This window comes from Aliikangiella maris, from assembly GCF_040719265.1.
GTDB classification, from domain to species: Bacteria; Pseudomonadota; Gammaproteobacteria; order Enterobacterales; family Kangiellaceae; genus Aliikangiella; species Aliikangiella maris.
Genome location: NZ_JBFDAH010000013.1, coordinates 57,672 through 115,342, shown reverse-complemented (window position 1 = coordinate 115,342; position 57,671 = coordinate 57,672). Strand labels below are relative to the sequence as shown.

The 57,671-nt window shown below is 38.4% G+C and carries 50 protein-coding genes and 1 pseudogene (1 of these 51 only partly in view); 20 read left to right on the top strand and 31 right to left on the bottom strand.

The window, feature by feature from the left end:
* The 4 genes from ABVT42_RS13335 to ABVT42_RS13320 form a co-directional block, all read left to right on the top strand.
* Positions 1-3,953 carry the 3' portion of a LamG-like jellyroll fold domain-containing protein gene (locus ABVT42_RS13335; RefSeq protein WP_353896315.1) on the top strand. Its footprint begins 298 nt before the window's first position, so the window shows 3,953 of its 4,251 coding nt (coding positions 299-4,251); its start codon lies beyond the left edge, outside the window; its stop codon occupies positions 3,951-3,953.
* Between the two features lie 81 nt (positions 3,954-4,034).
* Positions 4,035-8,294, top strand: coding sequence for a hybrid sensor histidine kinase/response regulator transcription factor (locus ABVT42_RS13330; protein ID WP_353896314.1), 4,260 nt, complete (start codon positions 4,035-4,037; stop codon positions 8,292-8,294).
* Positions 8,295-8,481: 187 nt separating this feature from the next.
* Positions 8,482-8,775 carry a recombinase family protein gene (locus tag ABVT42_RS13325; RefSeq protein ID WP_353896313.1) on the top strand — a complete coding sequence of 98 codons (294 nt, stop codon included), beginning with the start codon at positions 8,482-8,484 and terminating at the stop codon, positions 8,773-8,775.
* 36 nt (positions 8,776-8,811) lie between these two features.
* Entirely contained in the window at positions 8,812-9,111 is a 300-nt protein-coding gene (locus ABVT42_RS13320) for a hypothetical protein (RefSeq protein ID WP_353896312.1), read from the top strand.
* A gap of 75 nt (positions 9,112-9,186) precedes the next feature.
* Here ABVT42_RS13320 and ABVT42_RS13315 read toward each other — a convergent pair whose 3' ends face one another.
* Complete coding sequence (locus tag ABVT42_RS13315; protein WP_353896311.1) at positions 9,187-9,408, bottom strand: hypothetical protein; 222 nt, start codon at positions 9,406-9,408, stop codon at positions 9,187-9,189.
* Between the two features lie 688 nt (positions 9,409-10,096).
* On the opposite strand from ABVT42_RS13315, the gene ABVT42_RS13310 reads away from it, so the two are divergent.
* Positions 10,097-10,402 carry a carboxymuconolactone decarboxylase family protein gene (locus tag ABVT42_RS13310; RefSeq protein WP_353896310.1) on the top strand — a complete coding sequence of 102 codons (306 nt, stop codon included), beginning with the start codon at positions 10,097-10,099 and terminating at the stop codon, positions 10,400-10,402.
* Between the two features lie 161 nt (positions 10,403-10,563).
* Here ABVT42_RS13310 and ABVT42_RS13305 read toward each other — a convergent pair whose 3' ends face one another.
* The 5 genes and pseudogenes from ABVT42_RS13305 to ABVT42_RS13285 form a co-directional block, all read right to left on the bottom strand.
* The gene (locus ABVT42_RS13305) at positions 10,564-10,890 is read right to left on the bottom strand and encodes an HD-GYP domain-containing protein (RefSeq protein ID WP_353896309.1); all 327 of its coding nucleotides are present in this window, start codon (positions 10,888-10,890) and stop codon (positions 10,564-10,566) included.
* Entirely contained in the window at positions 10,835-11,509 is a 675-nt protein-coding gene (locus tag ABVT42_RS13300) for a response regulator (RefSeq protein WP_353896308.1), read from the bottom strand. Before ABVT42_RS13300 ends, ABVT42_RS13305 begins: the two co-directional genes overlap by 56 nt.
* Positions 11,510-11,677, bottom strand: a complete 168-nt coding sequence (locus ABVT42_RS13295) for a hypothetical protein (RefSeq protein WP_353896307.1) — start codon at positions 11,675-11,677, stop codon at positions 11,510-11,512.
* Positions 11,638-12,408, bottom strand: coding sequence for a histidine kinase dimerization/phospho-acceptor domain-containing protein (locus tag ABVT42_RS13290; RefSeq protein WP_353896306.1), 771 nt, complete (start codon positions 12,406-12,408; stop codon positions 11,638-11,640). The genes ABVT42_RS13295 and ABVT42_RS13290 overlap by 40 nt, the downstream gene beginning before the upstream one ends.
* 1 nt (position 12,409) lies before the next feature.
* Positions 12,410-12,957 (bottom strand): annotated as a pseudogene (locus ABVT42_RS13285) (heme NO-binding domain-containing protein).
* Positions 12,958-13,817: 860 nt separating this feature from the next.
* On the opposite strand from ABVT42_RS13285, the gene ABVT42_RS13280 reads away from it, so the two are divergent.
* Together ABVT42_RS13280 and ABVT42_RS13275 are read left to right on the top strand one after the other, a co-directional pair.
* Positions 13,818-14,537, top strand: coding sequence for a metallophosphoesterase (locus tag ABVT42_RS13280; protein ID WP_353896305.1), 720 nt, complete (start codon positions 13,818-13,820; stop codon positions 14,535-14,537).
* A gap of 309 nt (positions 14,538-14,846) precedes the next feature.
* Complete coding sequence (locus ABVT42_RS13275) at positions 14,847-16,058, top strand: cation:proton antiporter (RefSeq protein ID WP_353896304.1); 1,212 nt, start codon at positions 14,847-14,849, stop codon at positions 16,056-16,058.
* A 61-nt stretch (positions 16,059-16,119) separates the two neighbouring features.
* On the opposite strand, the gene ABVT42_RS13270 is transcribed toward ABVT42_RS13275, so the two are convergent.
* Positions 16,120-17,724, bottom strand: coding sequence for an FG-GAP repeat domain-containing protein (locus tag ABVT42_RS13270; RefSeq protein ID WP_353896303.1), 1,605 nt, complete (start codon positions 17,722-17,724; stop codon positions 16,120-16,122).
* 326 nt (positions 17,725-18,050) lie between these two features.
* On the opposite strand from ABVT42_RS13270, the gene ABVT42_RS13265 reads away from it, so the two are divergent.
* On the top strand, positions 18,051-18,674 hold the full coding sequence (locus tag ABVT42_RS13265; RefSeq protein ID WP_353896302.1) for a LysE family translocator: 624 nt from the start codon (positions 18,051-18,053) through the stop codon (positions 18,672-18,674).
* 127 nt (positions 18,675-18,801) lie between these two features.
* A complete protein-coding gene (locus tag ABVT42_RS13260; RefSeq protein WP_353896301.1) occupies positions 18,802-19,110 on the top strand; it encodes a c-type cytochrome in 309 nt (102 codons plus the stop codon).
* 116 nt (positions 19,111-19,226) lie between these two features.
* On the opposite strand, the gene gmhB is transcribed toward ABVT42_RS13260, so the two are convergent.
* The 3 genes from gmhB to glyQ form a co-directional block, all read right to left on the bottom strand.
* The gene (gene gmhB / locus ABVT42_RS13255; protein ID WP_353896300.1) at positions 19,227-19,799 is read right to left on the bottom strand and encodes a D-glycero-beta-D-manno-heptose 1,7-bisphosphate 7-phosphatase; all 573 of its coding nucleotides are present in this window, start codon (positions 19,797-19,799) and stop codon (positions 19,227-19,229) included.
* Positions 19,800-19,941: 142 nt separating this feature from the next.
* Positions 19,942-22,011 (bottom strand): glycine--tRNA ligase subunit beta, encoded by a 2,070-nt coding sequence (gene glyS / locus ABVT42_RS13250; protein WP_353896299.1) that lies wholly within the window; start codon positions 22,009-22,011, stop codon positions 19,942-19,944.
* Positions 22,012-22,013: 2 nt separating this feature from the next.
* The gene (gene glyQ / locus ABVT42_RS13245) at positions 22,014-22,952 is read right to left on the bottom strand and encodes a glycine--tRNA ligase subunit alpha (RefSeq protein ID WP_353896298.1); all 939 of its coding nucleotides are present in this window, start codon (positions 22,950-22,952) and stop codon (positions 22,014-22,016) included.
* 624 nt (positions 22,953-23,576) lie between these two features.
* Between glyQ and ABVT42_RS13240 the strand changes: the two genes are divergently transcribed.
* From ABVT42_RS13240 to ABVT42_RS13215, 6 genes are all read left to right on the top strand, one after another.
* Positions 23,577-24,116 (top strand): neutral zinc metallopeptidase, encoded by a 540-nt coding sequence (locus ABVT42_RS13240; protein WP_353896297.1) that lies wholly within the window; start codon positions 23,577-23,579, stop codon positions 24,114-24,116.
* Between the two features lie 530 nt (positions 24,117-24,646).
* The gene (locus ABVT42_RS13235; RefSeq protein WP_353896296.1) at positions 24,647-25,183 is read left to right on the top strand and encodes a neutral zinc metallopeptidase; all 537 of its coding nucleotides are present in this window, start codon (positions 24,647-24,649) and stop codon (positions 25,181-25,183) included.
* Positions 25,184-25,261: 78 nt separating this feature from the next.
* The gene (locus ABVT42_RS13230) at positions 25,262-26,008 is read left to right on the top strand and encodes a hypothetical protein (protein ID WP_353896295.1); all 747 of its coding nucleotides are present in this window, start codon (positions 25,262-25,264) and stop codon (positions 26,006-26,008) included.
* A gap of 320 nt (positions 26,009-26,328) precedes the next feature.
* Positions 26,329-26,865 carry a neutral zinc metallopeptidase gene (locus ABVT42_RS13225; RefSeq protein WP_353896294.1) on the top strand — a complete coding sequence of 179 codons (537 nt, stop codon included), beginning with the start codon at positions 26,329-26,331 and terminating at the stop codon, positions 26,863-26,865.
* Positions 26,866-27,231: 366 nt separating this feature from the next.
* A complete protein-coding gene (locus tag ABVT42_RS13220) occupies positions 27,232-27,585 on the top strand; it encodes a hypothetical protein (protein ID WP_353896293.1) in 354 nt (117 codons plus the stop codon).
* A 42-nt stretch (positions 27,586-27,627) separates the two neighbouring features.
* A complete protein-coding gene (locus ABVT42_RS13215) occupies positions 27,628-29,181 on the top strand; it encodes a S8 family serine peptidase (RefSeq protein ID WP_353896292.1) in 1,554 nt (517 codons plus the stop codon).
* A 174-nt stretch (positions 29,182-29,355) separates the two neighbouring features.
* Here ABVT42_RS13215 and ABVT42_RS13210 read toward each other — a convergent pair whose 3' ends face one another.
* The 4 genes from ABVT42_RS13210 to ABVT42_RS13195 all read right to left on the bottom strand — a co-directional run bounded on the left by ABVT42_RS13210 (position 29,356) and on the right by ABVT42_RS13195 (position 32,204).
* Positions 29,356-29,547, bottom strand: a complete 192-nt coding sequence (locus ABVT42_RS13210; RefSeq protein WP_353896291.1) for a hypothetical protein — start codon at positions 29,545-29,547, stop codon at positions 29,356-29,358.
* A gap of 249 nt (positions 29,548-29,796) precedes the next feature.
* Complete coding sequence (locus ABVT42_RS13205) at positions 29,797-30,261, bottom strand: YchJ family protein (RefSeq protein WP_353896290.1); 465 nt, start codon at positions 30,259-30,261, stop codon at positions 29,797-29,799.
* 8 nt (positions 30,262-30,269) lie between these two features.
* On the bottom strand, positions 30,270-30,764 hold the full coding sequence (locus tag ABVT42_RS13200) for a SixA phosphatase family protein (RefSeq protein ID WP_353896289.1): 495 nt from the start codon (positions 30,762-30,764) through the stop codon (positions 30,270-30,272).
* Positions 30,765-30,962: 198 nt separating this feature from the next.
* On the bottom strand, positions 30,963-32,204 hold the full coding sequence (locus ABVT42_RS13195; protein WP_353896288.1) for a M23 family metallopeptidase: 1,242 nt from the start codon (positions 32,202-32,204) through the stop codon (positions 30,963-30,965).
* 688 nt (positions 32,205-32,892) lie between these two features.
* Between ABVT42_RS13195 and hemH the strand changes: the two genes are divergently transcribed.
* The 4 genes from hemH to ABVT42_RS13175 all read left to right on the top strand — a co-directional run bounded on the left by hemH (position 32,893) and on the right by ABVT42_RS13175 (position 40,930).
* A complete protein-coding gene (gene hemH / locus ABVT42_RS13190; RefSeq protein ID WP_367023907.1) occupies positions 32,893-33,987 on the top strand; it encodes a ferrochelatase in 1,095 nt (364 codons plus the stop codon).
* A gap of 129 nt (positions 33,988-34,116) precedes the next feature.
* Positions 34,117-34,383 carry a DUF3081 family protein gene (locus ABVT42_RS13185; RefSeq protein ID WP_353896286.1) on the top strand — a complete coding sequence of 89 codons (267 nt, stop codon included), beginning with the start codon at positions 34,117-34,119 and terminating at the stop codon, positions 34,381-34,383.
* Positions 34,384-34,845: 462 nt separating this feature from the next.
* A complete protein-coding gene (locus ABVT42_RS13180; RefSeq protein WP_353896285.1) occupies positions 34,846-36,219 on the top strand; it encodes a carbonic anhydrase family protein in 1,374 nt (457 codons plus the stop codon).
* A gap of 634 nt (positions 36,220-36,853) precedes the next feature.
* Complete coding sequence (locus ABVT42_RS13175) at positions 36,854-40,930, top strand: Ig-like domain-containing protein (RefSeq protein WP_353896284.1); 4,077 nt, start codon at positions 36,854-36,856, stop codon at positions 40,928-40,930.
* 171 nt (positions 40,931-41,101) lie between these two features.
* Here the strand turns inward: ABVT42_RS13175 and ABVT42_RS13170 are convergent, their stop codons facing one another.
* The 16 genes from ABVT42_RS13170 to ABVT42_RS13095 form a co-directional block, all read right to left on the bottom strand.
* Positions 41,102-43,078, bottom strand: coding sequence for a collagenase (locus ABVT42_RS13170; protein ID WP_353896283.1), 1,977 nt, complete (start codon positions 43,076-43,078; stop codon positions 41,102-41,104).
* A 395-nt stretch (positions 43,079-43,473) separates the two neighbouring features.
* Positions 43,474-43,941, bottom strand: a complete 468-nt coding sequence (locus ABVT42_RS13165; protein ID WP_353896282.1) for a hypothetical protein — start codon at positions 43,939-43,941, stop codon at positions 43,474-43,476.
* A complete protein-coding gene (locus tag ABVT42_RS13160; RefSeq protein WP_353896281.1) occupies positions 43,931-44,737 on the bottom strand; it encodes a prepilin-type N-terminal cleavage/methylation domain-containing protein in 807 nt (268 codons plus the stop codon). Before ABVT42_RS13160 ends, ABVT42_RS13165 begins: the two co-directional genes overlap by 11 nt.
* On the bottom strand, positions 44,737-45,270 hold the full coding sequence (locus tag ABVT42_RS13155; protein WP_353896280.1) for a type IV pilus modification PilV family protein: 534 nt from the start codon (positions 45,268-45,270) through the stop codon (positions 44,737-44,739). Before ABVT42_RS13155 ends, ABVT42_RS13160 begins: the two co-directional genes overlap by 1 nt.
* A 16-nt stretch (positions 45,271-45,286) precedes the next feature.
* Positions 45,287-45,724, bottom strand: coding sequence for a prepilin-type N-terminal cleavage/methylation domain-containing protein (locus ABVT42_RS13150; protein ID WP_353896279.1), 438 nt, complete (start codon positions 45,722-45,724; stop codon positions 45,287-45,289).
* A gap of 25 nt (positions 45,725-45,749) precedes the next feature.
* On the bottom strand, positions 45,750-46,214 hold the full coding sequence (locus tag ABVT42_RS13145) for a prepilin-type N-terminal cleavage/methylation domain-containing protein (protein ID WP_353896278.1): 465 nt from the start codon (positions 46,212-46,214) through the stop codon (positions 45,750-45,752).
* Between the two features lie 92 nt (positions 46,215-46,306).
* Positions 46,307-46,858 (bottom strand): hypothetical protein, encoded by a 552-nt coding sequence (locus ABVT42_RS13140; RefSeq protein ID WP_353896277.1) that lies wholly within the window; start codon positions 46,856-46,858, stop codon positions 46,307-46,309.
* Complete coding sequence (locus tag ABVT42_RS13135; RefSeq protein WP_353896276.1) at positions 46,851-48,083, bottom strand: type II secretion system F family protein; 1,233 nt, start codon at positions 48,081-48,083, stop codon at positions 46,851-46,853. The genes ABVT42_RS13140 and ABVT42_RS13135 overlap by 8 nt, the downstream gene beginning before the upstream one ends.
* A 4-nt stretch (positions 48,084-48,087) precedes the next feature.
* Positions 48,088-49,794: a GspE/PulE family protein gene (locus ABVT42_RS13130; protein ID WP_353896275.1), complete on the bottom strand. Its 1,707-nt coding sequence runs from the start codon at positions 49,792-49,794 to the stop codon at positions 48,088-48,090.
* A 2-nt stretch (positions 49,795-49,796) separates the two neighbouring features.
* Entirely contained in the window at positions 49,797-50,933 is a 1,137-nt protein-coding gene (locus tag ABVT42_RS13125) for a tetratricopeptide repeat protein (RefSeq protein WP_353896274.1), read from the bottom strand.
* Positions 50,933-51,826, bottom strand: a complete 894-nt coding sequence (locus ABVT42_RS13120) for an ExeA family protein (RefSeq protein ID WP_353896273.1) — start codon at positions 51,824-51,826, stop codon at positions 50,933-50,935. Before ABVT42_RS13120 ends, ABVT42_RS13125 begins: the two co-directional genes overlap by 1 nt.
* A gap of 21 nt (positions 51,827-51,847) precedes the next feature.
* Positions 51,848-53,467, bottom strand: a complete 1,620-nt coding sequence (mshL, locus tag ABVT42_RS13115; protein ID WP_353896272.1) for a pilus (MSHA type) biogenesis protein MshL — start codon at positions 53,465-53,467, stop codon at positions 51,848-51,850.
* Entirely contained in the window at positions 53,464-53,784 is a 321-nt protein-coding gene (locus ABVT42_RS13110; protein ID WP_353896271.1) for a hypothetical protein, read from the bottom strand. Before ABVT42_RS13110 ends, mshL begins: the two co-directional genes overlap by 4 nt.
* Positions 53,777-54,487: a hypothetical protein gene (locus ABVT42_RS13105; protein WP_353896270.1), complete on the bottom strand. Its 711-nt coding sequence runs from the start codon at positions 54,485-54,487 to the stop codon at positions 53,777-53,779. The genes ABVT42_RS13110 and ABVT42_RS13105 overlap by 8 nt, the downstream gene beginning before the upstream one ends.
* Entirely contained in the window at positions 54,477-55,073 is a 597-nt protein-coding gene (locus ABVT42_RS13100; RefSeq protein WP_353896269.1) for a PilN domain-containing protein, read from the bottom strand. The genes ABVT42_RS13105 and ABVT42_RS13100 overlap by 11 nt, the downstream gene beginning before the upstream one ends.
* Positions 55,074-55,075: 2 nt before the next feature.
* Complete coding sequence (locus ABVT42_RS13095) at positions 55,076-55,993, bottom strand: hypothetical protein (RefSeq protein WP_353896268.1); 918 nt, start codon at positions 55,991-55,993, stop codon at positions 55,076-55,078.
* 403 nt (positions 55,994-56,396) lie between these two features.
* On the opposite strand from ABVT42_RS13095, the gene ABVT42_RS13090 reads away from it, so the two are divergent.
* Complete coding sequence (locus ABVT42_RS13090; RefSeq protein ID WP_353896267.1) at positions 56,397-56,828, top strand: c-type cytochrome; 432 nt, start codon at positions 56,397-56,399, stop codon at positions 56,826-56,828.
* Between the two features lie 36 nt (positions 56,829-56,864).
* On the opposite strand, the gene ABVT42_RS13085 is transcribed toward ABVT42_RS13090, so the two are convergent.
* Positions 56,865-57,656, bottom strand: a complete 792-nt coding sequence (locus ABVT42_RS13085) for a sensor domain-containing diguanylate cyclase (RefSeq protein WP_353896266.1) — start codon at positions 57,654-57,656, stop codon at positions 56,865-56,867.
* Positions 57,657-57,671 lie beyond the last annotated feature (15 nt).

The following is a 57,671-nucleotide window of genomic DNA, read 5'->3' as shown; positions in this document are numbered from 1 at the left end:
CCGATACGGACTTTGTTTTTCGGTTTACTGCAACTGACGACAACGGCGCAACCGCGAGTGATGAAGTCACCATCACGGCTACCCCAAATCATCAGGCGCTTTTAGGCCCTATCATCGAAGCGCAAGTTTCTTTATATCAGGTGACCGATCTGGAAAACCCTATTTTTTCCACTACAACCAATAATATCGTTGATGATTTAAACCAAGCCGGAAAGTTTAGCCTGGACCTGAATAGCGCCAACGATAGTGATTGGCTGGTGGTAAAAATTGAGGGGGGGCGAGATATTGATGCCGATGATGACGGGACTATCGATTCAATGGCAACACCTAACACTGGTGCAATCTACGCTTTGGCAACCAAAGCTGATTTGAAGGCAGGAACCAAAATAAATCTTCTAACGACACTTGCTTACAAAGCCGTTGAACCAAAGATTAGCGCTGGACAATTAGACACCTTGGCCGATGATATGCAGTGGGCGGTCACTTCCTTGCTAGGTGATGACCTTAATGGTGATAGTGAGCTGAACTACAAAGATCTATTAGCTTTTGTGCCAACCAATGCCGAGCATCTTGCTGTTATTGCAATAGACTACAGCCGATTTTTTGAAACCAATACCAATAACCAATCATTGATCAGCGCGATCCATAATAATCTATCGGCGGAGTTTGATGAGCGAGTTAGTGTGTTATTTCCGGATGGGCTTTCCTCTCCCGAACTGCCCTCAAAACTCATGGCCACACCTACTTTTAACATCCCGGCAAACCGTGGTGGAATAACTGATAATGAGCTAACGGTTTCCAGTCTGTTTTCCGATCAATCCGAAATACTTGATAGTGCAATCCCAACTCTGCTAGCCGCCGATACCGCTGACGGTAAAACTTCATTGCTGGCCTACGCTTTACCGGCAACTCAAGTTGCTAAATTTACCAAATCTCTCAGTAGTAAGCAGTCCTCCAGAATAGCTAAAATGATGACGGCAAATGCCGTAGAAGTTTCACCGCAAAGCACAGCTTTCTCTTTGGTCTATATGACACTAGGACTCACCGAGCAAGTTGAAGACTATGGCCTTGTCGCATCCAGCATTCTTGAGCACTCTAAATTTGCCGAGTTAACTGCTGCTATAAGTAATGCCTATCAAGCCGATCCATTGTTTCTGGAGTCGGTAATCAACTATCCTTATGTTGTAAAACTGACCAAGAGTATTTCGAGTGAAGTACTTAATCAATATTTGGAAAGCCTCGCACCACCTGCACCAAAAAACCACCAAATCAAGAAGTTTGCTACCACAGCAAAAAAGCCCGATCTCGGCCCAGTTACACCAAACGGTCCAACTAATGACTGGTGGGGTCCATGGAGTGATGAGCCTTGGTATTTATATAATCCGCTTGGTTCGGGTGTTGGTGATCCGCCTTATCTGGCGGCAGCTACCGAAACTAATAGTTTGTTAGCTACAGGCAACCCAACCATGATTAACTATGTTGTAGAAATGTATGACTCAAATGGAGAGGTCATTTATTGGAATTTGATTCCTCGAAATAGCACCCTAGTTCAGAAGGCTAAAAATTTGGGGGCTGCTCAGCTGAAGCTCTATTGGGGAAAAGAACTGAGTCAAGAAGTTGAACATGTTCGTTTTTCTAAAAACTGGCTCAATAATGGTTCTCAGAATGGCGCTTGGCTTAACAAAGGATTACATATTTTTCATCTAACCAACGCTGTTGTAAATATTGTAATTGACGCAAGCGCAACAAAGAAAATAGCGACAAAAATAGAAAAGTTGGCCAAGTCAAAAGCAATGGTTGAAACAGCAGCAAATTGTGGAACCTATCTGGTAGATACGATTAAATTTGTTGATGGAGAACTCGGTGATTTCTTGGCAGAGAACGGTTTATCAATCGCAGAAACTGGGTTTAATTCTTGTATAATCCCATTTACTAAACTTGCAGTAGGAAATGCAATTGAAGATTATATCAATAGCCAAATCAAGTCGGTGTTTAAGTCCATAGCTGAGAAAACAAGTCCTTATGGTTGGATCAGTTTGGTTATAGACAGCGCAAATGAACTAGTCCCCCTAGGCTCTTCTCTGATAATCGCTGATGACGTGGAGGGTTATAATATTGACTGGACAAAGGAAATATCTGAAACAGGATTTATCACTCAAACCGATCAAGTTCCTCAACCAGACTCACCACCAATTGCTCTACCAATAGCCAAATTTGGCTTTACCAAAGAAGCAGGTCTGGCAATTGCATTTGACTCGACAGCCTCAACCTTCGATGACTCCGCCACGCCATCCTACGACTGGAACTTCGGCGACGGCTCAACCAGCTCAGACGCCAATCCATCACATACATTTGCAGCAGCAGGTGACTATACCGTGTCCCTTACAGTAGATGATGGGCTCGGAAATACTGCTGATTTTAGTTTGAATATTGAGGTGACCAATGGATTTTCACCGGAAATCACCGATATTCATTGCCAACTTGATGTCAACAATCCTCTGGATGTATATATTGCTATTAAAGGTAAAGATCAAGACAACGACATCAGTCACATAAATTGGTATTTAAGTGCCAGTGACCAAACGCCATTTTTAACAGAAAACTGGATTTCAGTTAATTCTGCCACGCTGACTTATCCTGATGATGGAATTGCTGAATATAGTCCTATGGCTGTGGTTGTTGATGCCGCAGGGAATCAGACAGGGAGAGTTTGTGAAAGTATTGTTTCTAATGGCAGCTCAGATTTGCAGAATGGTTTGTTCGCTTATTTTCCATTCGACGGGAATGCTAACGATGCTAGTGGAAACGGAAATCATGGGACTGAAGTTGGGACTGTTTTATACGGAAGCGGTCATAATAGCGAAAGTTTGGATTTGAGCGGTCAGTATGTTCGAGTAGATGGAACCGGACCATACTTCGATGGTTCGAATGAATTTTCCATTTCTATATGGGTAAAACCTGGGACAAATTCGGCTTACGGTACTTTAATTTCGCAACGGATTATGAGTGGAAACGATAGAAATGTGCAATTTGGAATTTGGAGAAATGCAGACAATGCACCTTACTTGCGAGTCTATGGAATTGACACACAAGGAGTCGATACGAGCGCTTCCGCTTATGCCTCGACCAAACTAACAAATACCTCAAAATGGTACCATACAGCTGGTGTTTACGATGGAAGCAAAGTGAAAATATACGTTGATGGACAACTTGAATCTAGCGTTGACTATTCTGATGAAGTTAGAACCATAGCTGGTGCATACTCCCTTATTGGTTTTAACCCGACAGCACAATATTGGTACGGTAATATTGATGAACTGAAATTATTTGACAGAGCCTTATCCGGAGCGGAAATACGCGATCTTGCAGGATCTATAACGCAATTTGAAGATGATTTTAGTGGAACTTTGGGTGCATGGACAGGGTATGCCGATTCTAATTGGTCTATAGTCAGTGGAGAGCTGCGCGGAGTATATTCTTTAAGTTGCGGAAGTACGACTTGTGCACAAGCGGACCTAATATTGAAAGACGAGTTCCAGCCAGAAGGTGATTGGAGTGCATCTTTCGACTTCATACGCGTTGTTGATTCGTCAATTTCTGATTATTATGCAGCTTGGGCCAGTTTTTCTATACGGGAAAGTCCTAGTAGCAAGTTGAGCTTGTCACTGGGAGGTGCTGGTTCTAATAATTGGGGCGGTATCCAGGATAACTTGAAGGTTTCGATTCAATATTTAAATGGATCTTGGAGTTCAATTGTTAATGACTCAATCACAATGACATGGGATCCTGATGTCTGGCATAAAGCGCGACTAGAGAAATCCGGAAATATTTATTCGCTTTATTTTGACGATATATTTGTTTATCAATTTGTCGATACTTTACTTGATGGGCAAGGAAAAGTAGGGTTGCATACATACGGCACGAAGAGATATGACAATTTCTTGTTGCACTAGACTCGTTTTAACGGGAACTATTACAATCGATATTTCACAGTTAAAGTCGACATTATTGTAAAATCGGTAATTTGAAAATACATGGCGGCTTATGCCGCCTTCTATACAATAAAATCATGTGGGCATTTAGTCTGCGATAAAGGGATATTCATTGTTAGAAATGTTCATATGATTCGTCAAATTGCATTAGTTTTAATTTTTTGGATTTCCTCCGCTAATGCAGAGCCAATCAATTATTCCTATCTGCTTTATACACTTGAAAATGGTCTGTGTTCCACCACGGTAAAAACATTTTTACGAGACAGTCGCGGTATTTTATGGATAGGTTCCGAAGAGGGGCTTTGTCGATGGGATGGTCATACGTTTAATCCGGTGCCTTTAAAGAGTGCAGCAACGTCAAATATTACGATGCCTATGATAAGGGGTATTACAGAATTACCCAACGGTAAATTGCTAATAGCCTTTGGTGCAAAGCAACTGGGAGTGCTCAACCCTGTTTCTGAAAAATTTACTGAAATTGATGTCTCTAAATTTGAATTTTTAGGTATAAGTAAATTCAGTTCTAGAACATTGCCGAACGGTCGTTGGTTCACATTTGGAAAAGAATCTGGTGTATGGTTTTTTGACTATCAATCAATGAAGTTTTACGAATTTGCACCTCAATATTTCTCTGATAAAACAATCATCAATCTAATGATTAATCAGCAGTCGATTTTTATTTCCACCAACAAACACCTATTTCATTTTGATCCTCAAGGTCATTTGTTGAACAAGGTCAGTGCTGATGACCGCTTGCGATTTGAATCTGTCGATGGTGCAGGTAATTTATGGGCGGTGATCAATGCAATGGATTCGCCTGACGGAGTGTCTCGTGTAATCGTCTTTGACCAACAGCTAAAAAAAATATCTGAATTGAAAATCGGTAAAATACCATTTTATATTCGTCCAGCAAAAGACGGAACAATGCTAATGTTGGAAGCTGGTTCCATATCAAGTCTGTCTACTCTTCAGCTGAAAGCAAGGCAGGATGATCAGTGGTTGATTGAAAAAACTCCTATTGAACTATCTATATATTTCGATGAAGACTTGCTGCTAACTGAGGCGGGTAACGATGGTAAACTTATTTTTCGGTCCTTTGATCAGTTAGGGTTCTATAATTCAACCACTGGAAAAATAGATCTATTTCGGTTGCCCTATTCATCTGATCGAGACGCGTTTAGCGCAAATTACTTTGATAGCGATGGCAGTCTTTGGGTCGCCTTGTCTGGTAGGGGAATTCTCAATATTCGTTTCAATCGGCCTTTTCATAAGTATCTGTCAAGTAGCAAGGCTTCTTTCGACTCTCGCAATACAGTTGCGGAAAAGAATATCGGACAGAGCAGTGAAACTGCTAATGTGACTTTTCCCTTATTACCGGCAAATTCTGTGCGTGGATTTTTTAAAGATGATAAGGGCGGGCTTTGGGTCTGCAGTTCTGATAATGGCGTGTATTATCAGAAAAACAAAATGAGCGACTGGGTTGAACTATCGACTGTTCCTTTTCCTCTGCGTGACATTCGAAGAGTGATTGTCGATAACTTAGGGCAACTCTGGCTTGCCAGTAATATTGACGGATTAATAGTCAAACAAACGGCAGCTCCAATATGGAAGAAGATTGCAAATACTTCAACCGATGAGAGTCAATATTTTAATTTTCGAATGCCGATAACCGAAGTTCTGGAGGATGGAGATTATATCTTGGCCGCAGGACGAAGCCTGATGAAAATCAATAAGAAGACCACTCTCACAGTAAAAGCACACGCGTTGCCAAATTCAGCAAGAGCACGTGGATTATTTAAGGATAGTCATGGCAATATTTGGATATCTACCCATGGCGCTGGATTACAGATTTTTGACTCTTTCACTGAAAATTTCGATACATTGACTTCACATGATATCGACAACACCTATTTTTTTTCTGTCACTGAGGACAGATTCGGACAGATGTTTGTCGTCAGCTTTGGTCAAGGTATTTGGGTGTTTAACCGAACAAGAAACTTGATAAAAAAAATAACCATTACGGAAGGACTACTGAGTAATACGGTTTGGTCGGCCATTACCGATCAAACTGGGGATGTTTGGGTTGGAACACCAAAAGGGTTAAATAGAATTAAATCCTGCGATATGGCACTCGCCGACTGTAATCTGGAAATATTCTCTTTTAATGAACATGATGGATTACGCGGAATTGAGTTTGACTCAGAGTCGGCTTATGTTGCGGAAGATGGTGAGCTATTTTTTGGAGGGCTTGGCGGTTTTGTGCGTTTTTACCCTGAAGATGTTTTAATTAACAAGGTCGCACCTCAGATTCATTATTCCTTCGGCACATTAAATGGGATACGGTTACGAAATATTCAAGACCAGCGGCTCAATAATGATCAAACCGGGAATATTAGTCTTATTTTGAACCATTCCGACACCCTGTTGGAACTGAATTTTTATTTGGATGACGTGATTGCCACACCCAAACAGCAATTCAAATATAGAAAACTTGGACAAACTCAGTGGATCGATCTTGGTAATAAACCAAAACTGACTTTCGCTTTGTTAGAACCCGGACGACAAGTCATTGAGGTTCTTGGTGCCAATAGTGATGGCATCTGGTCAGAATCACCGCTGCAGATCACGCTCTATGTAGAGCCTCCCTGGTGGCAAACCGAGTACGCCTACTTCGGCTATGGACTATTTTTACTTTTCTTCATCGCTTTTTATCTAAGGTCCAAACAAAAACGCCTAAAAGCCATCAATTTAGAACTGGAACAAACCGTCAGCCTCCGCACCAAAGAACTGGCCCAAGTCCTCGATGACAAACAAAAGCTTTTCGAAAATTTATCCCATGAATTGCGTACACCTTTAACGCTGATCCTCGGCCCAATCGACAATGTGCTCAAACAAAAGCTACCCGACAATATCAACCAACAAATTAAAGGTGTGAAACATCAGGGCGAAAAGCTGCTTTATTTGGTTGAACAATTACTGGCACTAGCCGAAGTACACGCTCATAACCACAAAACAGAAATTGTCGATATCAAACAACTTACCACCACTGTAGTTGATGGCTTACGAATTCTGGCTGATGAAAATCAGGCAAAAATAGAACTTATCAATATTGAAACCCCGTTGTCCTTCAAGTTAATCCAACACGCGTGGCAAACCATATTAACCAACCTTATCACTAACGCCATAAAACATAGTCCAGATGGTGCTCAAGTGTCGGTTAGCCTAAGCTATAAGGACGACGCCCTAATGTTAGAAGTTAACGATCAAGGCAGCGGTATTGACGAAGATAAAATGGAAAAAATATTCCGGCGCTTTTACAAAATGCCAGGTAATATCAAACAAGGCTCAGGAATTGGTCTGGCGCTAACCAAAGAACTAGTTGAATCTATGCAAGGCAAGATCAATGTAAAATCTGACGGCAGCAAAGGTTGCACATTTATCGTCATATTACCTTTGCAACCGATAGAATCACCCAGCATCACTGAATCCATTAAAGAAAGCTCTCCGTTGCCGTATATAACAATAAATACCACATCAAAAGCGTTAGTATTACTGGTTGAAGACGAACCGGAATTACAAGATTACACCGCCTCATTATTGCGGGAAGAATTTGAAGTCATTACCGCCGACAACGGCAAAGAAGCGTTAGAAAAGCTGCAAGGCAAACTACCGCAACTAATCATTTCCGATGTTATGATGCCTGAGATGGACGGATATGAACTCGCCGCCAAAGTTAAAAATACCCGGGAGTTGCGCCATATTCCATTTATCCTGCTCACTGCTAAAAGCGATCTGCAAAGCCAGAAACGCGGTTATCAAATGAAGGCGGATGACTATATCGGTAAACCTTTCAGCCCGGAAATTTTGTTAATGAAATCAGTTAATCTAGTTGCCTCGTTTAACGCACAGCAGGAATATATCAAGCAACACTTTTATCAACGTAATTTTAAAATCGAAAAAGTTGAAAACAAAGAACTACGATTCATGCAAGAGCTGGATACTGCTCTTAACGACCACTTCGCCGACAGCAAAGTTAAAATAGAAACCATTGCTTCGCAGCTAAATATGGAAAAACGCGCTTTAGCCCGTTACACGGAGAAACTGCTTAGCCAATCACCGGGGCAAGTGTTAAGAGAATTCCGGTTGATGCGCGCAATGGAAATGCTCAAAGCTGGTCATAATGTCACTCAAACCTGCTTTGATTGTGGGTTTAATTCAGTTGCCTACTTTGGAAGTTGTTTCAAGGAGCAATTTGGACAAGTACCTTCTTCAATAGATAGCGATATCAGCGACACAAGATAATGCATTATTGTCGCGAATCGGTATGTAGACGCTACTCCCACACAGAAGGTTGCTGTTGAAAGAGCTATACAGTCCACTTAAGGTATACCTATATCGAACCAGTCTAAACCGGTCTATTTTAAATGTTTACACCACCTATAATAGACCGCTATTATAGAACCACTTATAATAGACTGGTTTCACGCTATTGTCTTCCGAATATCGAGTGTATGGCTATTTACGTGCATCGACTAAAGAGCAAGATGCACTAAGAGCTAAAAAACAGCTGATTAGATTCGCTAATCAATCAGATTTAACTATCGCGTCATTTTTTGTAGAGAATGAAAGCGGTGCAACGCTAAATCGTCCAGAGTTGTTCAGATTATTAGAAATTGCCCAGCCGGATGATATTATCCTGGTCGAACAGATTGATCGCATTTCAAGACTCAATGATAAGGACTGGAGCAAGCTGAAAGGAATAATCAAAACCAAAGAGCTCTGAATCGTTTCGCTTGATTTATCAACAAGTCATCAACTCATGAAGCATAGTGATGAATTCACAAACCGAATGTTATCAGCAATAAATGATTTAATGTTGGATCTGCTAGCAGCCGTAGCTAGAAAAGATTATCAAGATCGTAGGCGAAGACAAAAAGATGGAATTGCTAAAGCCTTATCAAGTGGATTATACAAAGGAAGAAAAGAAGATACTGAATTATCAAAAAAAATCGAGATGTTACTGGTTGACGGTAAATCTTACTCGATGATCCTCCATCTTCTAGGCTGTTCAAGAGGCAAAATTGCAAAAGTTTCGAAAAGATTAAAACGAGAAGAGTAGGAACCTTAAAACAACCTACGCTCCAAAGCCGTTGAACTACGTAGGATGCAGCGATTTAAGCGAAAAATATCGCGTTTATGCACAGAACCCCATATAACGATGATTGAGTAGCGCAGGTAAATATGGGGCAGTAATAAGCGCTAGCATTGGTAGTGCTGGCAAAATATAAACGCCACGCTTTCCAGGACTAGCACTAAAAAAAATCAATACTAATACAATCCAACCAAGCGGCAGGATTATTCGGCCATCGAAATTGGCAATGGCTTTTTTCCATTGCGGAATTAGCCAAGGTAGCAAGACACTGATGGGCAGCCAAAAAAGTTGTCTTGTTCGTTTTTTGCAGGAATAACGACTGAAATTTCAACCATGCTTTCTCCCTAGAGAGTGATACCAAAGACAACTGTTGCTAGATTTGCTTTTAGCAAGTTGAGAAAAACAAGGTGTTAAACAATCAAACCATGACATAATCGTTTGGACTAGGTGTAATCGAAAAATTTACAGAAGCGATACCGACACACGGTAAAACTTTTTCCACTCACAACCTGTTGAGATCGGGACTGAATGGTATTCCACCAGTTATTCATGGCGGTGTGATTCAAACGTTGTTTGCCGAACTCGTGTTTATCTCAAATCTATAAAGAATATTAGCGTTCGTTAATATTACTATTGCAGATGTGAACTAAATGTCACATGGAGAGGATGGTTTGCTCGTAATGTTTAAAAAATCATGGTTGATTCTGTAATTTTCTATTGAGATAGCAATATCGATTTTCCGTTTGTTTAAAAATGATAACAACAATTTATTTTATCTATCTACTAATAGGTTGTTGGTTAAGGTAAAATTCTACTCATTCAAGCATTATCTATCCAGTACTGCCGTGATGGAGCGTGCGAAAGGCTACCATAATGCGCAGTGCAGTTAGAAAGTTCTATTAGATAACTGTTGTTAGTTATTGATTTTAAATAAATAATTTGGAGAAATATTATGTATGATATGGCGAATTTGAATAAATTAGGCCACCTTAAGGAACTTGCACCTGAAGCCATGAAAGGTTTTGAGGCGCTAGATAAAGCCGCTATGGCTGAAGGTGGTGCAATCCCTAAAAAATATAAAGAGTTAATGGCATTAGCTATCGCGTTGACTACTCAGTGCCCTTATTGTCTTGAGGTACATAAAAAAGCGGCTTTGCAAGCGGGAGTGACACCTGAAGAATTAGCTGAAACAGTGTTTATTGCAACCGCGCTAAGAGCTGGAGCGGCTTTAACACATGGTACCCATTTGGTCCCTTAATCGTTAGATTTGAGAGAAGGGTAGCTTAATGACGGAAGGTTATTCGCGTTACTTTCATTAAACGATGAGATGATCAAGTTTCAGTGAGAAATATTAGCTGGGTTTTAGCTAATATCGTGCGAATTTGGTCATCTGATATTTTCAATAGCTCTAGAACATTGTTATTTTTCCGACTTCTCCTTTGCATCCCATTCCTGCTTAATTTGTAGAATTTCCTGCTCAATACCCATAAAGTGTGTCACCAATGCTGGATCGAAATGAGATCTTGAGCCACTTTGAATTTCGGTAAGTGCATCGGTAACTTGCCAGGCTTCTTTATAGGGGCGCTTCATGGTTAGCGCATCAAATACATCGGCAATAGCTACAATACGTGCCGATTCAGGGATGTCCAAACCTGCCAAGCCATCAGGGTAGCCCGAACCATCCCATTTTTCATGAAAGTTTTTGCTGTAAAGTATCAAGAATAATGGGTTTACTGATGTAATCATTCATACCGCTGCTAAGGCATTTTTCTTTATCGCCTTGCAGTGCGTTGGCGGTCATTGCAATAATAATGGCATGTCGCCAATGTTCTCCCGCTTCTCCTTCACGAATTTTTTGGGTTGTTTGGTAGCCATCTAACACCGGCATTTGGCAATCCATTAAAATTAAATCAAAGCGGTCAGCCGATTTTTGTTGCAGTGTTTTGATGGCCTGATAACCATTTGGAGCAATCTCGCATGTATGTCCTAACTCTTCAATCGACCACTTAGCCAGTTTTTGATTAACATAATGATCTTCAACCAGAAGAATTTGAAATTTTTCATTAGCTGACTTTTTTCGAAAAACTTGCTGCTGAGTATACTTTTGTAAATTTTTTAAATAATGCTGGGTAACTAACGGTTTCGCTTGCTCCAGAACTTGACCGCCCGACAATACGACCGAAATTGCATCAAATAAATCACTCATGGAAAAAGGTTTGGGAAAGTAAGCCTTAAACCCGAGCGCAGCGAGCTTTTGGCCATCGCCGCGTGCGCCCATTGAGGTCATCATAATTAAAGAAACTTGCGCTAGTTTAGGGTTCTTACGTAAATGGTTGGCTAAGTCAACACCACTCATTTTGGGCATTTACATATCGAGAAAAGCAATTTTAGGGATATTGTCTTGCTCAATGGCTGCTGTCAGATATTGCAGAGCCGCTTCACCACTGTCTGCCAGTACAACTTCGGCGCCCCATTGTGTTAGTTGTGCCAGCATTACCTCACGATTGGTTGCATTGTCATCAACCACCAGCATTTTGACGCCATACATATCAATACTTGGCAATATTTGTGGTGTCGCATGACTGCTTTGCAGTTTAAGGTGAAAGCTAAATTGACTCCCTTGTCCTTCTTCGCTGGTGACGCTGATATCCCCCCCATTAGTTGACATAACCGGCGGGTAATCGCAAGTCCCAAGCCAGTGCCACCGTAAAGTCTTGTGGTTGAGGCATCTACCTGAGTGAAAGATTTAAATAGTTCCGCCTGTTTATCTTTCGGGATGCCAATGCATTGTTGGCTTAATGTGGTTACACATTCTTCAATGAGGGTTCGCAGATTAAAATCGATAAATTCTAGTTCGAGTTTACCTGCTTCGACTTTGGAAAAATCTAAAATATCATCAATTAATGTGAGCAAAGATTGTGCGCTGGATTGGGCCAATGAGGCGTATTTGTGCTGTTCTTTTTCTAAATTAGTACGTAATAACAGAGCCAACATGCCTGTTACGCCATTCATCGGGGTGCGTATCTCGTGACTCATATTGGCTAAAAACTGTGATTTGGCTTGGTTTGCTTCTTCTGATTTATCGATGGCTTCCTCTAATTCCTGAGTGCGAATTTTTACTTGTTCTTCGAGATTTTCAGCTAATCGAGTAAGCTTTTCATTCGCTTCATACAGCTCACGACTTTTTTCCTCGAGCAGTTTTTCTGCTTCCTTCTGGGCTGCGCGTTCTCGTTGCCAACGGTTATTGCTGACGGTATCCGTCATTTTAGATAGCTTCGCGAGTTAAGATAAATCTTTCGTTATTACCCTTACCGCCAGACAAATCTTCGCGAACCAGTTTAATGTTGTTCTGATAATATTCGATAGCACCCTCAATCAAACCTGCTGCCAGGTCAGCAAATGGTCGAAAAGATGAATAGGTCATTATCAATGTGTTGGCGTCTGGCTGCTCAACATCAAAAGTGGGGAGTTCCGCGTCAGGATAGAGCTTTCTTACTTCAACATGTACATGGTTTTCGATGGTTTGTAAAAATGCAAAAGTGTCGTTAATTTCAGCGAAGAAACCTGGATAAAGCTTGCTAAATCGGGAAGTTAAGTGTTTGCCAAAAGTCTGTAAGAGTACCGGCACGGGCACTTGTGATGCTCACTTAAACGAGTAACAAGTTGTACCATTTCACCGTGATCATAAGTCGAAACCGAAGTATAACTGCCGCCTGACGGCAAGTTGGACTCTTCGATAATTTGATCGGCCAATTCGAGAGAAAATTTTTCTTCGACTAATTCAATAAACTCCGCAAAAACAATACCCTTCATTTTTACCTCATTTTATGCTTTTGTGCTTTGGTACAATATTAGCTCAAAATTGCTAAAACGTTGGGTTTTGTGGGGGAATTATTTTATGTCGATTATCGCGAAAGCTGCTAGTGATAAGCTATGTACTGTGGGGAATAATGGCCATGTTTATTGCACCTGATATTTCGGGGTGAGAACTTGGAGGAATTGGCAAAGCTAATTGAAAGAGACTAACTTATTGCGTTTTTTGATGTGAAATAGACGATAGCCTCTATTGTTGTTTCTAAATAAGCGAATATAAAAAAGCATAACTGATATTATTTTACCAATGAATTAAAGTATTTTGGTTAATCATCATTGATTAAATTGAATGGGTCGAAAGACCTATTCTATGGGTAATTTTTATGGCGTAGTATGCTCATGGATAACTATGCTCATGGATAACTATGCTCATGGATAACTATGCCCATAGCTAATGTTGTATGTTGATGGTTAACCACTCGCAATGATTCAAATATTTACTCAGTTGAGTTATTAAAAAAGCGCCAGTAAATTGTTAATGTAAAATTCACATAAAATATTTTCGGTGTTTGTTCAATACTTTTAATACTAACTAGTCGGATAAATGAAGAGCAGGTTAATGAATTTTAGAAAGTATTATTTTGTTGATACGATACAGTCAGCAATGATTAGTGTTAAAGGTATTTATTCTTAAATTAATTGTTTATGTTGGTTACGAGTATTAATATTAAATATATAAAATAAACGCTAATAAAAATTAGTGTTATGATTGAAATAGTTGCGTATAAAAATAGAATGGCTAACTACATGACATCGCATGAGTCATTCATTCATACAGAGAAAATAAATTTAGACAGGTTATGCTTTTTAAAAGCTATTTAAAAAATACCAATGGGCGCGACTTTATTTGTGCCGATATCCACGGGCATTTTTCATTATTGGAAAGTCAGCTTAAAGGGATAGGATTTGATGTTGCAACCGATCGTTTATTTTGCCTGGGCGATTTGATTGACCGCGGCCTAGAAAGTCGCTTGGCACTTGATTATCTGGCTAAACCTTGGTTTTACTCTGTACAAGGCAATCATGAACGTATGTTGATGAATGTTTACCAAGATCCGTCATCATCATTAAGTACACAGTGGTACTATTGGGGAGGTGACTGGGCGAAACACTTTTCTCAATCGCAATTAGGTACATATGCCAGTGTATTTAATCAATTACCCGTTGCAATTGAACTTGAATTAGCGAATGGCCAAAAGGTAGGATTAGTGCATGCTGAACTGCCTGATATTTGTGATTGGAATATCGTTCGCCAGAAGTTAAGAACATTACCGTCCCATCATGCTGAAACCGATCATATGGTAAGTGATATGTTGTGGTTAAAACAACAAGCATATTATTTTGGTGAAAATCTCTCGCTAGTTAAATCGGTAAAAAATATTGACCACGTATTTCACGGCCATACTATCATGCCAGAGTATTTACAAATTGCTAATCGGACTTTTATGGATTTAGGGCCATATAAAACAGGCAGAATTGGTTTGATTGAACCGCTCGAATATTTGCAACAAATTAGTTGATTTTTATTTTACTTTTTTAGGTACAATTCGAGCCGCCTTAATGTCACCCAATCAATTTAACGTCCAGGAATTTATTGGTCAGTTATATTGGATCATTTAAACCATTTAACAAGATTGATTATCTCACCGCTAAATTGCAAAATAAATAATAACGTTTAAACCGCAATCGATAAAAATAAAAATCTAATACAAATCAATCTCTTTGATCATCATCATCTTTATGGTTCAACGAACCTTATATGATTGAGCAAAATGATGCTATTTTATTAGCTAAAATCTGCTTAACTCATCAAATCGATTTTAACGCGTATGAATCAATTACCTGTGTTCGAACCAGATGCTTTATTTTTGCTATCAATTGGCTTTATTTTGCTGTCTGGGCTGATTATATCTACTGTCGGTCGGCAGACCTTTCTGCCTCGAGTGACACTTTTACTCATTTTTGGAGTCATGATTGGCAAAGATGGTTTGGATATTGTGCCATCAATTATCAGTGATAAATTTGAATTAGTGACTGATATGGCGCTTTTGATGATTGGTTTTTTACTCGGTGGTAAATTAACCAAGGAGTCTTTAGGGAGTATTTTGCAGTCGGCTTTTTGGATTTCTGTGAGTGCGGCTGTGCTTACGACAATTGTCGTGTCACTTGGATTATTATTGTTAAATATACCGATTCCATTGGCGATCATGCTAGGTTGTCTTGCTGCTGCCACCGATCCTGCGGCTATACTTGATGTTATCGAAGAGTCGGGTTATGAAGGACGTTTTAAAAATTTACTGATTTCAATTGTCGCGCTTGATGATGCCTGGGCATTGATTTTATTTGGTATTGGGGTAGCGGTCGTCAGCTCACTTACACACGGAGTGACTGACAGCTCGGCACTCATTGTTGTTTTAAAAGATATTGGCGGCGCAGTTATGCTCGGTCTTTGCATCGGCTTTCCTGCCGCATACTTCACTGGCAGATTAAAACCGGGACAGCCAATATTGACTGAGGCCTTAGGTATTGTTTTTGTTTGTGGTGGGCTTGCTTTGTGGCTGGATGTATCATTTTTGATTGCGGCGATGGTGTTGGGCGCAGTGGTTGCCAACTTTGCCACTCACCATGAGTACCCTTTTCATGCAATTGAAGGTATCGAATGGCCTTTTATGGTGATCTTTTTTGTGCTGGCCGGTGCAGAGCTTGATTTATCAATGCTGGCTAAAATTGGCGTTATTGGTTTTGCGTATTTGTTGTTAAGAAGTTTTGGCAAAGTTATAGGTGGAACATTGGGGGGGGGGTATAGCGGGGTTGATAAGAGTGTGAAAAAATGGATGGGGGTGGCTTTATTACCACAGGCAGGTGTTGCTATTGGTATGGCATTGGTGGCGGCTAATTATTTTCCAGAACATCGTCAGCTTCTTTTATCTGTCGCCATTAGTTCGACCGTAATTTTTGAGATTATAGGGCCAGTATTTACGCGTATATCATTAACCAAAATGAATCACCAGGGTTATCAAAAAAACCAGCAACATTATTAACTTTTTTAATTTCAAAAAGGCAAAAGTATCAGGCAAATTGCCTGATACTTTTATTTCAACGTTATTGCTGGTAACGATAAGTTAACGAATAACTTGTTGCTTTATTAGTGTAGTTTCTCAGTTCCAGCCGAAAGGTGTCAGCCTTGTTTTGAGTATTGAAGGTTAATATTTCTGGATTTTCTAAGCTAAAAGACTGAGCAACGATGTCATTCGCCGAGTTGTATAAGTACCAATCTAAATCGCTTTTCACCCCATTAAAATTAACCGATGCGTAAATAGTGCCACCCGATGCGGAAAAATCGAAAAATTTTGATGCATTAGGATCCAAACTGCCTTGATCATTTTGGGTCATATTGCTTACCGGTACTTCGGGACATAAATTATGAGTGACTGGCACAACGCCGTGGTTATAGTCGGCAATTGCCAACATCTCCGGACAACCATCCTGGTTCAAATCGCCCAGCGCCAGTCCTTCAGGATCGTAATGGCTGGCATAAGGAATAGAAATACGAATTTCTGTACCATATCCGGCTGCACTGTTTAAATAAACACCGAGTGTATTCCAGCCACCATGAAGTACGACAATATCTTCATATCCGTCGCTGTTTAAATCGGCTATCTTTAATGTTTCGGGAATATCATAAGTTGGCAGTTGAGTGGGTCCATCAAGTTCACCTTGGGCATTTTGTGTATAAACCCATAAGTGTGTTGGGGAGTTACGGCCTCGACTGAGCACAATATCATCGCGGCCATCACCATTAATATCACCAATATCTAAACCCCGTGTAGTTTCAGAGCTACCGACAAAGTAAGTTTGTGGTGCCAGCAATTGGTTGATCCCATCATGTAAATGAACTGAAAAATTCGGTGTCGAATAAGATTGCCCCGACATAACAACTAAATCATTGAATCCATCGGAATTTAAATCACCAATTGCCTGATCATTATATCCACTAGCGTTAGTTGCTAATTGGCTAACTGCTGAAATTTGCCCCATGCCATTTCCATAAAACTGATTGGCAGGTGCACGCCAAGGCAGACCAATAAGATCGAGGTTACCATCTTGATCAATATCCAGTGTACTGAGCGTATCTGCGGCGCTTGAAGTTACCAATTGTTTACTATATTCGCTCGCAGAAATATGATTAATAATCGTCAGTCCCGTGCTATGACCAACGATAATTTCCTCCTTACCATCGCCATTGAGATCGGACACTTCAAGACCATTGCGGTTGGCGCGGGCACCATAAGCAACTTTTTCTGGTTCACCAAGACCAGTTTCATCTGGATGAAAAATAAATACAGAATAATCATTTTCTGCATCAAAATAATAGTCACTGATTGCAATTAACTCGATGTCGCCATCGCCGTCAATATCGCCAAAATCGACAGCCCCTATTGATGTTTTGCCAGGTTTGTAGGCCGTACCAACAAAAAACTGTGATGACTGAGCAGAGAGATTAGTAAAGAGTTTGGATTGTTGAAAGTCACTGGCTAATCGACTAGTGTCGCTTATTTGGCGACCATAAATATCGGTTGTATATGTATTGTTTGGTGTTGAATTTCCGTTTGCTTGCGCGCTGGTTAATTGGTTGTCTGAAATGGCATGAGCCTGGGTTAACGTACTGAAGATAGCAATAGCGATGAGACGCTTTGAATATTTCATTCGAGTTCCTCTTGAAATAGTATTGAAAGCCAACAACATTTTTTTGTCGGTATGAAACTAACAAAAATTGATAAGCCACTGACTTGCTTATCTGATAAAGATAATACTGGGTAGCAGTCTCATATCTTGAGACATCAAATCAATAAAAGATTGAATTAGGAATATTTCAACAAGGTGCTTGAGTGACCAGAGTTAACTAATTAATTTTTAACTGAATTTATTCAGTTTTATGAAGAATAAATACTTGCCAATAAAAAAAACAAATATTGACAGTGTTAAATATTCACATCAATAATGGGGTGATTCAACCGCATTAGAATTTTGATATGATTAGTGAACAAATCATCAGTTTAATAACCTTTGCTTCCATTGCTTCGGTAACTCCCGGACCAAATAATATTATGCTAATGTCATCTGGCATGTTATTTGGTTTACGCAAAACCTTACCTCACATTTTAGGTGTTGTTTTAGGATTTTCTTCAATGCTAACGGCGGCTGTTTTTGGTATTGCACAGTTATTATTTGTGGTACCCGGTCTTATTTGGGGAATTAAGCTCTTAGGGGTGTGTTGGTTGATTTGGTTATCGCTTCAATATTTTAAAGCGGCAATGGCATCAACTGACGATAATAACACTGAGAGCAAAAAGATGCGTAGTCGACCTTTTTTGTTTATTGAAGCATTTGCTTTTCAATGGGCTAATCCTAAAGGGATTTTGGCGGCAATTTCTTGCGCTGGTGCATTTGTATCCGTATCGAATCAAGCGAGTGAGCGTGCGCTTATTATCGTTAGTGTCTTTTTAATTGTTGGCATTATGACCTGTTTTTTATGGACAATGGTTGGTAATGTGTTAATGCAATTTATGGCAAAAGGTCCATATGTTAAATTGCTTAATATTTGTATGGGTATTTTAATTTTGTTGACAGCTGCTGGTGTAGTATTGTTAGTTTAAATAATTATAATAAATCTAAAGAATAACTCATTTATAACCGTGCAATTTGTTCAAGTTTGAGTAAAATAGTCAACTATTCTAAAAACCCTTTTTATTTAGAATTGCCTTTGCGCGACGAGGAAAAATCATGAAATTGAAATTAACATTAATTTTAGCTGCTGCAGCCGTTATTGGCGGTCCGGTTAGCGCGGCTGATATTGAAGCTGGTAAGAAAAAAGCAGCAGTATGTGCTGCGTGTCACGGCCAAGATGGAATTAGCATGATTCCAAACTACCCTAATTTAAAAGGCCAAAAAGCTGCTTATACTGAAAAGCAACTTTTTGCATTTAAAGACAAGAAACGTAATGATCCCATTATGGCTGCACAAGCGGCTGCATTATCGGATGACGATATTAAAAACCTAGCTGCTTATTATGAGAGTTTAGGTAAAAAATAAAACGGAATATTTGTTAAACTGTTTTTCAATAAAGCCCTTTTTTATAAGGGCTTTATTTTTTTGTGGCTATTAGATTGGATAAAAATTTAAAAAAATGGAATAAAAATTTTAGTAACTTAACTTAATGAATTCTTTTGATCTAACAGCGCATCAACAAACGCTGACAAATTTTCAAATATGGGTAGGTCTTTTGGAAGTTTTCCTTTTGCCTGTGTACGTTGTCCTTTTCCGGTTAATACCAGTACCGGTTTGCAGCCGGCATTAACGGCACATTGAATATCTGATTGTGAATCACCTACAAACCAGGTTTGACTTGGATCAGCATTAAATTGTTGCAGTAATTTATGGGCCATGCCTGGATTGGGTTTTCGATCGGGACCCGCTTGCTCAGGATGATCGGGGCAGTATTCAATAGCATCAACATGTGCACCTACCTGTGATAATGCCAACGACATTTTTTTGTGCATCATTGCAAGTGTGACATGATCAAAATATCCTCTGGCAATACCAGATTGATTAGTTGCTACGCCAACTCGAAAACCTGCGTCATTTAATCTGCCAATTGCACGTAAGCTGGACTCAATCGCAACCCACTCGTCTGGCGATTTAATATAATCATCCGAGTCCAGATTAATCACGCCATCTCTATCGAGAATAATTAATTTTGAAGTTTGTGTTGATTTGTTCATAAGTACGACTGCTAAATGATGACAAATTAAAAAGTCAGGACTAAAATAATCGAATGCATTTCGATGCGGAACTAATCAGGTTCTAAAACTGTTTAATAATAAAAAAGATAAAACCAAAAGTTGGTTTTATCTTTTTACGATATTATTTTTGTAACAAAGAAATATCAGCAATTCCTAAAAATAAATTTCTTAGTTGGCTGATTAAGGCTAATCGATTATTACGAATTTTTTCATCATCGGTATTTATCATGACATTATCAAAAAATTGATTAACCACATCTTTAAGTCCGGCAAGCTTATCTAACGCTAACTGATAACTACCTTGTGCAATTTGCTCACTGACATATCCACTGACATCTTCAATAGTTTGATATAGTGCAGATTCTTCTGCGGTAAATAATGCAGTATTAATTGAATCATCAGTGAGAGTAAAAGTTGATTTTTCCAGAATATTTTTTACCCGTTTATTAGCTTCTGAAAGGTCTTGACTTTCTGCTGTTTGATTGAATTTTTCAACTGCTTGAATGCGCTGATAAAAATCGAGCGGGCGAGTGATATTTAATACTTGAACAGCATGTATAACCTGTGTGCTAAAGTTTTTCTCTTGATACATTGCTTGTGCACGGGCTATAAAAAACTCAAGTAATTTCTCGCGGGTTTCCGGTAGTAAATTGATTGGGCCAAAAGTATCAATTGATAAATCGATCAATGTGGCCAAGTCCAGATCAAGAGATTTTTCGGTAATTAATCGTAATACGCCAAGTGCCGCACGTCTTAGTGCAAATGGGTCCTTGGCTCCGGTAGGTATTTGTCCAATGCCAAAAATGCCTACTAAGGTATCAATACGTTCAGCAATGGCCAAAATTAATCCGGTGGTGGTCGCTGGCAGTTCATCGCCTGCAAATCGAGGCATATATATTTCATCCATTGCCGCTGCAACTTCACTATCTTCACCACTATTGGTGGCATAGTATCTTCCCATAACACCTTGTAAATCAGTAAATTCATAAACCATATCGGTCATGAGATCACATTTACATAGCTGTGCTGCACGGGTTACCTTTTTAACATCGGCATCAAGCTGTACGGCAATTTTTTCTCCGAGTGAGCGTATCCGCTGAGTTTTATCATAAAGGGTACCGAGCTTGTTTTGAAAAACAATATTTTTTAATCTGTCGATGTAGCTATCGAGTGGCTTTTTATTATCGGTATCGTAAAAGAACTTTGCATCTGCCAAGCGTGGGCGAATCACCTTTTCGTTACCTTTAATGACTGATTGTGGATTTTTGCTGTCGATATTGGCAACGGTAATAAAATTGGCCTTAAGGCGATTATTTTCATCAACCAGGTGAAAATATTTTTGATGTTCGGCCATTGATGATATTAACGCTTCGGCAGGCACTGCCAAAAATTCTGTATCAAATTCGCCCAGTAATGCAACCGGCCATTCTACCAATGCGGTGACTTCTTCAAGTAACGCTTCATCAATAACCGCCCTTGCATTATTTTCTTTGGCCAGCGCTTCTACCTGGGTGCGAATTGTTGCTTTTCGGGCTTCAAAACAGGCCATTACTTTTTGTTGGTTAAGTGTTTCAATATAAGCTTCGGGCGATGTTATTGTGATTGCATCTGGTGCATGAAAGCGGTGTCCAAATGTTTGATTTCCAGCGGTTAAGTCAAACAGTTTGACAGGAATAACTTCACTTTCCAATAATGCTAATAACCAATGAACCGGTCGACTGAATTGAACTGATTTATCACCCCAACGCATGGCTTTAGGGACTGGCAATTGGGTGATTGCTTTTTGTAAAACATCTGGAATTAACGATTTTGTCTGTTGTCCTTTCACATTGGCAATAAATGCAAGGCGTTCCCCTTTGTCGGTTTGTTTGCGTTGTAACTGTTCGATACTGACACCGTTAGATTTAGCAAATCCAACGGCTGCGGGTTTGGGATTGCCTTCATTGTCAAACGCAGCAGCTACTGCTGGCCCAAGCTTTTCAACAGACTTGTCGGCTTGTGCGCTATCGAGTTGAAAAAAACGGATTGCTAATCGACGAGGCGTGGCAAACCATTCACTCTCTGCGTAGTTTAAATCGAGTGATCGAAACGATTCGGCAACACTATCGTGGAGTGATTGCGCCAATTTTGTGAGTGCTTTTGGAGGCAGTTCTTCGCAGCCTAATTCAAATAAAAAATCCTGTTGACTCATGATTATTTCTCCTGCTGACAAATCGGAAAGCCTAGCGCTTCACGTGAATCGTAATAAGCCTGTGCAACGGCACGGGATAAAGCTCTAACCCGCAGAATAAAACGTTGTCTTTCGGTGACTGAAATGGCATGTCGTGCATCAAGCAAGTTAAATGCATGTGAGGCTTTTAAAACCATTTCATAGGCTGGCAGGGGTAATTGTTTTTCGATTAACTGTTGGCTTTGCTGTTCACAGTAATCAAAATAGCCAAACAAATAATCAACGTCGGCATGTTCGAAATTATAAGTAGACATTTCAACTTCGTTTTGATGAAAAACATCTCGATAAGTTACCGTGCCTTGAGGTCCTTCGGTCCAGATGAGATCGTAAATACTATCGACGCCCTGCAAATACATGGCAATTCTTTCCAGCCCGTAAGTAATTTCACCAGTAACAGGTTTGCACTCTAATCCGCCAACCTGTTGAAAATAGGTAAATTGAGTGACTTCCATACCATTTAACCAGACTTCCCAGCCTAATCCCCAAGCACCTAAAGTAGGAGACTCCCAGTTATCTTCAACAAAACGAATATCGTGCTCCAGTGTATCAATACCTAATTCATTGAGTGAGTCTAAGTAAAGCGCCTGAATATTATCGGGAGAGGGTTTAAGAATAACCTGATACTGATAGTAATGCTGTAAGCGATTTGGATTTTCACCATATCGACCATCAGTGGGTCGACGGCAGGGTTGCACATAGGCTGAATTCCACGGCTCGGGACCAATTGAGCGTAAAAATGTTGACGGGTGAAATGTCCCCGCGCCAACTTCCAGATCAAGTGGTTGCACAATCACGCAGCCTTGTTTTGACCAATATTCCTGTAGCTTCATAATCAGACCCTGAAAGGTCTGGGGTGCACCTTTGATGCCTTGATTGGTTTGGGGGGCAGTAGTGTTAGCCAAGGTTTCGCTCCAGCACGACAAAATAAAGGCCAGATTATATCAATCCTATTGGCGGGATCCTATGCCTGCCTGGTGAATCCGGCTCGGTTAGCAAACTTTTTATCGATCATGACAGAGTTCGTATCTCACTGCCGTTGAGATCTTTTAAATTTCAACCATAATACGAGAGCATTCCGTCGTCGTTCAACTGTCGAATTTTTAGACCCATATGTATCACTATCTAAATAGGTTTTATTTTCAAAAACAAAAAAACTGATTAATTATTCTGAATTAAATAATTATTTTTGAAGGAGTTGGTAATATTATTCCGTTGCAACTTTTGTTAAAGCATTATTTTAGATGATTATATTTTGCATATGCGAAAAAATTATATATATCTAAGCGATACCGTTTGAGTGATTTCCAAACAAAGTTGACGTAAAAATTATTAATGCAATTTAACTGGTTAATTGCAATAGCAACTAAATTCGTCACGATTATTTCGACTATCAATATCTCTTTTTCTGATGTCAAGTGTAAATAGTTCATTTTTAAAATTTTTTAGCTGAGTGCAAACTGAGATGGCTATACAGATATTGCGATGGCAATAAAATAATAATTTTCAATAACACCAAGGTATAAAAAATGAAACTAAAAAGTACACTAATGCGTGTAGCACTCGCTGCATCCCTGGTTGCTGCTGGTACTTCTATGGCTGCCCAGGTTACTTATCAATATTTAAACCAAACTCACAATGAACTCAGAAACTGGGCAGGCCAATACGCTAACCCAACCGTTTATTATGATCGCGCTGTTTGTTCACAAGATATGACTGCTTATGCTTGTGGTCAAAATATTCAATTAGGCACGCGTTTCTTACAGCAAGTAGAAAACTCATATCCACTGGCCGCAAAAAGTGTGTTCGCCCATGAGTGGGGTCACAGCATTCAGTTCAGATACGGTATCTATTCACAAGCACCTTATCAAGAGCTGCAAGCGGATTGTGTTTCTGGTTCTTATACCTATTACGCAGAACGCAATTTAGGTTATCAAGGTTTGTTCCGTTCGGCTCAACAGTTAGCTTATGCAATTGGCGGTGATCCGACTCACGGAACTGGCTCTCAAAGAGCAACTTATGTGCGTAATGGTTATAACACTAGCGGTAATTTAGTGAGATGCTTTTAATCGATTGTGAATAAAAGCAGTAGAAAGGTTGTTTGAATTTTTAGCTCATCCGTTTTGGTGAGCTTTTTTAAAACGTAACAACAAAATATTCTTTTTTCAGGTCGGTAAAAGATAAAGAACTATTGTTCATTTAAACTATCTGAAATTTTTTAATTGAAATCTTTATTAATTGCTCTTGATAATTTTAAAAAGGTTTTGTTGGTCGTTATTACGGTTTAGTTGATAGGTATAGAAAAAGTGTCGTAGCCAATAGCCTGAAGCAATTGAGTTTGGTTTTTGTAGTCGTAGAGACATTTAAATTTTAGTTTACATAAAAATATTTAATCTATTAATTGCGGGCTTAATATAAAAAGCTGTAGCAATCAAAAAATTGAATAAACAAAATTTAATTTTTATTAATTGTGCGTAAATAATACAGGTTATTTTTTTATAAAATACTGATAATTTAATTTATGCAGGCATAAAAATAAAAGCATACTGCAAAATAAACTAATAATTTATAACTCAAAACATCAAGGTCAAAAACAACTATGAAAATCAAAAACATTTTTGCAAAACTCGCACTCGGCGCCAGCTTAATGGCTGCTGGCAGTGCGATGGCTGCTCAAGTTACTTATCAATACTTAAATCAAACCCACAGCGAACTCAGAAACTGGGCCGGTCAATATGCTAACCCAACGGTTTATTATGATCGCGCTGTTTGTTCACAAGATATGACCGCTTATGCTTGTGGCCAAAACATTCAATTGGGTACACGCTTTTTACAGCAAATGGAAAATCAATATCCGTTATCTGCAAAAGGTATTTTTGCCCATGAATGGGGACACAGTATTCAGTTCCGCTACAACATTTATTCAAGACCACCTTATCAAGAGCTTCAAGCTGACTGCGTTTCTGGCGCATATGCTTATTATGCTGAAAACAACTTAGGCTATCAGGGGTTATTTCGTTCTGCGCAGATGGCTGCGTACAGTGCTGGTGATCCGACTCATGGAACAGGGTCTCAACGAGCATCTTATGTAAGAAACGGATATAACACACGTGGTAATTTAGTTGGTTGTTTTTAATCAATAAACAATTTAAATGAAACCATGGGTTAAAGCTCACTCATGAGAGTGAGCTTTTTAAAATGGCTGGGTGAAAGTATGCAAAAGAAAATATTCATTGTTATTTTACTAATCAGTCTTGCAGTCATCAGTTACTTTTTACTGAATAAAACTGAAACAGACAGTAGATTGTCACAAACTGCTGAAGAACAGTTTGATGAGGCAGAAATCAATCCCGAAGTTCAACCTGATGTAATACAGAAAAAATCAATTACAGAAGAACTTTCTGTTAGTGAATTAGTAGAAAATAGTCAACCTTTAGAAGACGTTTATGTACCACCTGTTCCGCTAACAGAAGAAGAAAAAGCATTACAGGAAAAATTTGAAAAACTCGGACATTTTATTCCGATTGAATATTACAACTATGGCTTGGATACTTTAAAAAGTCTCGCTGAAAATGGCGATGCGTATGCTTCATTTCATTTGGGTGAGCGTTACTATTATCAATTATTAAATGATCCAACTCATGCTGATTATGATGAAAATATGGATTATAAAGCTGAGGCAAGAAAAGCTTTTGATCGAGCATTATATTTAGGTAATCGACACGCTGCGGCAGTTATTTCTGAACTAAATATGATTGAAGAGAATCAGGAAGATGCTTACATGTGGCACTTGATCGCTGAAGATCTGGGGGATTCTCCTGCAACAGAGTGGTTTAAAAAGCAGGAGTTTTACGAAACCATTACCGAAGAACATAAGTTAAATGCACAAACAAAATATGAAACGTTAAAACAGGAACTAAAAGATCGCTGGATTAACGAAGGAAAAATTTCACTCCTATAAATTTACTTTAAAGCCTTTTCCAACAGTTATTGTCAGGCTAATTTTACAGCACAATTTATTGTGCTTTTTTTTGCCTGAAAAATTTTCAGCTTTTTAACAAAAATTAATATTGAGTTTATCGTAAAATTATTAGCAAAAATTTAATGTATTTTTGTATATTAAAGATCCATCCAACCAATTGATATTCCTGAGTTTTATATGAAAACCAGTTCATGTTTTAGGGTGAATGTTAGATTGCATCTGAGATCTAAAAATATAATATCTGAGTCGTATAAAGATTTACGACTTAAAATAAATTTAAGAAACAACAGGAATAAACTATGAAACTCAAAACATTCATTTCAAGTACATTAATTACTGCTACGTTAGTCTCAAGTAGTTTAATGGCCGCACAAGTAACTCGTCAGTATTTGGATCAAACCTATAACGAGTTACGTAATTGGGCTGGTCGTTATGCCACGCCAACACTTTATGTTGATCAGCCTGTTTGTACACAGGATATGACTGCTTATGCTTGCGGACAGAATATTCAGTTAGGCACAAGATTTTTACAGTCAATCGAAAATCAGTATCCATTAGCAGCCAAAGGTATTTTTGCGCATGAGTGGGGACACAGCATTCAATTCAGATACAATATTTATTCACAACCACCATATCAAGAATTGCAAGCTGATTGTGTCTCTGGTTCGTTTGCTTATGTTGGTGAAAATAATCTGGGTTATCAAGGACTGTTTCGCTCAACTCAAATGTCTGCTTATAATGCCGGCGACCCAACCCACGGTAGTGGTTCACAACGGGCTAACTATGTAAGAAGTGGTTATAACACCAATGGTAATCTGGTTGGTTGTTTTAACTAATTAATTATTTATAATTAAACAATTGAAGCAGGGGATCTCGGTATTGAGATCCCTTTCGGATCAGTCGTTCGCTTGAAATCACTTGGTTAATAATTCACTTTGTTAATAATGATTAGATCCTGCCGATCGAAGTTAGAATTGTTTAATCGGGATTTTTACTATAATTATCTTTTGTGCGTATAAAAATTAAAAAATGTCAGTATAAAATAGTAAATTTTATATAAAACCAATCAAAATAGTCTACCTTTGAATCTGGAAACAGTCAGTTATTTACCTTCCAGCAAAATATTGCTCAATGATGTTTAAGCGCTGTATATTTTGAATAATTAATAACATTCAGCAGCGGTCGAATCAAATGAGCCAGTCATGACACAACAAAAACTTGTGATACATCTTTTTCTTAAACCGGAAAACTCTCCTTCCATTGCTCAGTCAAATAAATTTCCTGACGTCGAAGATTTAGCTGACTTTATTCCAAGTGAAAACAGTTTTAATGTGGTTATAAAAAAGCTTGGTAAACTAGGTATTAAGGCTTATCAGTCGGGCTCTACTGCGCTTCGATTAGAAGCATCCAAATCTATTTTTGAAGACGTTTTTTCATGTCGTATTAAGATTGCCGAAGATGGTACTTCGTATTTTTCAACGCCAGCTATTATTCCTGAAACATTGTCTCAGTGGGTTGACGCTATTGATATTCCGCCAGGTTTACAACTGCATTAACTTATATTTAGTTGATTAATCATTGCACCATGAAGGATTAACATGGCTAATTTTAATTTAGATAATCAGTCACCCGATCGTATCACTGCCGTTGTTTCTCCGCGTTCTATTGGTAATCTTTCCCTGTTTTTAGCAAATCAGGATGAGATTGAAAATGAACCCGGTAATTTTATTTCTGATAAACAAGACATTCGCAGTGCTAAACGGGAATTAACCAAACTAGGATTCACTATTGAGAGTGAAAGTGAAGCAACCATCAGTATTTCGGGTGATAAAAGTCTATTTGAATCACTCAGTAGTAAAAAACTGCGTAAGCAAAAATCGACTTTTTCACCTGATATTGAATCAGAGTTTTATGATTCGGCTGAAAAAGATAACTTAATTGCTATTCCTGATTCATTAAGTGGGTTGATCGAAGGCATCGCCATAACCCAACCACCTGAATATTTTGCATCACCCAGTCCATTGCCGCCACTGGCACCAATTGATAACAATGCTTATCGATATTTACATGTGCCAGATGAAATTGCATTAGTGCTAAGAGCAACACGAACTCACCGAACAGGAGCTCCTGGTAAAAGTATTAAAGTCGCCATGCCCGATACCGGTTTTTATCGTCATCCATTTTACAATCATCACGGTTATCGAACCCAAAAAGCGTTGCTTGCGGCAGGTGCGGTTAATGCTGCCAGTAATAATGTTGGTCATGGAACCGGGGAGGCCGCTAATATTTTTGCCGTAGCACCCGATATCACGCTCATTCCAATAAAAATGGGCGACCCAGTGGACAGTATTAAGAAGGCACGAACGTCAGGGGCAAAGGTCATTTCAAATAGCTGGGGTTATGATATAGATAAAGGTACTGCGACTTGGAGTGGATTACACCCTTATTTAAAGGCCTTAGCATTAGAAATACTGCTTGTAGTCAATGCCGGTATAGTCGTCTGTTTTTCTGCTGGCAATGGTCACTACGCATTTCCTGCCAGTATGCCAGCGGTCATTGCAGTCGGCGGGGTTCATGTGAATTATCCCGATTTAATTTTTGAAGCATCAAGTTATGCCAGTAGCTTTGTAAGCAAAATATTTCCCGCACGAAAAGTGCCGGATGTTTGTGGATTAACCGGCAAAAGAGTCAACATTAATGGGGGAAAAGCGCCTTCTATCATGTTATCTGTTCAACCGGGTTGTTCACTCGATAGTATTGATCCTTCGACCGGATCGGCCAATGATGGATGGGGAATTTTTAGTGGCACTTCAGCAGCTTGTTCGCAAATTGCCGGCATCTGTGCATTAATGCTAGAAAAAGATCCTTCATTGACACCTGCGCAGATAAAAGTGAATTTGATAAAGTCTGCCAGAGATGTTAAAGCCGGTCAGTCAGCAATGGGAGATTCGGCAATGGTTGGGCATGATTCGGCTACTGGAGCGGGACTTGCTGATGCAAAATGGGCATATTTAATTTCAATGGGCGGTGTTGCAGCAAAATTCTTTAGCGCAACAGGTGAAGAAAAAATTCAAATGCTTACCAGCAACGAAGCGCCTAAACTGGAGCCTGAGTTTGTTGAAGACTTAATTGAAACTTTACGTTCTGTTTAAGTTAAAAAATAACAAAGTGAAAAAATGACGATAACCATTTACCTGTTGATTTAAACTTATTCATCAATACTTGTACTGCCATCATTTGAAGGCAGTACATTTTTAAACGCTTTTCAGGGTTTAACTTTTTGATGGCACTGACTTGTCTATAGTCAAGTGGAATATCAAAGTGACCTACAAAACCAATCGCTCGACGATTTCCTGAATATCTTGCTTGGTTAGAGACAGGTCTTGCGCGCAATTTTGATATTGCTCAATTGCCGCAGCTAACAAGGTTGAAGCTAAAACAGAAGATTGGATCCCACTGCTTTCCAATAATGAAACGGTTTGCCGAATCGCGCCGGCGCTATCTTGATAATCTTGCATAATATCACCCAAGTGCAAACTAAAAATCTGTTCTCAACACTCAACATCCATATAATGCAGACAACTCTTACCTTTTTATTTATAGCAAAATGAGAAGGTAGACTCTAGTGATATTTTATGATTGGCTAAAAATAATTGATGAATCATTTTTTTTAACTGAAATTCGAATTAAAATAAAGTTACTTAAATCAAACCCATTTAAATCAAATTTGATAATATTAAAAACGAGCTCTTTATAACTCGAATTATTTATCCGTGACATTTTTTGTATTTCTTTCCACTGCCACAAAAACAGCTATCATTTCGACTTATTTTAATCGGCGGAAGATGTTTACCATTGATATAAAACCAACAGTCATCATATTTTTCAAAATTTGATTTTTCATGAATTTGCAGTATTTGGTTATTTTCAATATAAAATGCAACAAACTCCACTTCGCCTTGTTGATCGGAACTGCCCCCTCGATTTGATTGAAGAATTTTTAAACCTGCCCAGTGAGTTTGTTGAATTGATGATTGTAGAGAGGTTCGTTGAGTTTGATCGATTGGCCAATGAGTATTGATTAAGTAATCTACCTGCTTTAAATAATAAGCGGTGTATCTTGAGCGCATTAATTTTTCTGCAGTCTGTGCTTTAGTCTGTTGATTTAATATTGGTTGACAACAGTCAGAAAAGCTCAGTCCCGATTGACAATAACATTGTATTTGATCCATTGTTTGAGTTACCTGAACATTTTTGGGGTCAATAGCATTTTTAACTGAGCACAATTGGTATGTAATTCTTGCCAGGTTGTAATTGAACAATGTAATTTAGCATAGCCGCATGTGGGTAAATTTAATAAATCAGCTCGAGATAAATGGTTGATTAATTCAGTTAAAGCTGGGTTATGCCCAACAATTACAACTTCGCTGAGTTCTTCCGATAGTGCTTGACACCAGTTCAGTAGCTGGGTTTCATCAAAAGTATACAGTGGACGTGCTATAGACCAGTCGAACTTTAAGTTGGGTAAGTTTTCCTGAATGAGTTCAATGGTTAATTTTGCACGAGTGGCGTTACTGACAAAGACCGATTTAAAATTGCAACCGGCTTCAACAATTTGTTTAGCCATAATCTGACAATCTTTGTGACCACGTTTGTTTAAGGGGCGAAGTTTGTCGGCTAATATGGGGTTATCCCAGCAGGATTTGGCATGTCGAATTAAATGAATAATCTTCATAGTGAAATTTGTAATTCAAAAAAACTATTGTAAGTTAATTTGCCCTTAGATGCATTGAATTCTTGTGTGTGAGTTTCGATCGGTTGATTGTTTTAATGCTGACGAAAAAAGCATGCAAAATGATTAATCTTGCATGCTTGTAAGTTAAAACAGTAAATCAAATATTTTTAGCGTACTAATAACTATTCAATATTATGCTTAGTCAAACTTTACCGGTCCTAGAGCTTTTTGATCAACTGTACGAGCTGTTCCACCTGAGTTATAAAAGTTTCCTGCGCAATAATAATAGCCATTTTTAGTTAAACGGAAATAACTACAGTTAGTATCATAGCTATAGCGTCCAGTTTGAATTTTAAATCCAGAAACTGTCACACCGTTTAAATGGTAATATTGATTGTTATACTTTAAAGACCAATGTAAGTGTGGGCCAGTAGATTGACCACCATTACATAACGCCTGATTTTTGGTATTTGCATAGTTAGCAATGGCTGTATTTTTGTAAACATTGGCATTGGTACTATATTGAATGTTAGATAGATGATAATAGGAAGTTGACCAGCCACCATCGTGGAATACTTCCATACTGCAACTTGAATAAACTTTTACTCGACCAGCTGCTGAGGCTGAAACCCATTTACCTGAAGTATTACCACCCCAACCAATATTGCCTTGACTAGAATCTAAAGATGATTGCGGGTAGTTACCACTGCCAGAAGTGGTGTGCGAACCACCAATATGCCAAGATTGTCCGCGTGGAAATGGAAATTGCAACATTGATGTTGAGGGAACTGCCATAGTGGTCGCTGAGGCTTTAGGCTCGGCGACAGAATTTTTTGACTCAGGAAACATTTTAAAAAATAACTGAGTGAATGATTCGGTTTGCTCGGCTGAGCCCGGTTGTAATTCTGAGGTATCAACACCATAAGAGTAAATCATTTGAATCGCTCTTTGGGCATCTTCATCGGCAGTAAATTTTTGATTTTTACCGGTTTCAGCAAAAGAGTGCCCTTTGTAATACGCTTTGGTCAATCGCTCGGCAACATCTCTTAATTGTTCGATAAAACCATATTGTTGTGACATCACTCCAAATGGCATTTCGAGTTCAGTTTCACTGGCTTGTTTGGCAGTAATAAGTCCGCTTTGCTGTTCAATCAAGGTAATAAAAACTTTCGGACTGATGGTTGATTCACCTGAAATGTGAGAAATTGCTTCTGCATAAGGAACTAAGTGGGGAGCGTTTTCTGAGAGATACTTTTCGATATCAAAAGAAAAGATTTCATCGTAATCGTAAAGAATATCGGCTTTTTTAAATTCAAGCACCGATGGTGATGTGTTAGTTGAACTGGTTAGTGAATTTTCGTTTGCCTGAGTATTCACTGCAAAGAGTGCAGCAATTATTAAAGCGGCAGCTTTAACATTGCCTGGCGCGTGATGTTTCATTTTAAACCTCGGTAGTTGTTATTTTATATAAATGTAATTATTGTTGCTTGGTTAAAAGCATTTTTAATATAAAACGCATTTTCCGATTTACTAGTGAATTTTATACATGATAATTTGATTGATTTTTGTAAAAACATTGTTGATAAATTATTCAGTTTTTAGCCAAAAGCGTTTTAATAAAGTAAGTATTATTCTTTTCCTTTGTTAATTTTATTTGTTACTCAATCAAAAATTTAAAATTATTGAATTGTCTAGTTACTCAACTATTCAAAATAAGTATATTTATTAGAATGATATAAAAATTAGTTTTAGCTTATTCGGTTAAGTTATTAAATAAGTTGACGTGATTTTGCCTAACGGAAAAGTAGATGGTTTAAATTAGCCGTTTTTACCGCTATATAATAGCTTAACTTATTGTTTGTTATATAGATTTATTTAAGTTCAGTATTCAATTGAGCTATGTATTTATGCTTGATAAATAGAAACGCTATTTATTAATTTTTCTTAAATGAGTAGTTCAGAATGATAAGATGATCTGCGTTAAAATAGATTACGTATGCATTAGCAGTAAAAAATAAACAGATATTGATTTAGTGTCTAAAGTCTATGGAGACTGGCAGGCAGATGATTAATAATAGCGGTGTCTGTTACGGAACATCACTTAACCGAACCCAATACTCGAGCCATAATGAAATATATAGCCAGTACAACATTTAACCATAAGCAGTCTTTAAAGACGGGTATCTTACTCGTTAACCTTGGAACACCTGATGCGCCTGATGCGCCCTCATTGCGCCGATATCTAAAAGAGTTTTTATCGGATCCGCGAGTTGTCGAAATGCCACGATTGATTTGGTGGATGATTCTTAATGGTATTATTCTTAATATTCGTCCCAAGCGTTCTGCCAAAGCTTATCAGTCAGTATGGACGGAACAAGGCTCGCCATTACGCATACATCTCGAAGAACAAACTCGCCAATTGATCAATCGATATGAATCAGCATTGGGTGATAGCATAACAAACCGTTGTATCGAGATAGATTATGCAATGCGTTATGGTCAACCATCGGTAGATTCTGTGCTGCAAAAGATGATGCACGCTGGGGTTAACAAGATTATTGTATTACCTTTATACCCTCAATATTCTGCTGCCACGACTGGCTCAACGTTCGATGCGATTGCAAAAACTTTAACCCGATTCAGACAGGTGCCTGAACTTCACTTTATCAGTCATTACCACGATCATCCGGCTTTTATTCAAGCGATTGGCAACAAAATAAAACGCTACTGGCAGCAATCTGGAAAAGCACAAAAACTCATTTTTTCTTATCATGGCATTCCTAAGCGATATTTTGATAATGGTGATCCTTACCATTGCGAATGCTACAAAACTTCGCGTTTAATTGCAGAATATCTTGAATTAAATGAAGATGAATACATGACGACTTTTCAGTCTCGATTTGGTCGCGAAGAATGGTTAAAACCTTATACGGATGAAACACTGAAATTATTACCACAGCAAGGTGTTAAATCTGTGCAAATGGTATGTCCTGGGTTTTCTGCAGATTGTCTAGAAACGATAGAAGAAATTGGAATTGAAAACCGTGGTTATTTTATGGACGCGGGTGGTGAGCAATATGAATATATCGAAGCATTAAATAGTGATTTGGATCATATTGAAATGATGTATCAGTTAACATCAAATTATATCGGTGATACATTAAATCAGCAGGATGTTTTAATGCGCAGTCAACAGGCATTAAAATTTGGCGCAGAAAAATAATATATTGGCGGTTACACATAAAGCCATCATTTATTGCTGGTTCATTTTATCACTGGTTTATTGTTGCTTAATCCTGATCGCTTTTGATTTAAAAACTTAAATTGATTATTCAAATATTGAGGCGCGCAAATGAAAAACCGATTGGATTTACAGCTGGCGTTAAGAGCCTTTCAAAAAATAATTGACTTCGGTACTAAGAAGGATAATGAATACATTTTAAATGGCCTCATAGCCAGTACTGATTTTGATGGCTATACCTTGTTTATTCGTGATGAACATGTCTGTTTGTCGATATTTTTTCACCACAAATATGAATTGGATAGTGATAACCAAATTCATAATCTGCAATTTTTTGAGAAAATGGAAAATATTGATAAAAAATATAAACAAAAGTAGCACAATTTAATATTGCTAAACTTATCGACAAAATCAAAGTGCATCACGCATTGGTGATGATCAATTGATTAATCACTATTTGATTGCCACTTTGCACATTGGTGTGTTGAGTTGTTTATGCTTACCTTTTCATTGTTTGTTAATCATTCAATGACCCACCAACATTTTTCTAGTCTATTTATTATCACTTGATTCACCTAAGCTTTATTGTAAATGCATAAAAAATATATTTTCATAATATTATTCTGCAATTATTGTTGTTGACAATTTATTGAACTGTGTCACAACTGATGTTTTAAGTACGTGTTCCCGCTTTATGTCGGCTGTACATTAATTGTTCTCTCGTGCAATGATCGATAGATAATCAAACTTTTGGTTATAAATAACAAAGCTATTACTAAGAGAATAGTATTCCAAGATCATAAATTATAACGACAAAATATTCCTTTAGGAGGGATAACAATGAAATTTAAATTAGTAGCTACTTTAGCTACAACGCTCATCTACAGTATGTCTACCCAGGTCAGTTCGGCAACATGGGGCTACGATGGCCAAACCGGTGATGTCGTCAAACCCGCCGATTGGGGAACAATTAATGCCGCTTGTAATGGTTCTGCTCAATCGCCAATTAATATCGTTACCGCTGATGTTGTCGCAAGCAATAAATATATTACACCACACTACAATGGTGATGATGTCAGTGTTGAAAATAACGGGCATACCGTTAACACCTATGTTAATCGTTACGCTGAGTTTGAACATAGTTTATATCGCCTTGACCAGTTTCACTTTCACGTCGGTAGTGAGCACACAATAGATGGCCAACGTTTTCCGTTGGAAGTTCACTTTGTAAACAAGAAATTTGATCATGGTACATTGGTTGATGCATCCGTCATCGGCATTATGATTCAAGAAGGTGCAACTAATCAGCAATTAGCTAATATTTTCAGTAATCTGCCAGATGGTCATGAAGCTGGAGCTAAGCTTGCGTCAAATTTAACGAATTTGTTACCAGCAAACCGCGCTGCGTATAACTACCGCGGATCCTTAACCACACCCGGTTGTAATGAAATTGTTAACTGGTTTGTCATGGCAACACCAATTACGATGTCTGCCGAGCAGATTGATGCATTTAAAGATTTATTTAAAAATGCAGATGGCACACGTTACGATACCTATCGTCCTGTACAACCACTCAATGGCCGTGTGATTAGTCATGCTGTTGTTGATGTTGAACCGGTGTCTAATAATCACGCTCCTGAATTTGCACAGGCTTCTTATCAAAGCAGTGTTGATGAAGGCGATAATTTTAGTCGTATTATTAATGCAACTGATGCTGACGGTGATACCTTAACTTATTCAATGAATGGGGCGCCGGCTTGGTTAAGTATTAATGCACAAACAGGCGAAATCAGTGGCAGTGCATCGGCAGTCGGTCAATTTAATATGACTATTCAAGCTACCGATCCTGATGGTGCTTCTGGTTCTGCGGAATTTACACTGACGGTTAATGAAGTGTCAGGTGGACTCGAGCCAATTGACTCTAACATTTCAAATATTAGCGTAACTAGAAACCAATGGCAGCGTTATAATATCGATCTGGCTGAGGGGTACAGCAAAATTATCGTAACGATATCTGGCGGCAATGGTGATGCTGATCTTTATGTGAGATATGGCGCTCAATCTACTACCTCTGCCTATGATTGTCGTCCTTACCTAAATGGCAATAATGAGACTTGTACTTTTAATAACCCACAAGCGGGTGTTTGGTATATTGATTTGCGTGGTTATGATGATTCAACTGGTATCAATTTGCGATTCCAAGCGATTCCTTGATATTATTTTTATGCTGAATTAATTTAATTCACCAAATTTTTTAGTGCAAATAATTTAAAATAAAAATTAGCGAAAAATGTTGTGAAAAAAAAGTCAACCAGTCTTTTGGTTGACTTTTAAATTTTTGCTATTCATCTTATTTAAAGTATTTTAATTTATTAGTAATCTCAAGTGCTTATTTTCAGAATTCAAAATAACCATAAAAATCTATTTTTAATTTTTCTCTTTATAAAATAAATAGTGCTAATAATAATTCAATTTGCTGATAAATTCGTACCTTTTTCTGTTAATAACTTGCCATTTCTATTAATGAATCGCGTTAAAAAATAACAAAATCAAAATTCATATTTATTTAATTTTTTTATCATTTTAGAATCATAAATACGCTTCATTATGGTTTTGACTTAACGCTATTAAGTTGAATGAGAAAAGATTTATTAGCCAAAATTATTCTGGTTATTTATTGAGTTACCAATCTGCTTTTTTAGGGTTAAGTTGCCAAGATCTAGATAAAAATGTACATCAAGATTTTGTACAAAATGATTTGTAAAAAAGAAAAGTAACACCAGCATCAAAATTAATTGTTTCACGTAAATTGTTGAAACTTTTTCACAATATTTATAGGGAGAATTTTATGAATGCGCTTATACGTTTGCTAGGTATTAATCTGGCAATGTTATTCGCTGTAACGATTTCTGCTAAAGAATCAAATCAACTTAGCACACAATATTTAACATCATCAACTCAACAAAATAAAACTCAATCAACATTAACCAATCCTATTTCACCTTGGTTATTTTCATTAGCCAGTGATACTGCACCAGTGGCATATAATAGTACTCACCAAATTGAAAAAGATGTAACGACGTCAATTCGTGTCAGTGCTTTTGATGCAGAGGGTGATTATCTGACTTTTCACTTAGAAACAGCACCCCAACACGGCGTGATATCGGGTTATGGACCGCAGTACCGATATACGCCTGATGTAGGATTCATTGGTGTTGATTATATTGAATTTTCAGTCAGTGCGGGCTCACTCTTTTCCAATACAGCCACCGCGACAATTATTGTTAGTGAGAACAATCCAAACAATCATGCGCCCATAATTGATAGCAATCCTTTAACTGTCATTCAAGAGGGTAATCAATATCTTTATCAAATAAGTGCCAGTGATATCGATAATGATCCGCTAGCTTATTATTTGACTAGTGCACCGCAAGGTATGACGATCGATGCTGCAGAAGGACTGGTTCAATGGAACCCCAATGGCAGTCACGTGGGGATACATACTGTTACGATTGCGGTAATCGATGATGAAGGTAAAAGTGATATACAAACTTTTGAATTAACTGTTAGCGATATTGCACAAGCCCCTGTTATTGTCAGTAACCCCGTGGTTTATGCTTATGCCGGTATGGCTTATCAGTATCAGGTTGTTGCTGAAAATTATGATGCCAATGATTATGTGACTTATCAGCTAATTGAAGGTCCCAGAGAAATGCAAATTGATGTCAATAGTGGCATGATCAATTGGACACCATCTTCTGGATTAAGTGCGACTTATCCGGTTGTCGTTTTAGCGACTGACACAACGGGGTTAGTTGATACACAAGCCTATTACTTACAGGTTGATGTTGCCACGACTGCACCGCCAACTGCTTATGCGTCAGAACATGTGGTTGCTTTGAACGAACCTACCCAAATTCGTGTTAGAGCTTTAGATGCAGCAAATAATTATCTAACTTACCACCTTGAACAAGCGCCAAAATTTGGAACGCTTTCTGGTTCTGGTCCGGTTTATACTTATACACCTAATGCAGCATTGGGTTCTGCTGATAGTTTTACTTTCAGTGTTAGTGCTCAAAATCAGTTTTCAAATATTGCCACAGTCAGTTTATTAACTGAGCGAGACAAGCTGCCGAAAATTATCAGTGAGCCTGTCGAGCAAGCTTATGCTGAATATGCTTATTTGTATCGCGCGGTTGCGGCAGATGAAAACTTGACACATAGTTTTCGCTTGGTGAAACAGCCACAAGGCATGATGGTTGATAGTCTAACTGGTATTGTTCGCTGGCAACCAACTGAAAATCAATTAGGTCAACATTTGGTTGTATTGACCGTTGCAAATGACTTAGGTGGTATTAACAGCCAAGCTTTTTATATTAATGTTACACATGCGCCTGACGGAGATACCGATAATGATGGTGTACCAGATGTGATCGATTTATGTGCCAATACTCTGCCTGGCGAAATTGTTAATCCACAAACAGGTTGTGGTCGAACGAGCGATTCAGACGGAGACAATGTCAATGATATCGATGACGAATTCCCGTTAGATAACACGGAATGGATTGACAGTGATAAGGATGGATTAGGTAATAATGCGGATGCTGACGATGATAATGATGGTGTAGTTGATTCAAAAGATGCATTTCCATTAGATCCAACTGAGTGGGCTGATACTGATGAAGATGGCGTTGGTGATAATGCGGATGAATTACCAAACAATATCAACTGTCACAAATTATCCGACGCTCGCAATGGCGCTTGCTATACAGAATTGCTTGGCCAACAAAATAGTCAATCAGTCGTGACTATTGATGATGAACTGATTTATTTTCATGTTGAAAGTGAAAATTTATTAGTGCCTTACAATCTGGTAAGTCAACATTTTGAAACGCCGATTGAGCTTGCAGGAATTTCAGGCAGCTATCCTACTCTGTTTGAATATGTGCCATCACATGATCGAATTTATCTTGGATATGATAATGGACTGATCACTTATCTTGATCGACAAAATACTCAAGTAGAACAGATTTTAGATTCGGCAAGTGGTGCAATTACCCAATTACTTGCTGCTGGAAACTATTTAATGGTTGACAGTGCTCAAAATTCAAGAGTTTATAGTAAGAATGGTAATTCTTTTAATGCTGGATCTTATTCGGGTAATGACTCTCGTCGCTATCACTGGGATGAGAATAAAAGCCGCGCTTATTTTGTTGATAGAAACTCAATATTGTCAGCACGTTATAAGGTGATTGATCAATCAACGGGCGCTGTTTCTGAAGAGGAAATCAATGTTCCTGTACCAGATTCTCGCTATATCTTTTTTGCACCTTTCACTGTATCAGTTGATGGCGCACATGTTTATTATGGTAATGGCGATATTATTAATGCAACCTCATTAAACTGGCAAGCTCGAACAGGACAATACTTTGATGCAATATTTGCATTACCTGCATCACAAACGGTCGTTATTAATGATGCTGGTTCACAGACGCAACTTAAAAGAATTAGTCAGCAAGGTGATATTTTAGAGAGCTATACAATGGCAGAAAAATTTGTGGCGACGGTATCCACCGGTAATAGCCATTTAATTTTAACTAGCCAAAAAAGTGTATTAAATATTACTCAATTCACGGCTAATGATGATGTCGACGGTGATAGTATCCCTAATGTCGCAGATGGATTCCCTAATGATCCTGCCGCTGCAATTGATACCGACCATGACGGTTATCCTGATAGTTGGAATGAAGGCTATACTCAATCAGAGTTAAACAGTCAATTAACCTTGGATGCCTATCCGCTTGATTCAGCTTGTTATTTATCTGAACATGGTCAAGGCAATCAGTGTGATTATTCGAGCACCATTCCAAATTATAACCCAAGCGATATTCAGTATACGGATGATATGATTTATTTGCTTGATAGTGAAAATGCACGTATCTATCGTTGGTCGATTGCTGAAAAGCGTTATGTAAATCCGTTAATCATTGGATTTGATAACGGTGTTCGTTACGATACACCTTGGAGCATGACAATCTCTAAAAGCAGAAAACAACTCTACTTAAATTATGATAATGGATTGATTCGTCAGATTTCAGCAACACCTAATAGTACTGAACAAAGTTATACCAGTTTAATCAGAAGCGCCGCTAAAATAATGGATGTTGGTAATTACACTTTAGCGGTAGAAGAGCATTACTTTGGTTGGATAGGCCATTACTTTGTCATTGACGAGAATGGTGCAGTTACTGATAGCCAAGCAATCAATGTGGAGTATGCATCATTTTACTGGAACGAAGCAATGCAAAGAGTTGTCTATTTTAGAGTATCAGATAGCCCAATTGAGTTGAACTTTATCGATATTGACCAACAAACAGGAAAAATATCCGCAACTGGTAAATCATTTTATAATAATTTAGGACACACCAGTGGGTTAGCGTTCTCCTATGACAAAACACAATTCGCTTTAAGCACTGGCAGTATTTTTGACGCTAGTAGCATGACTAAGGTAGATAGTATTAATACACGATATAATGCACTATTGTGGTTGAGTGATTTTATGGTAACTTATCATCGAACAAGCGTACGTTTTCTGGATGCTGACAATTATGACGAAAAAGGAAAATTGATACTCAATGGTGATATTGTAAATGTAGTGCCAGATTCAGGTGATATCATTGCCGTAGTTAAAACTGATTTGGGTGTTGAGCTAACGCCTTTAGAAGTGACAGACAGTGAAGCAGATGGCATTCCTGGTTGGTGGGAGCAACATTATGGTTTTGACGATAATAATGCAAATGACAGCCAATTAGATTCTGATAATGATGGTTTAACTAATTTACAAGAGTATCAGGCAAAAACAGATCCATATAATCCAGATACCAATGGCAATGGTGTTAAAGATGGTGATGAAATATCATTATAACTTTACTGAGTAAATTTTAGATTGTTAATTCAATTGATTTAAAAAAACAGATAAAGTCATTTTAAAGAGTGCTAAAAGTTTATTTTTAGCACTCTTTTTTGTAACTGATTTCTCTGAAAATTGAGTAGAAGTAAGTGAGTATTTAACCTGCTCACCTATTAATTTACTTTGTTATTGATGATGCTGATGTTGCGAATTCATCGTTAAGTAAGCTGGTGTTAAATAAGGGCGGTAAGCATAATGATAAAGCTTGCGCGGACCATCACCTTCTTTAGCAAGCTTTTGCTGATCAATTGTTTCAAAAGTTTTTTGTAAAAATTGAGCGAAACCTGCTTGATGCCTTTCCATTTTAGATAAATGTTCTTTATAACCATCAAAATAGTCCGTGGTTAAAAAGTGTTTGAGTTTTAACATATCATCTGCATGGTGTTGCCACAAATAGACATGTGCCAAAAAACTCCATTGGTAAGTAAATTCAACACCATCAGCGTAGGCTGTTTTAAAAATCTGTTGAAGAGTTGGGCGTTTGTTCTCCGCTGTTTCTGCTAATAATCGCATTGCTCGCTCATTATATTCTCCCTGCTTAGAAATATATTCAGCCAGTCCTTCAGTCCACCAGACAATATGCGATTTAAAATGTCCAAAAGTATCGTATTTAACATAGCGACCATCAAGATAATGAATATATTCGTGACTTAAATTCCATACCACTAATTCAGGACGCAACCAATGAGCTTCATAAGAATAGAATGAAGGAATATTTTCTGGGTTTTGTGGTGTACCTTCAATATACATGCCGCCGTTGTTAGTGCCAATATCAAAAATTAACTGGCCATTGATATTGTACTGTGCGGGATGATCAAAAATAACAACTCTTAATAACTGATTAAAATCATTCGGAACTGGCTGACGATTGGTTTTTAAAGTTTGATGAAAAAAATCTTCTTTGTCTGTTAATTTACGACAGGTTGTTTTGAGATCTTTCTCAGTCATCGCTTGAGCACGAATAAAAATTGTTTCTGAACAAGTGTGTTTAATTGGTAAGGCTTCTTGTTCGGTTGGGTATAGACATTTATTATTTAAAAAACTATCTTTTTTTTCACATTCCGATTTGCCGCGATAAGTGTTGACTAAGTAAACTTGAGTGAAAAATGTTTTAGCAGTTAGTAAGCTGGTTGAGTCTTTTATTCCTTTGGCGACTTGCCAAGCGGTTTTATCCATTTTTTCTTTTGCTTTATCATCAATCACTCGATACGTTTGCGCTAAAATCCAAAAAATATTTTTCAATGGCCATTGATCTTTTTTTCGTATGATATTTTGACTATTGGCAAATGCTATGATGGTATTTGTTAGCGATTGATCATTCGCGAGTATTTTTTTCAAATCTTCAGTTTTTGCTCGTGAAGAAAAATAGGGTAAAAAACCAAAACTACGCAATGTCTCCCATAAGGTAAAATCAAACTGTTTGCTTTGCATATTTTGTTTAGATAAATGATTTAAGAGTCGATTTAAATGATCAATATGTGGTTGAAAGCGAGCTTGCATTCTCTCTTCGGGATAGTAGCGATATAAACTGACAACATAGTGTTCATTTATACGCAATGCTGCATCGTTAGCGGCATGAAAATCCGGCATATTGGCTACCGCAAGTAAAGCTTCATCTAGTGCCTGCCAGTCTGCGGCTTGCAATGTATCGATGGGACCAAAGTAGCTGTAGGCTCTTAGGTAATAAAGCAAATGATCCAAATTTGGATTGTCAATTTTGTCATTTTGAGCGAAATAAATAATTGCTTTGCTAACATCTTGCAAACGAGCTTTTGCGGCATGATTAAACGCTGGTTGCCAATAATCGAGCTGACTGCTGAGTAATGAGGTAACATTTTCAGTAAAATCTTTTGAATCGTTAAAATACTTGAGTGAAACCTTTTTTACGGGCTTAACTGACTCATCTGCAACTTCCTTGTTTAATTTATTTTGGTTAACCTGTGTTTGTTGAGTGTTTTCTTTTACCTCAGATTTATCTGTACTAACTTCTTGTGATCTGACTTCTTGCAATCTGAGTCGAGTAACTGAATCTTGCGCCTGATCATCACAGGCAACAAGAAGCGTTAGCAATAATAAAACCAAGAATACTTGGTGATAATTCATAGATGTGATCTCCCGTTAATTTTATTATTCAATCTTTGCTAGTTGTTATGTTGCCATGAAAAACAGGACTAATTCTACCAACTTGAATAATTAAGATGATAATTATGAAGAATATAAAATTATCAACATTCAATTTTGAGAATGTGTATAAGGTTGTTTTTAATGAATAGTTTTTCGTAAAACCTTGTTATTAATTAATTGAAGAAAAGATTTAATTTTGAAAATAAGGAATTTTTTTAAGTTATTTGTTACATTGAACGAAAGGATTTAAAAGCTTAAGTGGATTGCTCGAATTAACAATAGTCCATTGTCTGTTATTTGGCTGACTCAATTGAAAGACATCCGTGAAGTTGGTTGACAGATGTTATTGTTGAGTTACTTTATGCAGAAGTATGTTAATTGATCTCGCGTAATCTTACTTCAATTGTTCGGCTGGATTGGAGAGGTGTGCCCAAATTGCATTGACCTTGGCTGATTATTTGAAAATAATTAATGCCGTTAATTGTAATGGCATTGCAGGTTGTATTAGCTTGGCAACCATTTAACCCCGAAGTATTAAAACTAAAATTCTGATTGCTGCATGCGCCACTACCACCTGCGACCGGAAAAATTTGTAGTGCTTGTAATTGAGCACCTGATTCCGCGGCAAAGAAGGCTCGAGTTGCAATGACTTGTTGGGCATTCGTCATCACAGATTGTGAGTTAAGTCGCACCAGACCTGCTGCTAGTAAGCTGATAATTACAATAGTAAATAATAGGAAAGTCATACTAAAGCCATAAGTAAGTTTTCTATCAGCAAATTTTGATAATGCTGCTTTATGAGCAATATATAAATTAGGAGTCTGATGATGATTAAGGCACATTGCGAATATGTACCTCGTGAAAAACATCGAAAGATTCTGCATTGCCATTCAGGTTACGTCCTCGATTTTGCAAACGAAAGTTCATTTGTAAAAGTGCTGCTCGGCTGAGTGTTCCTGGTTGATAATTAAATACTGTTCCGTTAACGGTAATGTTTTCTGCAATTAGTTCACTATTGGCCGACGTTGGTGGGGTTGGTTGACTAGCCGCCAAGGCGTAATTGCTGTATCGAGTAAGTTGTCCGTTTGTGTTATTTAAGCAAAATGAAACCGGCGAGTTTAACAAATAGAAACGATTTTGCGGTGAGCGACGATTAAATATTGTTGGTCCAGCCAGATTAATGGTTACTTGGTTCCCATTATCGACAATCGATGCGATATTTGCCAGCACACCATTATTACTATAAAGATCATTTGTATCGATTGGCATAATCGCTGCCAACAGGTCGGGCGAAAAACTGATATCGTATTTTACCGCATCAAAACTGGTAATACTGCCATTTGCCGGTAAGTTCAAATAGGTTGAAGCATTAACGATATTCATTATTTCAACACAATGAAGGTTGCCACTACTATTCACTCTGACACTCTGTGGAAGCGCTTCTCTGACTTCGCGAGCAATTCTTTCTGTTAGCCATTTGGCTGACTGGCTGAAACGATTACGGTCTTTGGCATCGATATAACCAAACACTGAGTATTGAATCAAACTGGAAAAAGAGACGGCTAAAATACCAATTAATACAATGACGATAATCAGTTCCATTAACGAAAACCCCGTCATTTGTACCGACTTTTTCACTAAAAATTCCCTTTGTAATCAGCAAAAACGTATTGGTCTTTTTCGGGCGAGGTAACTGTCAGTTGGATGCGTTTAATATCCTGCACTGATAATCCGAAATCATTCCCTGCATAACTAACGCTAATACTTACCGCAAAACCATTAAAGCCTGCGCGAATATTACCTAATGCATCACGTGGTGGACTTTCGTTCAGTCCTTCATAATCATCAATATCATTAAATTGTGCGCGGCTTTCACCTTCATTACCAAGACTGCTGCTACAACTGGGAGCTGAGGGTGAATTGCATGGGCTGGCATTGCCAGCAGGTGAAAAATGGTCGAACTTTTTAAGACTGATTTCTTCCAAATAGGCTTGAGCCAGTTGTGCTGCTTTGACCTGAATAACTGGAGAAACACTGCGCAATTGGCTTTGGGCATAAATGGCATAAAAAATTACCATGGTAATTGATGTTAAAACGATTGTAATAATCAGTTCAATTAACGAATAACCGGATTGTTTATATTTTCTTATTGGGTTAATAATGTTTAGCATGGTCCAAATAATTTAATTAACATCGTTCAATATAACCTGATGAACGAAAACAAATTTGTATGGTTTGATTTAGTTGTACGTTGAGTGTGGTCGCCGTTGTTTCACCCAGACTATTAAAGCTGATACTGCCATTGGGTGAGAGCGTGACTTGTGAACCAAAGTTAATAGGAAAACTGATATTGCCAACAGCAAAGGGCGAACCGTCGGCCGTTAAATTAATGCTATTTGACTGAATTAACAAGGCAAAAGTACGGGTGTTATCATTCATACTCAATTGTTGTGAGAGTCGGGCAGATGAAATAATTTGCTCAACGATGGTGTCTAACTGATAACTGCTGCTGGAATCGGAGCGGGTAATAATATAAACCGAAACAATTGCTACCAGTACAATAACAATAATCAGCTCTAAAAGTGTAAAAGCCGCCAGTTTGGGTGGCGGCCTGTTTATTGACATTTCAAATTAGTGGTATAAATCTAATCTAACAACCGTCGGTGGTTGGTACGATAGTCGGGGGCGTTGTTGCGTTAGCCGCAGCAGTATAAACAACCTGGCAATTGGTTCGTCCATTGTAAGAGTAAGTCCCGGTGCCGTTGTGAGTTATTGATGGTGCGCCGTCGATATCGACAATTGCCCCAATACCTGCTGCTGTTGCAGTAGGGTAACCAAAATTAATCGTAACAGTCCCGGTTGGTATTGTTACGGTTGGTGGAGGTGTTTCAGAAGAGGCGAGCGCCTCGGTGCCATCAATCAGAGACTTTGAATAGACCAACGTAGCCGCAGAACGTATTGAGCCTTCAACTCCTCGAATAACGGATACACGCGCATCTGATTGCAAATCAACAAATTTGGGCACGGCAATTGCTGCCATAATGCCAAGTATGACAATGACAACAATTAATTCGATAAGAGTAAACCCTTGATTATTCGACATTAACTTTTTCACTTTAAAATTCCCCGTTTAAACTGGCTCACTGGTGAGCTGTAATACAATATCTTATTGAAGTGTAGTAAAAACCAATAGTTTTTCCATAAAAATTAGTCTGTTAAGGTGGCTAATGTAACTTTTCCCACTATCGCATCATAGGATATTTGTGAGTTGTTAGCGGTATGACTACCTATAATACATTGATTATTTGAAGACAGTCTGACCCAATATTCCGTATCAGTTGGAGTAATCGATAGATTCGGTTTTAATGGACCTAAAACACTATCCCAAATGTCGATACAGTCCTGGACTGATAAAGGCGTTTGTTGATCGGCTGAATAACGTTTTATGGCAATTGGAAATCCGTGTTGATTAAAGTGAAGTAACCCAATTGATTGTTTAATCAGATTTTCACCTGTGGAGCTTTTTGTTACCCCATTTTTTTTTGCTAAATCATCCTTCGCCAAAAAATGATAATGAGCCAATCTAATTCCACTCTTAAACGCAGCATAATTTAATTGAAATGTCTGCTGGTGTAAATTGTTAATTACATTCGGGTCACTAAACTTTAAAAAATACCAGCTTACCGGCACCAAAATACCCACAATACCCATATAAAAATAAATGCTTTTACGATTCGTTGAAAGTAAAACACTAGCCATTTTTTGCCTGAGAGGTTAATTGCCACATAGGTAAATAAACTGCAAGCATTAAAATAAGTACAATGATGCCAATAAAAACAATCAAGATCGGTTCGATGTTATCTGATAATTTTTTCAAATCATAATCGACTTGTTCTTCATAAAATAACGCCACTTGATCAAGCATTTCATCGAGTTGCCCAGTTTCTTCACCAACTGCAATCATTTGTAAAACTAATGGTGAAAATAATTCGGTACGACTGGCCACCAGTAAAATTGATTCGCCTCTTTCAACACCGGTACGCATGGCTCTAACATGTTCTGCAACCCAGTCATTGTCAACCACTTCGGCAACAATGTTTAACGCATTGATTAAGGGCACACCTGAACTGATCATCATGCCAAAAGTACGCGAAAATCTTGCTAATAAGGCGCGATAAATTATGCTACCCACAATAGGAAACCGTAGCTTCTTACGATCCCACCAATATTTTCCTTTAGCTGTTTTGATATAGCGTAAAAAACTCACAGCAGCGACAATACTCCCCACTAAAAGAATTAGCCAATAGTTAATAAAAAACTCACTGGTTGTCATTAAAATCCGCGTTGGTAAAGGAAGCTCTCCCGCATCAAATGCCGCAAATAATTTGGTAAACTGTGGCATGACAAAAATATTAATAATGACAATTGCGGCAAGAATAGCTAGCGAAACAAACATTGGATAACGCATCGCACTTTTAATACGATTGCGAGTTTTATATTCTAACTCGAGATATTCGGCTATCTGTTTAAATGACTCTTCCAGTTTTCCTGAATTTTCACCAACATGAATTAAACTGATATAGATCGAAGAAAAAATATGAGGATGTCTGGCAAACGCAGTTGCCAGATTATTACCCGCATTTAAATCTGTATTGATTGCTTCAAGGGCTTCTCTTAGCGCTGGCGAATTGGTCGTTTCTAATAATCCAGCAATCGCACGAGTTAAGGGAATACCTGCGCGAGTTAAACTGAACATTTGCCGGCTAAACATAACCAAATCTTGCAGCTTGACACGTTTAGGGATGAGTAAGCGCGATATATCGGCGTCTAATAAATTCGTTTTTTGTTCGACTTCTTTTATCGAAATAGGAATATTGCCGCGTGAAATCAAACGATCGGCTGCTGCTTCGCTGCTGGTGGCGTCGATCGTTCCTTTGACTGAGTCGCCGGATGAAGTACGTGCTAAATATTCAAAAACTGGCAAAATTTTACTCCACTTCCTCAATTGATTCGCAAACCCGTAAAACTTCTTCTACTGTTGTTATGCCATCGAGAGCAAGGTGGATCGCTGAACGACTTAAAGGCGTATAAAACTCAGATTGCTTGACTAATTGGCTAAAGGCCGAATAATCTTTTTTACGAATGGCTTCAAGCATTTTGTTATTTGGCAGTAATATTTCGAATATTGCTGCACGTCCCTGATAACCCGTATTATGACATTGTAAGCAACCACGACCTATATGCCAGTGAGTATTATCGTCTATCTCTTTGCTTTCTTTTTTTAACCAAAGTATTTCATTCTTGTTAGGTTGGTAAGTCTCTTTGCAAAAACTGCATATTCTTCTGACAAGCCTTTGGGCAATAACACCGCGTAAGCCAGAGGCCAGTAAATAAGGCTCTGCACCCATATCGGCTAGTCGAATAGCTGCTGAAATGGTATCGTTAGTATGTAATGTTGATAACACTAAATGTCCGGTCACCGCTGCACGTAAACCAATTTCCGCGGTTTCCTGATCTCGCATTTCGCCAACTAATAAAATGTCGGGGTCTTGGCGAAGTACCGTTCGCAGTACTCTGGCAAAAGTCAGTCCTATTTTATTGTTAACTTGCACCTGGTTAACCCGAGATAGTTTATATTCCACCGGATCTTCAATAGTAATTATTTTCTTCTCTGGCGCATTGAGTTCAGAAAGTGCCGCATAAAGTGTTGTCGTTTTGCCGCTCCCGGTTGGGCCTGTAACCAAAATTAATCCATGTGGAAATGCTAAGAGCTGGCGAATTTCGCGCAAAACTTTGGGTTCGATACCGGTTTGTTCAAGCTTGAGTAAACCAGAACTTTGATCAAGTAATCGCATTACAACCGATTCGCCATGCTGTATCGGCATGGTCGACAATCGAATGTCCACTTCATGGCCTCGGGCGCGAATACGAAATCGGCCATCTTGGGGAATTCGCTTCTCAGAGATATCTAACCCACACATTAATTTGAGTCGTAAAACCAGTGCGGGAACAATACGGGTTTCCTTGATGATTTGCTCTTGTAATTGACCATCTACACGCATTCTTACTCGCAGTACAGTTGCATCTGGTTCAATATGAATATCCGAGGCTTTCATTTGTATCGCTTGGTCAAACAAGGTTTGCAGGAGCTTAGCCACAGGCGCATCTTCGTTTGAAACATTTTCATTTAAACCGGGTAAGTCAAAACTGTCTTCACTGAGTTCGCCTTCCAGTTCTTCTGCCAGTGTCGAAATTTCATTGTCGGTCCGGTAAAGATTATCAATGTTTGCCAGAATTTCTGACTCTATCGCTACACATAACTTGATGGGTTTATCGAGTTTTTCCTGGAGTTGATCGAACTTATCCAAATCCGTTGGATCTGCCATTGCAACCAGATATTCCATTTCTTTTTCATCGATGATTAAGGCTCTGAATCGTCTGGCATTCATTTCAGACAATTTTTTAACTGCTTGCGTATTAATTTTAAAGCGGACCAAATCGATAAATTCAATTTGCAATTGCTCGGCTAACAAAATCAATAGTTGCTTTTCATCGACATAGCCCAAACTTACTAATAATTTACCCAGGCGGCGGCGGTTAGACTTTTGCTCTTGAAGGGCGTCATTTAATTGCTTTTCAGTAATGACTTTTTTTTCTACTAGTAAATCGCCCAACCGGACTCGTTTTAATAGCATGACTAACTCCGGTAGCTGATAATTTTATTTTCAGCAAATTGCTGTTGGCGTGGTGACAATCGCTTGTCGGTTAATGCATTTTGAAAACTTTGTTTGGCTTGTAAAAATTGTCCGAGCGCATCAAATGAAATGCCAATCGCCAGATAAATATCACCCCGTCTGGGTTGTTCACGTAATATCAAGTTGTAATCAGCGATAGCCTGATTATGTTTAGCTAGCTTTTGGCGTGTTAATGCGCGCATTTGTAAAAGCTCAGAACGATTTTGCATGGTTTGCATATTAACCAATAGATAACTTTCTGCCTGTGAAAATAGTTTTTTTTCAAAAAAATACTTCGCTGCTATTAAACGATAACGACTGCTTTGTGGAAACTTTTTAAGTGTTTGTTCGAGTAATGTCGGCATGTCACAAGCCGTGTTTTTCTGACAAAGAGCCAATAAGTATTGTCTGGCGGGATGAAAATCTGGACTACTATTAAGCAGCTTTAATAAGGCATTAAAGGTTAATGCAAAACCTTGGTTTGAGAAGTCAGTTTTGATTTGTGCCAGTTCTTTTTTTAATTGTGTTGTTTGTGATTCGACTTTAACTGCAGGTGGTAGCGGGTTACGCATTAACTCTGTTTTAACCGAATTTCCATTGTTTGAATTTGTCATTGTCGGCGACTGTTTTTGCAATTGATTAGTCGTTGAGGTTGTTTTTTTTGCTTCTGAGTGATGTGTCTTTTCAATAATAATAGGTGTTGTATTCGATGGCATTGTTTGTAACGCGTTTAAGTCAGTCATTGGCGTGTTATTAGTGTCTGGCTCAACAAACGTTTTAGTTGTTACTTTTTGATGAGTTGAGTTTGATGAGTTGATAGCTTCTTCAGACAATATGTTTTCAGATTGTATCGTGCTCTTTGCCGTATAATTGTCAGCATAAAAGTTTGCAGGTAATGGTTGGCTGATGGCTTTAGCTTGTTGTACTGTGTTGCTTAGATTGAAACTAAAAATGATCACACTCGTGGCAACACAAATAAATAGTAATAACAGTAACGGCCAATAATCTCTTTTGCTGGCTGCCACGGTTTCAAATTTCAGCGAATTTTGTGGCACTGGATTATTTTCAAGATCGCGAAGTACTTGATTAATGAGACTCATCAAAACCCCCAAAAGGCCATTGAAGAGCCACTGATCATTAATGCCAGCAAAGCCAATACAAGGGAGAGATTATTTTGGATTAGTGTATTGACCGATTCGGTATCTTTTGCTGCACGCAAGAGATTAACAGCACTAATCGATTGCTTATTTTGGCCAAATCCCAGTAACAGTGCTTTATGACATAAGATATTAATTAACCGTGGTACGCCTTTAGAATAATGAAAAACTAATTGGTTTGCCAGCCATGAATACTGAGTTTTATTATTACCAACATGATTTAATCGGTTGTTTACATATTGCCGTGTTTGCTGCACATTAAGCGGTTTTAAACAATAGCTAAATACAATGCGTTGTTTAATTTGTCTTAATTCAGGAAGCTTAAGTAATTCGTCAAGCTCGGGTTGTCCAAACAAGACGATCTGTAGTAATTTGTGTTGTTCAGTTTCCAGATTGGTAAACAGCCGAAGCGTTTCAATTCCTTCCGAGGTCAGTTGTTGTGCTTCATCAATAACGAGTACTACAGGGCCATGAGTTCGATTCAGTTCAATCAGTTTGTTTTGAATTTTTTGAGTCAGCTGATCTTCGCGACAATTATTGGTAATACGTAATCCCAGTTCTTTACCCAAGGCAAATTTTAATTCACGAGCTGAAAGTTTTGGGTAAGGTATATAGGCAATTTTTCTGTCAGTCAGCAAACGATTGATGAGCAGACGACATAACATGGTTTTCCCAATTCCTACCTCGCCTACAACTTTAATCAATCCTTCACCACTATTGAGTGCAAAGTGCAGCACATTGATAGCTTCCTGATAAGTTGGCAGCGGACAAAAAAGCTCGGTATCTGGCGTTAGACCAAATGGCAGTTTTTTCATTGAAAAGCGGTACAGGTACATAATGAAATCATGATTCCCAGTTTAGTTTTCAAATCGCTTTTTGATTCGGCTTATTTCGTCAAAATTAAATTGTTTATCTACCAGGCTGGCTTTAAGTAAAATAACCAACTCACTTTTTACAACGGATTCGCGGTTTTGTTTAAATAGCTCACCTAACATGGGGATATCAGATAATAGCGGCGTTGCGGTCACTTTATTCTGTACTTGGTTTTGCATCAGTCCACCAATAACAATGACTTGTTGATTTGAGGTTCTGACAATGCTGTCTGATTCACGTATATTGGTGAGCGCTAGAGGCAGCGTAAATTGGTCTTGCCCAAGGGTCAGAGTTTTTTTCTGGTCATTGACCTCACTGACTACAGGATGAATATGTAAAACTATATCACCTTGACGATTAATTTGTGGTGTTACATCAAGCGAAATTCCAGAGAAAAAAGGCGTTAATGTGACATCTGGTGTAGTGGCGGTACTGGTGCCGGTTACGGTAGTTGTCGAAACATCGGTGACAAAAAACTCATCACTTCCCACTTTAATTACGGCTTTTTGATTATTGACGGTCGACACCCTTGGTGAAGACAGAATTTGCACATCGCCCTGGGTTTTTAATAAATCGATGGCTGTTTGAAATGATGTCGCTTGATACAGCAATGAAAAAATTCCATTCATGGGAAATTCACTGGCTTCGGTTTGTACGACTTGACCTGACTGAGTAATTTTAAGGCTGGCGCCATCATTGACGGTATTCATTTGAGTCCAGTCAATGCCGGATTGAAAACTGTCTGACAAAACCACTTCAATTATTTTTGCTTCTAAGATAACCTGTCGATCCAAGTTAGCTTGAGTGATTCCTAGATACTCTTCAACCAGCCGCTGTGTTTTTGGTAGTGCGCGTACCACGACAATGCCGGCGTGGGGAGAAACCACCACATTGGCTTTTTCTTCATCTTTGACAATAAGCTGCAAGCTATTTTGTAGTTCCTGCCAAAAATTAGCCTTAGTTTCCGTTGTAATTTCGCTCGAATTTAACAGCGCGGTACTGCTATCACTGTTATTGCTACGATTGCCGCTTGAACTTTGATTGCTATCATTTTTTCCACCAGAAACCGTTTGTCCGGCAATACTGGTGCGAGAGATACCTTGCCGTGATAAATTCAAATAATCTACGGGATAAACTGACGTCATGGTTTCAGCTGAGGACACGTAGAGCATGGTTTGATCTTTTTCAATAATCAGTGGATAAATTCTTTCTACCGCTCTGAGTACTTCCAGTACTGTGACATTATTCAGTTGCAAAGTAATTTTTTCATTGATGTCGGGACTGACAATTAAATTGTATGGCGTGCCATCAACCAGGCCGAGTAAAAAACTGCGTGCATCGATGTTTTTAACGGATACATCGAAGCGATCTTCCTCGGGTTCGAGACTTTCCTGTGTAACTTCGGGTAACAGGCTATTTAATATTTCCTGATGCGAAACAGGCGGTGCTGCCTGAGCACGTTGCTCTTGTTGTATTTGAGTGATGGTATCTTTTGCCAGCGTATTTTTTTCTTGTTGAGCGGGCTGAAATGTTTCACAGCCGGCCAAAATGCAACTGGTTAGAGCGAGTGTGTAGATAGTCGTTTTAAATGGATATTTAGTCATGGCTTTTTAATTTTTTCATATAAATTCAGCGAGTAAAGGCCTTTGGAAGAGCGCAGTGTTACTCGATGTGTAGTGATGCTGACGATTTTGTCACCCCGATATCGATCACCTTTCTGATAAGTTTTTTCGTCGATAATGGCAAAATATTGGTTGTTACGATAAAAAATTGCAGTCAGTAGTTGTTTACTGGGTTGAGTATTCAGCGATTGACTCTGATTGATGGGTGGCTTATTTATAATCAATGGACGAGTTGGGTCATTGGCATAAACGCCACTCAGCCAGCAACTCAATATGATGACCAGTAAATATTTAACCACCTATCCATTTCCTGTCTAAGTTTAACGTAGATAATTCCAGTTTAATGATCGAATTCGGATAATTATCAACTAAATATTCAATTCGTTCAAAAGTGACTTTTTTATCCATATTTTCCAGTTGAAATAAAAATTGCTGAGTGTCCTTAAAGTTTCCTGTAAAAGTTAAACTAAAAGGATGAATAAACATTTGTACCTGATTTTGTTGATTCGATTGGTTATTGTTTACTGATACATTTTGCGTCGAGGTATTTTTATTAGCCGTAGTTTGTGTTGATTCAAATAGCGCTATTGGTGCATGTTTTTCAATTGAAATCAGCTTTAGTCGTTGAGACTGACTTAATATTTCTTTCAGTAATTGTGGCACTGCGTTTGGTCTGACTAAACTAATTGCACGTTGTTCTAGGGATTGTTTAACTGAGTCAATCTGGCCGTTAATTGTATCTAGCTCTTTACGCTTTGGATCGTTTTGTTGATTATAAATACCGGCACTTATTTCAATTTGATTTTGATTGAACTGGGCAATTTGTTGATCAATTTGCTGATTACTTTGCGTTAATTGCTTCGATTTTGAACTGTTGTCGGCAAACCAGAGTAAGTCAAAAGTTAAATAGACTAACAAAAGTGCAGACAGCGAAATCAACAGTCGCATCCTGACTGGTTGCTGGTCAAATTGGTGTGAGAGTCCAATCAGCTTATCCTTCACTGGCAATTCTCCCATTGAGCAGCGCAAAATTAATAATTTGTGTATTATTTTGATCACGCTGAACTTTTAGTTCATCAAACTGCCTTTTTAAAGCGGGAGCCGTTTTTAATTGGTCAATGTACTTAGGTATCGAAATTGATTCGGTAGAACTGCCTTCCAGCGACAGATTATTTTTCTCAATTGAAATTTTTGTTAGCCAAACGCCCGCATCCTTTTGTTCGGCTAATTGACTGAAAACATCACTGTATAATACCAACTGGGTTTGTGCAGGATTGCCTACCTGATTGAGGATCTGACGATACCGTATTAACAATTCTTTTTGGTTGGCTATCTGTGAGTCAAGAGATTGAAGCGTCTGTTTTTGATTTAACTGCTTTTGTAATTGAATGGTTTCCGCTTGTATTTTGTCGAGTTGCTGTTTTTTGAGCTGATTGATTGCTGTTAATTGATTTAACTGAGACGACTGAATAAAGCCAATAATTGACATTGACAGAATTGATACGCCTAATAATATGGCCGCAAATTGGGTATCAAAACTCAGCGGTTTAGGGCGATATTCGGCAAAATAAAAATTAATCGTTTGCATGGTTAGTCTCCTTGCCGAAACAAACACCCAGACTCCGCCAGACTGGGTAGTGGCCATTCGGGGTTGGATTGGGTAATTTCAGGTGAGACCAGAATCACTTCTACTTCAGTGATTTGCTTTAAAATATCTGCCAGATAATTGTCTTCGCTGGCTGTCGGATGGAATAATATAGCGTCAATTGGGCGCCTGAAAATCTGGCTGACGACATAATCGAGTGTACGCTGTGCTTCGAGTAAAAAGCTTTCCTCGAGTGTTTCTTTTTCTTCTTCCAAACTGAATTCTTCCAAAAGTGTATTAGGCAGATGTTTACCTTTTTTATAGCGACTAAATGCCAAGGCGTGTCCAAGATAAAAACTGAACATTAACCCGCCTTTATCTTCACCAATATAACCAACAACTTTTTCTTCGGCAAGATAAGGTTGCAGGGCATGTCCCATAGTTAACTCTTCAATATCAATCACTTCAAGAATCAGGTTTGCATCACTGGTTAATTCGATTAAAGCCTCAATTAATGCTTTTTCGACAACAACAGCAACGAGTTGAGACCTCTGTTCCTCGGGGAACTCGGGTTGGTAATGGCTTACTAACATATCGCTAAGCGGTTGTTCGATCAAATCTTTAATTTGCCAGCGAATGGCTTCTGACATTTCTTTGGTTTCAACATTAGGCGGATCAATTTGAAAAGTTTGATAAAGCTCACGGTTTAATACCCAGCGGCAGGGTAATCCTTTTAACTGACTTTTTCTAATCCAACGGGTGAATTGTTTTTGAAGCGCTTCAATTGATTCATATTCAAACTCACCAAATGCCAGTTGTTGCAGTTGATTATCCTGGTTTTTCAAATGATGAATACGATATGATTGCTGTGTTATTGTCACAACAACATACTCAAGCGCTTTGTTTTTAGAGAAAAGCTTCACAGTGATTTCGTTAAGTAAGTCTAAAAGTTATAAAAAAATGTATTTTACAGAATAATATGAAAAATAGGTTCTTTATTGATAAAATTTACGGTTAATTGTACTCAGTTTTAAGCCGCTACTTGCATTAATTTAGCCTAATTAAAAGTGTAGTAAATAATTAGAAAAAAGCAGTAAATATTTGAATTAATAGTATTTTACAGAATTTCAGTAGGTATTTTGTAGCAGAGAGTTCTTGTCCGTAACAACCATATTTATTAGAAATATAAAAAAATGAGATTCTAATTGGGAGAATTTGTTTTCATCAATCAGGCTAAGTCGGCTATAATCTGCGCCAAAATTGATTATGTGTTGAAAATCAGTATTATCAACCTGCCAGAAATTAATAATGATGGGGAGTCATATTGTGTTAAAACTTCGAGTTCTTTTAACCGCCTTGGTGGTAACTTTTATCAGCGCCGTTTCTGCCGATCATAAAAGTGATCATTCTGTGAAAGAGCGCACCAAGCCCTCTGGCAGTATTTATCGAGTCGGTGATGATGTGCCTGTCGCCGAAGCGCCAGTTGTACAAGCGGCCGAAGGTGACCGTGATGGTGAAACCATTTATAACCAAAAATGTTCGACTTGTCATGGAATGGGGATTGCTGGTGCACCAAAATTCGGTGATGCAGCCGCTTGGACTGATCGTATTGCCAAAGGTATCGAAGCACTACATGACAGCGGTATTAATGGGTTTACTGGTGATTCAGGGGTGATGCCTGCAAAAGGTGGTTGTACTGATTGTAGCGACGATGAAATCAAAAAAGCAGTTGATTATATGGTTGAACAGCTCAAATAAACGCTTATTAGCCAAATAACGATTAAAAAGCCAGGTTTAACCTGGCTTTTTATCATCTAGCAGTAATTCAAGGTTTCGAACCAGTTGTTCTCTCGCTCGTTGCAGTAACTTTTGACTGTCATCATGCTTTTGCCAGCAGGCGTATCCAAAAACAATTTGAAAGTCGATACTTTCACTAATAAATCCCATCTGTTTTTTTAGCGTGGTGCTAATTTTTTCTTGCAGGGCATCGAGTGCAGGCTCTGGTGTTTCGGGTAATACAAGCAAATAAGAGCCTTGATCGGTATGTCCAATCATATCGGCCCAGCGTAATTGATCGGTCAGTGTATCATTGACGGTCTGAGCAAGCGTTTCATCTGTCACTGAATCGGGTTTAGAATAAAAGATTAAGTGTAATTTCAAAACTGATAATGGGTTGTCATAACGTCGGCTGCGACTGACTTCATAATCAAGGAATTCCACCCAATTGGCACGTTTAGGTAGTCTTTTACCACTGAATCTGGCTGTTGCAAGACTCATTTTATCGGCCGATTGACGTTCGCGGGTAAAATAATGCGCGCGCATACCATTGTTTTGAGATAATGGCGTATGCCAATATTGAAAGCGAACATCACCGTGGGTATTTTCGCTGAATAATTGAACAATTTGCGCATCTTTATCGATGGCATCTAGTGGTAAACTCGCATAAAGGTGGCCGGTTACTTGTTCTTCAAGTAAACCGGTGTCTGTTAGAAACTGCTCGTTACACCAAACAATTCGCTGTTTAGCATCGCAAACTACAATGCTCAGCGGTGATTTTTCCAGCAATTCGTTAAAGTCGATAGACATAAAAAAACTCAAACA

Excerpts from the sequence above, each read along its gene's own strand:
- ABVT42_RS13330 (WP_353896314.1), top strand. The coding sequence starts at position 4,035 with ATGGCGGCTTATGCCGCCTTCTATACAATAAAATCATGTGGGCATTTA.
- ABVT42_RS13320 (WP_353896312.1), top strand. The coding sequence starts at position 8,812 with ATGAAGCATAGTGATGAATTCACAAACCGAATGTTATCAGCAATAAAT.
- ABVT42_RS13310 (WP_353896310.1), top strand. The coding sequence starts at position 10,097 with ATGTATGATATGGCGAATTTGAATAAATTAGGCCACCTTAAGGAACTT.
- ABVT42_RS13305 (WP_353896309.1), bottom strand. The coding sequence starts at position 10,890 with ATGATTACATCAGTAAACCCATTATTCTTGATACTTTACAGCAAAAAC.
- ABVT42_RS13300 (WP_353896308.1), bottom strand. The coding sequence starts at position 11,509 with ATGCCCAAAATGAGTGGTGTTGACTTAGCCAACCATTTACGTAAGAAC.
- ABVT42_RS13295 (WP_353896307.1), bottom strand. The coding sequence starts at position 11,677 with ATGCTGGTGGTTGATGACAATGCAACCAATCGTGAGGTAATGCTGGCA.
- ABVT42_RS13290 (WP_353896306.1), bottom strand. The coding sequence starts at position 12,408 with ATGACGGATACCGTCAGCAATAACCGTTGGCAACGAGAACGCGCAGCC.
- ABVT42_RS13280 (WP_353896305.1), top strand. The coding sequence starts at position 13,818 with ATGCTTTTTAAAAGCTATTTAAAAAATACCAATGGGCGCGACTTTATT.
- ABVT42_RS13275 (WP_353896304.1), top strand. The coding sequence starts at position 14,847 with ATGAATCAATTACCTGTGTTCGAACCAGATGCTTTATTTTTGCTATCA.
- ABVT42_RS13270 (WP_353896303.1), bottom strand. The coding sequence starts at position 17,724 with ATGAAATATTCAAAGCGTCTCATCGCTATTGCTATCTTCAGTACGTTA.
- ABVT42_RS13265 (WP_353896302.1), top strand. The coding sequence starts at position 18,051 with ATGATTAGTGAACAAATCATCAGTTTAATAACCTTTGCTTCCATTGCT.
- ABVT42_RS13260 (WP_353896301.1), top strand. The coding sequence starts at position 18,802 with ATGAAATTGAAATTAACATTAATTTTAGCTGCTGCAGCCGTTATTGGC.
- gmhB (WP_353896300.1), bottom strand. The coding sequence starts at position 19,799 with ATGAACAAATCAACACAAACTTCAAAATTAATTATTCTCGATAGAGAT.
- glyS (WP_353896299.1), bottom strand. The coding sequence starts at position 22,011 with ATGAGTCAACAGGATTTTTTATTTGAATTAGGCTGCGAAGAACTGCCT.
- ABVT42_RS13240 (WP_353896297.1), top strand. The coding sequence starts at position 23,577 with ATGAAACTAAAAAGTACACTAATGCGTGTAGCACTCGCTGCATCCCTG.
- ABVT42_RS13235 (WP_353896296.1), top strand. The coding sequence starts at position 24,647 with ATGAAAATCAAAAACATTTTTGCAAAACTCGCACTCGGCGCCAGCTTA.
- ABVT42_RS13230 (WP_353896295.1), top strand. The coding sequence starts at position 25,262 with ATGCAAAAGAAAATATTCATTGTTATTTTACTAATCAGTCTTGCAGTC.
- ABVT42_RS13225 (WP_353896294.1), top strand. The coding sequence starts at position 26,329 with ATGAAACTCAAAACATTCATTTCAAGTACATTAATTACTGCTACGTTA.
- ABVT42_RS13220 (WP_353896293.1), top strand. The coding sequence starts at position 27,232 with ATGACACAACAAAAACTTGTGATACATCTTTTTCTTAAACCGGAAAAC.
- ABVT42_RS13215 (WP_353896292.1), top strand. The coding sequence starts at position 27,628 with ATGGCTAATTTTAATTTAGATAATCAGTCACCCGATCGTATCACTGCC.
- ABVT42_RS13210 (WP_353896291.1), bottom strand. The coding sequence starts at position 29,547 with ATGCAAGATTATCAAGATAGCGCCGGCGCGATTCGGCAAACCGTTTCA.
- ABVT42_RS13205 (WP_353896290.1), bottom strand. The coding sequence starts at position 30,261 with ATGGATCAAATACAATGTTATTGTCAATCGGGACTGAGCTTTTCTGAC.
- ABVT42_RS13200 (WP_353896289.1), bottom strand. The coding sequence starts at position 30,764 with ATGAAGATTATTCATTTAATTCGACATGCCAAATCCTGCTGGGATAAC.
- ABVT42_RS13195 (WP_353896288.1), bottom strand. The coding sequence starts at position 32,204 with ATGAAACATCACGCGCCAGGCAATGTTAAAGCTGCCGCTTTAATAATT.
- hemH (WP_367023907.1), top strand. The coding sequence starts at position 32,893 with ATGAAATATATAGCCAGTACAACATTTAACCATAAGCAGTCTTTAAAG.
- ABVT42_RS13185 (WP_353896286.1), top strand. The coding sequence starts at position 34,117 with ATGAAAAACCGATTGGATTTACAGCTGGCGTTAAGAGCCTTTCAAAAA.
- ABVT42_RS13180 (WP_353896285.1), top strand. The coding sequence starts at position 34,846 with ATGAAATTTAAATTAGTAGCTACTTTAGCTACAACGCTCATCTACAGT.
- ABVT42_RS13175 (WP_353896284.1), top strand. The coding sequence starts at position 36,854 with ATGAATGCGCTTATACGTTTGCTAGGTATTAATCTGGCAATGTTATTC.
- ABVT42_RS13170 (WP_353896283.1), bottom strand. The coding sequence starts at position 43,078 with ATGAATTATCACCAAGTATTCTTGGTTTTATTATTGCTAACGCTTCTT.
- ABVT42_RS13165 (WP_353896282.1), bottom strand. The coding sequence starts at position 43,941 with ATGTGCCTTAATCATCATCAGACTCCTAATTTATATATTGCTCATAAA.
- ABVT42_RS13155 (WP_353896280.1), bottom strand. The coding sequence starts at position 45,270 with ATGCTAAACATTATTAACCCAATAAGAAAATATAAACAATCCGGTTAT.
- ABVT42_RS13150 (WP_353896279.1), bottom strand. The coding sequence starts at position 45,724 with ATGTCAATAAACAGGCCGCCACCCAAACTGGCGGCTTTTACACTTTTA.
- ABVT42_RS13140 (WP_353896277.1), bottom strand. The coding sequence starts at position 46,858 with ATGGCTAGTGTTTTACTTTCAACGAATCGTAAAAGCATTTATTTTTAT.
- ABVT42_RS13130 (WP_353896275.1), bottom strand. The coding sequence starts at position 49,794 with ATGCTATTAAAACGAGTCCGGTTGGGCGATTTACTAGTAGAAAAAAAA.
- ABVT42_RS13125 (WP_353896274.1), bottom strand. The coding sequence starts at position 50,933 with ATGAGTCTCATTAATCAAGTACTTCGCGATCTTGAAAATAATCCAGTG.
- ABVT42_RS13120 (WP_353896273.1), bottom strand. The coding sequence starts at position 51,826 with ATGTACCTGTACCGCTTTTCAATGAAAAAACTGCCATTTGGTCTAACG.
- mshL (WP_353896272.1), bottom strand. The coding sequence starts at position 53,467 with ATGACTAAATATCCATTTAAAACGACTATCTACACACTCGCTCTAACC.
- ABVT42_RS13100 (WP_353896269.1), bottom strand. The coding sequence starts at position 55,073 with ATGCAAACGATTAATTTTTATTTTGCCGAATATCGCCCTAAACCGCTG.
- ABVT42_RS13085 (WP_353896266.1), bottom strand. The coding sequence starts at position 57,656 with ATGTCTATCGACTTTAACGAATTGCTGGAAAAATCACCGCTGAGCATT.